Source organism: Candidatus Polarisedimenticolaceae bacterium (assembly GCA_036376135.1).
Taxonomy (GTDB): Bacteria; Acidobacteriota; Polarisedimenticolia; order Polarisedimenticolales; family DASRJG01; genus DASVAW01.
In genome coordinates this window covers 1-48,852 of record DASVAW010000144.1, presented here as the reverse complement: position 1 = coordinate 48,852, position 48,852 = coordinate 1, and the positions used below count along the sequence as shown (strand labels likewise).

At 70.5% G+C, this 48,852-nt stretch carries 34 protein-coding genes; 18 read left to right on the top strand and 16 right to left on the bottom strand.

All coding sequences use genetic code 11. The annotated features are described in order from the left end of the window. Positions 1 to 1,884: PQQ-binding-like beta-propeller repeat protein (locus tag VF139_15145; GenBank protein HEX6852731.1), on the top strand; the 1,884-nt coding region annotated here is incomplete at its 5' end. Between the two features lie 50 nt (positions 1,885 to 1,934). After that, positions 1,935 to 2,864, top strand: coding sequence for a phosphatidylglycerol lysyltransferase domain-containing protein (locus VF139_15140; GenBank protein HEX6852730.1), 930 nt, complete (start codon positions 1,935 to 1,937; stop codon positions 2,862 to 2,864). On the opposite strand, the gene VF139_15135 is transcribed toward VF139_15140, so the two are convergent. Further along, positions 2,849 to 3,994 (bottom strand): YheC/YheD family protein, encoded by a 1,146-nt coding sequence (locus VF139_15135; GenBank protein HEX6852729.1) that lies wholly within the window; start codon positions 3,992 to 3,994, stop codon positions 2,849 to 2,851. The genes VF139_15140 and VF139_15135 overlap by 16 nt on opposite strands. A gap of 436 nt (positions 3,995 to 4,430) precedes the next feature. Between VF139_15135 and VF139_15130 the strand changes: the two genes are divergently transcribed. The 6 genes from VF139_15130 to VF139_15105 are packed head-to-tail and all read left to right on the top strand — an operon-like array spanning position 4,431 to position 12,423. Then, positions 4,431 to 5,516, top strand: a complete 1,086-nt coding sequence (locus tag VF139_15130; GenBank protein HEX6852728.1) for a hypothetical protein — start codon at positions 4,431 to 4,433, stop codon at positions 5,514 to 5,516. A 1-nt stretch (position 5,517) separates the two neighbouring features. Then, entirely contained in the window at positions 5,518 to 6,393 is an 876-nt protein-coding gene (locus tag VF139_15125) for a hypothetical protein (protein HEX6852727.1), read from the top strand. Continuing rightward, positions 6,393 to 7,646, top strand: a complete 1,254-nt coding sequence (locus VF139_15120; protein ID HEX6852726.1) for an efflux RND transporter periplasmic adaptor subunit — start codon at positions 6,393 to 6,395, stop codon at positions 7,644 to 7,646. The genes VF139_15125 and VF139_15120 overlap by 1 nt, the downstream gene beginning before the upstream one ends. A 6-nt stretch (positions 7,647 to 7,652) precedes the next feature. Next, positions 7,653 to 9,557 (top strand): 7TM domain-containing protein, encoded by a 1,905-nt coding sequence (locus tag VF139_15115; protein ID HEX6852725.1) that lies wholly within the window; start codon positions 7,653 to 7,655, stop codon positions 9,555 to 9,557. Then, a complete protein-coding gene (locus VF139_15110) occupies positions 9,554 to 11,077 on the top strand; it encodes a lamin tail domain-containing protein (protein ID HEX6852724.1) in 1,524 nt (507 codons plus the stop codon). Before VF139_15115 ends, VF139_15110 begins: the two co-directional genes overlap by 4 nt. Before the next feature lie 17 nt (positions 11,078 to 11,094). Then, complete coding sequence (locus tag VF139_15105; protein HEX6852723.1) at positions 11,095 to 12,423, top strand: hypothetical protein; 1,329 nt, start codon at positions 11,095 to 11,097, stop codon at positions 12,421 to 12,423. 18 nt (positions 12,424 to 12,441) lie between these two features. On the opposite strand, the gene VF139_15100 is transcribed toward VF139_15105, so the two are convergent. The 7 genes from VF139_15100 to VF139_15070 all read right to left on the bottom strand — a co-directional run bounded on the left by VF139_15100 (position 12,442) and on the right by VF139_15070 (position 21,238). Next, positions 12,442 to 14,145, bottom strand: a complete 1,704-nt coding sequence (locus tag VF139_15100; GenBank protein ID HEX6852722.1) for a serine hydrolase — start codon at positions 14,143 to 14,145, stop codon at positions 12,442 to 12,444. 67 nt (positions 14,146 to 14,212) lie between these two features. Then, complete coding sequence (locus VF139_15095) at positions 14,213 to 15,190, bottom strand: hypothetical protein (GenBank protein HEX6852721.1); 978 nt, start codon at positions 15,188 to 15,190, stop codon at positions 14,213 to 14,215. 44 nt (positions 15,191 to 15,234) lie between these two features. Then, on the bottom strand, positions 15,235 to 16,860 hold the full coding sequence (locus VF139_15090) for an acyl-CoA dehydrogenase family protein (GenBank protein HEX6852720.1): 1,626 nt from the start codon (positions 16,858 to 16,860) through the stop codon (positions 15,235 to 15,237). A gap of 49 nt (positions 16,861 to 16,909) precedes the next feature. Then, positions 16,910 to 18,124 (bottom strand): ABC transporter permease, encoded by a 1,215-nt coding sequence (locus VF139_15085; protein HEX6852719.1) that lies wholly within the window; start codon positions 18,122 to 18,124, stop codon positions 16,910 to 16,912. 2 nt (positions 18,125 to 18,126) lie between these two features. Continuing rightward, positions 18,127 to 19,287 (bottom strand): FtsX-like permease family protein, encoded by a 1,161-nt coding sequence (locus VF139_15080; GenBank protein ID HEX6852718.1) that lies wholly within the window; start codon positions 19,285 to 19,287, stop codon positions 18,127 to 18,129. After that, on the bottom strand, positions 19,284 to 19,967 hold the full coding sequence (locus VF139_15075; GenBank protein ID HEX6852717.1) for an ABC transporter ATP-binding protein: 684 nt from the start codon (positions 19,965 to 19,967) through the stop codon (positions 19,284 to 19,286). Before VF139_15075 ends, VF139_15080 begins: the two co-directional genes overlap by 4 nt. Before the next feature lie 14 nt (positions 19,968 to 19,981). Then, positions 19,982 to 21,238 (bottom strand): efflux RND transporter periplasmic adaptor subunit, encoded by a 1,257-nt coding sequence (locus VF139_15070; protein ID HEX6852716.1) that lies wholly within the window; start codon positions 21,236 to 21,238, stop codon positions 19,982 to 19,984. A gap of 127 nt (positions 21,239 to 21,365) precedes the next feature. Here VF139_15070 and VF139_15065 point away from each other — a divergent pair, with 127 nt between their 5' ends. The 3 genes from VF139_15065 (at position 21,366) to VF139_15055 (ending at position 26,742) form a co-directional block, all read left to right on the top strand. Beyond that, positions 21,366 to 23,084 (top strand): hypothetical protein, encoded by a 1,719-nt coding sequence (locus VF139_15065; protein HEX6852715.1) that lies wholly within the window; start codon positions 21,366 to 21,368, stop codon positions 23,082 to 23,084. Continuing rightward, the gene (locus VF139_15060) at positions 23,084 to 24,955 is read left to right on the top strand and encodes a sulfatase (GenBank protein HEX6852714.1); all 1,872 of its coding nucleotides are present in this window, start codon (positions 23,084 to 23,086) and stop codon (positions 24,953 to 24,955) included. The genes VF139_15065 and VF139_15060 overlap by 1 nt, the downstream gene beginning before the upstream one ends. Before the next feature lie 107 nt (positions 24,956 to 25,062). Then, positions 25,063 to 26,742: a thrombospondin type 3 repeat-containing protein gene (locus VF139_15055; protein ID HEX6852713.1), complete on the top strand. Its 1,680-nt coding sequence runs from the start codon at positions 25,063 to 25,065 to the stop codon at positions 26,740 to 26,742. A 362-nt stretch (positions 26,743 to 27,104) separates the two neighbouring features. On the opposite strand, the gene VF139_15050 is transcribed toward VF139_15055, so the two are convergent. Then, positions 27,105 to 28,613 carry an AAA family ATPase gene (locus VF139_15050; protein HEX6852712.1) on the bottom strand — a complete coding sequence of 503 codons (1,509 nt, stop codon included), beginning with the start codon at positions 28,611 to 28,613 and terminating at the stop codon, positions 27,105 to 27,107. A gap of 231 nt (positions 28,614 to 28,844) precedes the next feature. On the opposite strand from VF139_15050, the gene VF139_15045 reads away from it, so the two are divergent. Continuing rightward, positions 28,845 to 31,730, top strand: a complete 2,886-nt coding sequence (locus tag VF139_15045; protein HEX6852711.1) for a hypothetical protein — start codon at positions 28,845 to 28,847, stop codon at positions 31,728 to 31,730. A 12-nt stretch (positions 31,731 to 31,742) separates the two neighbouring features. On the opposite strand, the gene VF139_15040 is transcribed toward VF139_15045, so the two are convergent. After that, a complete protein-coding gene (locus VF139_15040) occupies positions 31,743 to 33,296 on the bottom strand; it encodes a LamG domain-containing protein (protein ID HEX6852710.1) in 1,554 nt (517 codons plus the stop codon). A gap of 239 nt (positions 33,297 to 33,535) precedes the next feature. Here VF139_15040 and VF139_15035 point away from each other — a divergent pair, with 239 nt between their 5' ends. The 3 genes from VF139_15035 (at position 33,536) to VF139_15025 (ending at position 39,385) form a co-directional block, all read left to right on the top strand. Continuing rightward, positions 33,536 to 34,843: a hypothetical protein gene (locus VF139_15035; protein HEX6852709.1), complete on the top strand. Its 1,308-nt coding sequence runs from the start codon at positions 33,536 to 33,538 to the stop codon at positions 34,841 to 34,843. Positions 34,844 to 34,916: 73 nt separating this feature from the next. Continuing rightward, positions 34,917 to 38,582, top strand: a complete 3,666-nt coding sequence (locus VF139_15030; GenBank protein ID HEX6852708.1) for a hypothetical protein — start codon at positions 34,917 to 34,919, stop codon at positions 38,580 to 38,582. A 41-nt stretch (positions 38,583 to 38,623) separates the two neighbouring features. Continuing rightward, the gene (locus tag VF139_15025; protein HEX6852707.1) at positions 38,624 to 39,385 is read left to right on the top strand and encodes an outer membrane beta-barrel protein; all 762 of its coding nucleotides are present in this window, start codon (positions 38,624 to 38,626) and stop codon (positions 39,383 to 39,385) included. A gap of 88 nt (positions 39,386 to 39,473) precedes the next feature. On the opposite strand, the gene VF139_15020 is transcribed toward VF139_15025, so the two are convergent. Then, a complete protein-coding gene (locus VF139_15020) occupies positions 39,474 to 39,863 on the bottom strand; it encodes a hypothetical protein (protein ID HEX6852706.1) in 390 nt (129 codons plus the stop codon). A gap of 277 nt (positions 39,864 to 40,140) precedes the next feature. After that, positions 40,141 to 40,983, bottom strand: a complete 843-nt coding sequence (locus tag VF139_15015) for a CoA transferase (protein ID HEX6852705.1) — start codon at positions 40,981 to 40,983, stop codon at positions 40,141 to 40,143. Between the two features lie 24 nt (positions 40,984 to 41,007). Here VF139_15015 and VF139_15010 point away from each other — a divergent pair, with 24 nt between their 5' ends. The 3 genes from VF139_15010 to VF139_15000 are packed head-to-tail and all read left to right on the top strand — an operon-like array spanning position 41,008 to position 45,454. After that, complete coding sequence (locus tag VF139_15010; GenBank protein ID HEX6852704.1) at positions 41,008 to 42,216, top strand: acetyl-CoA C-acetyltransferase; 1,209 nt, start codon at positions 41,008 to 41,010, stop codon at positions 42,214 to 42,216. 9 nt (positions 42,217 to 42,225) lie between these two features. Beyond that, a complete protein-coding gene (locus VF139_15005; protein HEX6852703.1) occupies positions 42,226 to 44,325 on the top strand; it encodes a 3-hydroxyacyl-CoA dehydrogenase NAD-binding domain-containing protein in 2,100 nt (699 codons plus the stop codon). After that, on the top strand, positions 44,315 to 45,454 hold the full coding sequence (locus VF139_15000) for an acyl-CoA dehydrogenase family protein (GenBank protein ID HEX6852702.1): 1,140 nt from the start codon (positions 44,315 to 44,317) through the stop codon (positions 45,452 to 45,454). The genes VF139_15005 and VF139_15000 overlap by 11 nt, the downstream gene beginning before the upstream one ends. Positions 45,455 to 45,762: 308 nt before the next feature. Here the strand turns inward: VF139_15000 and VF139_14995 are convergent, their stop codons facing one another. From VF139_14995 to VF139_14980, 4 genes are all read right to left on the bottom strand, one after another. Continuing rightward, positions 45,763 to 46,266: an SRPBCC family protein gene (locus VF139_14995; GenBank protein HEX6852701.1), complete on the bottom strand. Its 504-nt coding sequence runs from the start codon at positions 46,264 to 46,266 to the stop codon at positions 45,763 to 45,765. Then, positions 46,244 to 46,609 (bottom strand): metalloregulator ArsR/SmtB family transcription factor, encoded by a 366-nt coding sequence (locus VF139_14990; protein HEX6852700.1) that lies wholly within the window; start codon positions 46,607 to 46,609, stop codon positions 46,244 to 46,246. Before VF139_14990 ends, VF139_14995 begins: the two co-directional genes overlap by 23 nt. Positions 46,610 to 46,886: 277 nt before the next feature. Continuing rightward, a complete protein-coding gene (locus VF139_14985; protein ID HEX6852699.1) occupies positions 46,887 to 47,300 on the bottom strand; it encodes a septal ring lytic transglycosylase RlpA family protein in 414 nt (137 codons plus the stop codon). A 376-nt stretch (positions 47,301 to 47,676) separates the two neighbouring features. Continuing rightward, on the bottom strand, positions 47,677 to 48,852 hold a 1,176-nt coding region (locus VF139_14980), incomplete at its 5' end, for a hypothetical protein (GenBank protein HEX6852698.1).

Below are 48,852 nucleotides of genomic sequence, written 5' to 3'. Positions count from 1 at the left end.
CGCTTCGAGCAGGCGGTCCGCTGGCAGCGGGTGCATCCGATGGGACCGCTCGTGGTCGCCACGGACGGCGGCCTTCACGGCGTCGATCCCTCGAGCGGCGCGATCGCGTGGACCCGGGGCGATCTGGAGGTCCCCTCCGAGGAATCGTTCGAGGTGCTCCACGGCACGACGCTGTTCCTCGTGGCCTGCGGCCGCGCGCGCGAGCGCTCCCTCGTCCTCGACGCGGTGGACGGCCACGTCGTCTTCGACTCCCGCGCCGCGGGGATCGCCAACACGATCCAGCGCGCGGTCCTCTTCGACACGGGAGGCCTGCTGATCCTGGGCCAGGAGAAGGACGACCCGACGCTGAAGTTGTTCCTGACCGAGATGGCCACGGGCAAGGTGCGGTGGTCGAACGACGAGGTCGTCGGCGGCGGAGCCTCCCCCGGCATGAAGAAGCTGGCCGGGCTGCTCGCCCAGTTCGCCCAGTCCTCGCTGCCGTCCGCGGTGCCGTCCCGCCCGATGGAGGTCGGCGGCGACGCCGTGGTGCTCGCCTCCGGATCGGAGATCTGGAAGCTCTCCACCCGGACCGGCAAGTTCCTCTGGCGCATCCCGAACCGGGACGGCTCGGGGGTCGCGAGCCTCTTCGTTCCGGCGACGCGCCCCGGGTTGCTTCTCGTGGGGACCGAGATCTCGGGGCAGGGCATGAGCACGAACGGCGCACCTCCCGTCCAGACCTCCTACGCGGCCTACCGGCTGGAGGACGGCTCGCCGGTCTGGCCCAAGTCGATCAAGGTCAAGGGTCCGCTCAACCCCCCCGTCCTGCTCGACGACGGAGCGCTCCTCAGCTCGGGCGGCGGAATGGATGGCGGGATCCGGCTGGTCGAGTACGACACGGGACGGTCCGCCTGGGGGAAAAACGGCAAGGGGATCGAGTCGGACGGCGGCATCGTCGATCACCTCGCGACCGACGCCGGCCTCGTCGTCACGATGGGGAAGGACGGCATCTGGAGCAACAAGGGGACGGTGTACGCGCTGAACGTGCTCGACGTGGCCTCCGGCACGTTCCGGTTCCAAAGGGCGCTGAAGGTGAAGGGGCGCCTGCTGCGGTCCGAGGTGCTCGCGCGTGGGGTCCTGGTCGTGACCACCCACGAGGTGAACGTCTTCGATCCGCGCACCGGCACGCCGCTCCCCGGCGCCGCCGTCGTTTCCGACTCTCTCGTCACGGCCGACGCGGGAGCGTCGCTCTACGTCTTCTCCCGCGACGACGGCGCGTTGTGGCGGCTCGACAAGCCGCAGGCGAAGCTCACGCGGCTCGGGGAGGGATCGGTCGCGCTCGAGGGAGGGGACGTCCCGCGGGCGCTCGAGGTCGTCGCGGACCGGGTCACCCTGATCGGGGCGCAGTCCGTGGTCGGCTTCGACCTGGACGGGAAAGTCCTGTTCCGCAGTCACTACCCCGCTCCGCGCGACCCCGCGTGGGTCCGCGCGCTGTACATCGCCCAGTCGGTCCGCATGGGGATGGCCTCCGCGCAGGCGGGCGCGGGAAGCGCCGCGCTGAGCCAATACGCGGCGACCCGGGACGACGGGACGTTGGAGCGCGAGCTCGCCGACGAGTTGTCCCGGGGTTACGCGGAGATCGCCGATGCGGCGGCGGGCGCGTCGGCGTCGTATGCGACGCTCGCGCGACGTCGATTCCAGGCATCCGCCCAGGCCCGGGACTTCCAGTTCATGATGGTCCCGCTCGAGAACGGCTTCGGGATCGCCCAGGTCGACAAGTCGAACGGCGCCGTCCGGGGCACGATCCCCATCGGCAAGGACAAGGTCCCGAGCTACGAGGTCGACGACGTCGCCCGCCGCGTGTATTACCGCCCCGGCGATCGCGAGATCCTGGGATATGCCTTCTGAGCGCGGCGGCGGGGAGCATCCGAGAGCGGTTGGCTAGAATCCCCCACGCCATGGCGTTTCTCGACTTATCGGGCACTCTCGCGGGGTTGAAGGTCCTCGACGACGGGGACCGCGACCGTTACAAGGCCGCCGTCCGGGCCGGAGAACAGACCGGCTTCGGTTATTACTGGCCCCACCTGCTCGCGCAGCATCGCCCCGGGAGCAGCGCCGTGCTCGTGGCCGAGGACGGCGACTCCCTGTGCCTTTTCCGTTGGAGAGTCCGCGACGCACGAGCCCGCCTGGACCTCTACCTTCCCCCGCTGCCTCCGAGCCTCCCCGTCCTGGCGCGCTGCCTCGAGCGCGCGAACGCGTTCAACGGCGACCGCTCCGCGCGCATCGTCCGCATCGACGAGAAGGACGCGGGGACGCTGTCGGAACACGATCGCCTGCGTCTCGAGCCGCGCCGGATGCAGTACCTGTATCGACCGGAGACCTACCTGAACCTGAGCGGGAACAACCTCCGGACGCTTCGGCGCCAGGTTGCGCGGGTCGAGGGGCTCTCCCGCGTCGAGGTCCTGCCCTACTCGGAGGAACACGCCGAGGACTGCCGCGCCCTCCTCCGGCGCTGGAGGGACCGGCACCGCGCCGCGCACGGAACCGAGGGGGGCGCGGGCACGGCCCGGCGTGCCCTCGAGTTGGCGGGAAGGCTCCGGGAGCCCGACATGAGAGGCGAGGTGATCCTCGTGGACGGTCGCCTCGCGGGATTCGCGTTCGGCGGCGAGATCCGCCCCGGGGTCGGGTGTTTCTTCGAGGCCAAGTCCGACGAGGACGTACCGGGGCTCGCCTACTTCCAGCGCCGCAGCTTTCTCCTGCGACTGCGCGACTTCGATCTCGTCAACGACGGTTCGGACGCGGGCCGTCCGGGGCTCCGGCAGCTCAAGGACAGCCTGCGCCCCGCACGCATGCACGCGGAGTACCGGGGCATTCAGCGCAGGCGCTGATGTTTGCGGATGAGGAAGCGGGCGAGGTGCCGCGCGTGCGGATACACCCAGCGCTCGAACAACGGCTCCTGCTCGGGCCGCCTCTCGAAGATGCGGACGTCCGCGCCGATCCCGGCGAGCCCGGGCTTGGTGTTGATCTCGAGAAGCCTCAACCGACCCTCTCGGTCGATCGCGAAATCGAAGGCCACCTCGAGGATGTCGCCGGGATGGAGACGCTCCAGGTACGCGGCGAGCCCGAAGGACTCGTTCCGTAGCTCGTAGAGCATCTCCTGCGCACCCTCGGGGCCCAGCAGGTCGAAGAGCAGCTCCTCCGTGACGACCGTCTTCCCCCCCTGGCTCACGTTCGAGACGTCGCTGCCTTCCGGCGACCGCCTTACCTCGTGCAGCCAGTTCCAGGTGTCGCCGTCGTGCAGCATCGTGACCCGGATGTCGAAGGTCGACCCGTCGTGGCGCAGGGTCTCGACCCCGTGCTGGATCACGTATTGCCTCTTCCCCTCGACCAGCCCGCGCACGAACTCCGCCGCCGCCCGTACCGACGCCACCGCGTGGCGGCGCCGCGCTCCCGCCTCGTAGTGGGTCACGGACAGCCCGGTCGTGTCCCGACGAACGGTGATGATCCGGTTGCCTTTGCTGCCGGAGCAGGGTTTGAGAAAGGTGAGGCGCCCGGTCTCGACGAAATACTCGAGCTGCCGCTCGGATCGGGTGTACAGCTCGCAATGGGGGTGCAGGGACTCGTGGAACCCTCGCACCAGCTTGTACGTCTCGTGTTTGTTTCCCAGCAGCTCCGAGAAGGCGTGGGGGACGTAGATGCGGATCCCCCGCGCTTCGGCCCACCGTCCGAACTCCTGGTAACCCATCCCCTGTTCGAGCAGCCGGCGCGTGCGGTGCGTCCAGTTGCCGTTCACGACCGGAATCGCCGCCGTCGTCGGAAGGTAGTTGCCGTCCTCGAACAGCCATCCCTCCACGTGGTCGGTCCCGGCGCGGACGTGCTGCGGGCCGTAGACGAACAGTCGCAGCCCGGCCTCCCTGAGCGCCGCGTCGATCAGGGCGACCCGATTGACCACCGACGGACTGAGCCGCCAGCGCCGGTCCAGGAGCGAACGGTTGTAATGGAACCCGATGAGATTCATGCGTCTGGTGCCGGATTGCCGGTTACGTCGAGGAAGACCGCAGCCTACCACGCGCCCAACTCCCGGAAGTTTAACAAGGCGTGATTCTCGGCACTGCTCTCCTTCTCAATGACGTCCATTTCGAGACTCGTCTCGCGGAAGGGATCCGATCGCGCTATCGTGACGTTGTTTTGCGCCCGTCGGCGTCGAGATCGCTTGCCGGAGCGGTCCGGCGGGCGTACCGGATTGGGGTCGAGAAGCCATACCGAAGAAGTCTCTTCCGACGCCGGGGGGCCGCCCCGTCGAGACAGGTACGTTGATGGACCAGGATTCGTCGCGCCGACTCGGGGAGGTACCCGACCCTTCGCCGTCCGAGGCGAGCGCAACGTCGTCGTCCCCGCCGCCCCCTACGCCCTACCTCGACATGCGTGCCGCGCGCCCGGAGCTTCAGGGCGCGATGGATCAGAAGCGTCGGGATCGGATCCGTCTGCGTCTGGCCTCATGGGCGTTCACCACGCGGCGCGTCCCGCAAGGGGCGGCGACGGGGATTCTGGCGCCCAAGGGCCGACCCGAGGCGGGGGACCTCCTCCTGGCGCGGGTGGACGCCATCGGCCAGCACGGCGACCTGCACATGGTGAATGGAAGGCGGCGCCACCTGTTCGTCGGGAACGAGATCGTGGTGGCCTACGGCAACCGATACGCGTCGAACCAGTACGAAGCGCTCGTCCCGGAGACACTGGGGCCCTGCCAGCTCGTCGCGGGTGGGGGCATGGCCTCGCGCGTGGTTTCGTGGCACGCGAGCATGAAGGCGCCCACGCAGATCACCCCGATCGGCCTGCTGAGCGACCCTTCCGGCCGACGCATGAACCTCCGCGATTACGCCCTCCCGGCGGTCGAACCGCCCACGGAGTACAGGCCCACCCCCGTCGCCGTGGTCGGTACGTCGATGGACTCGGGAAAGACCCAGTCCGCGGTCTATCTCGTTCGCGGGCTGATCGCGGCCGGCCTGCGCGTCGGATACGCCAAGGTGACGGGAACGGGCGCGGGCGGAGACTACTTCTGGCTCAAGGACGCGGGCGCCGACCCCGTGCTCGACTTCACGGACGTCGGCCTCGCTTCGACGTACCGGGTCGGCGCGGAGGAGATCGAGGGCGCCCTGGTGTCGCTCGTGAGCCACGTCGCGTCCCACGGCGTGGACGCCGTCGTCCTCGAGATCGCCGACGGCGTGCTGCAGCGGGAGACGGCCGCGCTTCTCGAGAGCCCGGGTTTCTCCCGCCTCGTCGGCGGGATCGTGCTCGCGGCGCAGGATTCCATGGGTGCGCTCGCGGGGGTCCAATGGCTCCGGGAGCGGCCGACCCCCCTGCTGGCTCTCAGCGGCGTGCTCACGGCGGCGCCCCTGCAGATCGCCGAGGCCAGGGAGGCCACGGGGCTCCCCATCCACGATCGCGAGGGCTTGGCGTCCCCGGAAGTGGCGATCGAGCTGCTCGGCCGGGCACAACAGCATCTGGAGGCGAAGGCGTCCGGATGGATCGGAGCCGCCTGAGATGGCCGCCACTCGACCCCACCCCCGCTGGTCGCTGCCCCGAGGCCGGATCCTCCTGCGCGCCCTGCGGAGCGACCCGACCCAGGAGTACCTCATCTACGTGCCGGCCTCCGCCGCTCCCGGCGCGCCGGTGCTGGTCGCGGTGCACGGGATCTCCCGAAACGTCCTCGAGCACACGGTCGTGTTCTCGCCTCTGTGCGAGGAGCAGGGGGCCGTCCTCGTCGCCCCGGTCTTCACGCCGGACCAGCACATGGACTACCAGCGTCTCGGCCGGCGCCATCGCGGCCATCGGGTCGACCTGTTGTTGCATCGGTTCCTCGCGGAGGCGGGCTCGTTGAGCGGCGCCGACGTCGCGCAGATCCACCTGTTCGGCTTTTCCGCCGGGGCGCAGTTCGCCCACCGCTACCTCATGGCGCATCCGGATCGGGTGGCGAGAGCCGCCGTGGCGGCCGCGGGCTGGTACACGTTCCCCGACCACTCGCGCAAGTACCCCTACGGCATCCGCCCGGGCCGTTCGCTCGAGGGCGTCAACTTCAACCCCGAGCGTTTCCTCCGCGTCCCCGTGGAGGTGCTCATCGGGCACAACGACGTGGGCTCGAGCAACGTGCGCCGCAGCGAGCGCCTGGACGCGCAGCAGGGCACCAACCGTGTGGAGCGTGCCCGAAGCTGGGTCGCCGCGATGCGCGACGCCGCCACCGCATACGGCCTGAAGCCGCTCGTCTCGCTGACCGAGGTTCCCGGAATCGACCACTCCTTCACCTCGTTCTGCACGCGCGGGGAGCTGGTGGACCGCGTCGGACGATCCTTGTTCGGCGCCCCCCCGGCGAGGCTGGAAGCGTTTCGGGCGGAGGCTGCCGTCGCCGAGTCGAGCGTCTGATGGGAGATCCCGGCAAGCTGCGCCGCCGCGACCGAGGCGCCGCGCCGACGGAGTGGACTCGACCGGAGGAGGCCGCGCCCGGGGCACCCCCCGCCGCCCCGGCCGAAGCGGAGGTCGATCCGATTCACGGGTTGCTCGGCGCGCCGCCCGTGCCGGCCGAGGGGCTGCGACGGATCTGGCAACGCGCCCGCTGGGCGCTGGTCCCGCTCCTGGTCCTCGGCCTCGCGGCTCCGCTCTTCTTCTGGGTGCGGTATCAGTCCAACCACGTGACGTCGAAGAACGCCTCCGTCCGCGGTCACGTCGCCGAGATCGGGACGCGCCTGACCGGTCTCGTCAAGTCGGTCGAGGTGGACGTCGGCGACCGGGTTCGGGCCGGCCAGGTGATCGTGCGGCTGGAGGATCGGCACCTCGTCGCGGAGGTGCAGGAGGCCCGTGCCGAGGTCGAGGCCCTGCAGCGGACGATCGACATGGAGCAGCTGAACGTCCTGCACCAGCGGCGCCGCGTCGGACAGGCCGCGGAGGAGGCGGCGGCCAAGGTCGCGGCGGCGCAGGCCCAGGCCGAGGAGGCACGCATCCGCGCGGAGGAAGCCCGCCGCGACCACACCAACCGGCAGACCCTGTACGAGCGGGACGGCGTGGTGTCCGGTGAGGACGTGCGCAACGCGGAGACCCGTCGACTGACCGCGGAGGCGCGGCTGGACGAAGCCCGTGCCAACAGCGACGCCGCGAAATCCGCGGGGCGGACGGTGCGGTTGGAAGCCGATCTCATCGCGATCGAGGAAGGGAAGGTCGGCGTGCTCGAGGCGGAGCTGCTGCGCGCGCGCGCCAGGCTGGCGCGCGCCGAGGCGGACCTCGACGGGACGTCGATCCGGGCCCCGGAGGACGGGGCGATCGTCCGGCGGGTCGTCCAGCCCGGCGGATCGGTCGAGGCCGGGCAGCCCATCCTCGCCATGTGGCTCGGCCGGGACGTGTGGATCGAGGCGTGGGTCGACGAGGACGACATCGGGAAGGTCCGCGTCGGCAGCGTGGCGACGGTGAGCTTCCACTCCCTGCCTGGCCGCGAGTTCGCGGGCGTCGTGGACAAGATCGGCCTCTCGACCGACTTCGAGATTCCCGACGCCCAGGTTCCGCAGCCCCGGTTCTCGAGGATGCGCAGCGCTCCGGTCGTGGGTGTGCGGATACGGCTCCACGAGCCGCCTCCGGAGCTGGTGCCGGGTCTGTCGGCGGTCGTGGCGATTCGCAAGGCCGAGTAGGACGCCGTGGACCTCGAGGGGGCGAAGCCGGCGCAGGAAGCGGCGCTCGAGCTGGGCCCGGCCGAAAGCGGGTGGCGGCTGGTCCGGCGGAAGGGGCATCTCGGAACCATCCCGCTCGCCGTGCTGACGGCGCTGGGGTGCCTCCCGCTCGGGATGGTCTTCTGCCGCATCCTGGCCCTTCCCGGCGGTGAATCGCTGCACGGGTTCGGCCTGGGTCCGTTCCGCGAGTTCGGCGAGCTCCTCGAGCAGTGGTTCACCCTCGCGTGGATCCCGGCGAGCGACCGGCCCTCGATCCTCTACCTGCTCATGCTCCCGACGGGCGCCCTGTTCATCGCGATCGCGCGCCTGACCCTGGGCATCCGGGTCCTCGGCTTCCGGGCGATCCTGATCGCGATCGGTTTCCGGGCGAGCGGATTGGTCCCGAGCCTCGTCCTGATGGCGGTCGTCGTCGGGACGATCGTCGCGATCCGCCCCTGGTTCCGCCGCATCCGGCTCCCGCTGTACGCGCGCGTCGCGGTCATCCTGTGCCTTTCCGCGGCGATCATGCTCGGTGCCGTGCTCATCGCACCGTGGCTCCGTTCGGAAACGGTCTGGAGTGTCGCGTTTTTCCCGGTCATCATCATGGCGATGCTGGCCGAGGGGGTCGCGAAGACCCTGCAGCAGGACAACGCGGTCACGGCGGCCTGGCGGGCGGGATGGACGATCGCGCTGGCCCTGCTCATCGCGCTGGTCGACCGGGTGATCGCCCCGATCGCCTACCAGTTTCCGGAGCTGATCCTCACGGAGCTGATCGCGATCGTCTTCGTCTCCGAGTTCCTGGACATTCGCCTGCTCGAGGACTGGCCCGCGCGCCTGACGCGGCTCGTCGAGGGAGCGGGTTTCGGCGCCTCCGAGAGACCGAGGGTCGCCGTCGTCCGCAATCAGGAGAGCAGCCGGTTCATCGGCCGCCTCGGCCCCCGGACACCGGCGAAGTACCTCTCCAAGTCGGTGCAGCGGCCGGTGGACGCGCTGCGCGCGCAGGGGTTCCGGGTCAAGGTGCTGGAGGGCGACGTGACGCTCCTTCGCGAGCTCGCCGCCTACCTGCCGCCGGACCCGAGAAGGGGATCGCCGGGCGGGATCGTACTGAACCTCGCGACGGGCGTGCAGGGCCGCGGCAGGTTCGCCCACGTGCCGGCGATGCTCGAGCTCGCGGGCGTCCCCTACACCGGCCCCGACCCCCTGGCGCAGGCCCAGTTGACGGACCGGTTCGTCCTGATGACGCTGCTGGGCGAGGCGCAGGTCTCGGTGCCGCGGTGCCGCACGGTCTCGGATCCCAAGGCGTTCGTGGATCTCGACTTCCCGCTCGCCGTACGCCCGCGGTTCGAGCCGGACGCGTCCCGGATCGTCGTCCGGAATCGGGAGAGGCTCCAGGCGGCGATCCGTGAGATCCGGCGTCATCACGCCCAGCCCGCGGTCGTGGAGGAGATCGTTCGCGGACGGAGGATCCTCGCGTCCGTTCTCGGGAACGAGAGCCTCGAGTGCCTTCCGCTCCTCGAGGACTCGGAGGACGAGCGGACCCGGATCTGCCCGGCGCCGCTCGACGAGACGCAGGCGGAACGGGTTCGCGAATGCGCCCGCCTCGCCTTCGCCGCCGCGGGGTGCCGCGACTACGCGCGCATCGACATCCGCCTTTCCCCGTTCGGCGAGCCGTTCGTCCTCGACATCCGCTGGGTCGACCTTTTCGACAGGCGGGGGGCGTTCGTCACCGCGGCGGCGGCGGCGGGCTACACGTTCCCCGCCCTGATGCGACGGATCATCGACGAGGCGGCCCGGCGCTGCCTGGGCGCCGCGACGGTCCGGACGGGGAGCGCCCCCGACGCGAGCGCGGCCAAGGTCGTGTCCCTGGCCGCGCGAAGGTCGGCGGCGGAATGAGCCGCCCCGCACCCTGGGTCGCGAGGCTCGTCCTGGCCGCGGCGGTGACCGCCCCCTCCCTCGTCGCCTGCGCCCGACCCCCGGAGGCCGAGCGCGACACCGATCCCGTCGCGAAGTGGGTCGATGCGTCGGCGCTCTCCGAACGGGGCTTCGGCAGGGTCGCCTTCGCGACGAAGGAGGGCCGGACGCTGACCGCGTGGGTCTATCGCGGCCGCTCGTTCGATCCCTCGAGCGGGCCCATCTGGTTCGTGATGCACGGCGCGAGCCGAGACGCCGAGCGTTACGTCCGCGCCGCGGCTCCGGTGGCCGAGCGGTACGGGGCGCTGGTCGTCGCGCCCCACTTCGGCAAGGAAGCCTATCCGAAGGGCACCGACTACACGTTCGGAGTCATGCGAGCGGGTCGTTGGCGCGATCCCGAGGACTACCTCTATGCGGAGATCGAGCGCCTGTTCGATGCGGTCCGAGGCTCCCTCGGCGGAAGCCAGCGGGGTTATTACCTCTTCGGGCACAGCGCGGGAGCCCAGTTCACCCACCGGCTGCTGACGTTCCTTCCCCGAGCGCGCGCGCTCGGCGCGGTGGCGGCGAATGCGGGCTGGTACACCCTTCCCACCGACGCGGAACCGCGCTGGAACACGGTGCCGTACGGCCTCCGCGGAAGCCCGGTGAAGCCGGAAGACCTTCGCGGATTCTTCGCGATGCGATTCGTCGTGCTGCTCGGTGAGCGCGACACGACCACCGCCGAGAGCGACGAACTGGTTCGTGGAACCCCCGAGGCGCAGGCGCAGGGCGCGACCCGCCTCGAGCGCGGCCGGTTCTACTTCGGAGTCGCCCAGGCGAAGGCCGAGGAGCTGCACGCCCCGTTCGGCTGGAGGATGGCGACGGTACCTCGCGCCGCCCACGACGCCGCGCGGGTGCTGGCCTCCGCGGGGTTCCTGCTGTTCGCTCCCGAGGAGACGCCGTGCGCGCCGAGCCGAGCCGGCGAGGGCGAAGGCCTCGTGATCACCGAGATCCTCGCCGACCCTCCGCCCGGAGCGTCCGGGGATGCCAACGGAGACGGGGTCCGCGATCCTTCCGAAGACGAGTTCCTCGAGATCGCCAATACCGGCCGGACGCCCGTCTGTCTCACGGGATGGGCGCTCGGCGACGCGGAGGACCCGGAGCGCCACGTCTTCCCGGTGGGCCGCGCGCTGGCTCCCGGCGGAACGCTCGTCGTCTTCGGCGGCGGCGTGCCGACGGGTCGATTCGGCGGCGCCGAGGTGCAGTGGGCCACCGGAGGCCTCAGCCTCTCGAACGGCGGCGACGTGGTCGCACTTCGCGACGGCTCGAACGCGATCGTTCGCCGTGTTTCCTGGGGGGATTGCGCGGGTGCGCCCTGCGCGGCGGACCACTGGCCCGCCCCGCTCGACATCTCCCGCTCGCTCGTCCGGCCGCCGTCGCCCGGCGGCGGTTGGACCGCTCACGCCGAAGTCGGCGGGCTCCGGTACTCCCCCGGCCCGAGCACAGGATCGGAGCGCCCGTGAGCTCGAGGGGGAACGCCTTGCCGACGCCTGCGAGGGCCGAGCCCCGGCTCCTCGAGGGCCGCATCCTGCGCGGCTGCAACGTCCATCACCGCTCGACCGTCTTCACCCAGCGTGTGGACCTTCGCGGCCTCGCGGGGCGCGGCACGGGGGACGCGGGTGTTCCCTTCGAACAGGCGCTGCTCGAGGCGATCCTCGAGGTCGAGCGCGCCGTGGCGGGTACGATGCTCTCCTCCGACGGACCCGCATTCGCGACGATCGTCCGCGATCCCTCCTCCTCGCGAGTCGTCGACCTCGTTTGGGAGTCTCGTTCCGGCGGCGTGTCGCGCGCGGCCGCCCGCGTCGCCCTCGCCGGCGTGCTGGCGTTGACGGCCGCCGGGATCCATCCCTCCGCGCCGGACCGCGAAGGCCACTTCGGCGCACTGAGGACCAAGCTCGAGCGCCGCGCGCGCCGGCGCCGATGGTCCCCCCAGGCGGCGGCCCTGGCGGTCGCGGCGAGGCGGCGCGGCATCCCCTGCGAGCCCTTGGCCGGCTCGTACCTGCGATTGGGCGAGGGGGCGCTCCAGCGCGTCGTCTCGGCGTCGGACCCGGCGGACTCCGCCGACTCGATCCTCGAGACGGCCTTCCCGGTGGGGGTGCCCGCCCTTCTCCCCACCGCGCTGATCGTGGGCGAGCGCGGCACCGGCGCGGTGGGAAGGAGCCTCGAAGGGTTGCTCCGGGCATCCGGCAGCGCGGTCGGTCTCGCGACGCGACAGGAGACCACGGTCTCCGGGAAACCGGTGGATCGCAACGCGCACGGTCGCGGGGCCGGCGCCCGGTTTCTGCTCGGGGACCCGCGCGTGGAGAAACTGGTGTGTGCCCTCTCCCCGCGGACGATCGTCGCCCGAGGGCTGCGGCTGGACCACGCGAGCGTCGCGGCGGTCCTCGAACCGAAGGGCGGAGGCGACCCGGCCGAGTATCGGCTCGGGATCGACGTGGCCGTCGCGGCCACCTCCGGTGCGGTGATCGTCGGCGCCGAGAACCCGCACGCCCAAAGGCTCCTCGAAGAGCTTGGACCGCGACGCGTCGTCCTGGTGGCCGCGCGACGGCGGGCGGTGCAACCGCACCTTTCGCAGGAAGGTTGCGCCGTCGTTCTCACCCGGTCCGCACGGGGCGAGACCCTCGACCTGATCCGGTCGAGCGAGACGCTCGCGTCCGTGAAGGTGGCCTCGTTGCGATCTCGATCGCGCGGAGTGGGAGACCGCCGGCTGCGCCGCACGATGTTCGCGATCGGCCTCGCCTTCGGGCTCGGCCTCTCCGGCGTCGAGCTCTCGAGCGCGGTCGAGAAGAGCCAGTACCTGCGCCGCTGATCGCGGCCCCCGGAGCCGTCAGGGTTCGCGCGCCGGAGCGGCCTCCGGCATCCTCGCGGCCCGTTGCTGGATGCCCCCCTGCCGGAGGACGACCGCGTCGACCTTCCCCGCCGCGTCGCGCGTGAACGTGAGGGTCGCGTCGACGACCTTGTAGAAGAAGACCGACGGCGACTCCGCGTAGACCGGGAAACGGGGCTGGCCGGTCAGCCGGCAGGCCAGCCGTCCGCTCTCGATCGCGCAGTCGAGGACGGCTCCCGGGGCGAGCTCGTATGCTCCGACGTACTCCGCCAGGGCCGCCGGATCGACCTGGATCTCGACGCGCTCCTTGGGCACCGCGTCCGCCGCCAGCCGCGTTGCGGGCATCCGGCGTCCGCCTTGATGGAGCGTCACCTGTCCGGCGACCCCTTCGGCCGGCACGTCGAATTCCAGCTCCGCGGGAACGGCACGGTAGAAGAACCTCGTCTCCGAACGTGCGAAGACGGGCAGACGTTGCTGACCGGTCAACCGGGCGTACAGCTGCGTCCCCTCGTGGGTGACGTGGATGGTCGTGCCGCCGCCCAGGTCGTAGTACCCGTCGAGCCGGGCGAGCTTCGGCTCGGCGACCGTCAGCGCCGCGGCGACCTCCTGCAGCGGGGACTTCGGGTCGAGCAGGTGGATCCCGATGTCGTCGATGCTGCCGTTGCCGTTCGCGAGGACGACGACCCCCGTCTTCGTCGCCGGGTCGAAGGCGCAGAAGGAGTGGAATCCTCCGGTTCCGCCGTTGTGCCAGACGAGGGTGCCGGCATCCGACTTGCGGAGGTGCCAGCCCAGGCCGATCGCCATCTTCGGCGAACCGGCGTCTCCGCGCTCCTGCGCCGCATCGCGCATGGCCCCCGAGAGCTTCGATTCGCCGAGCCCCGCGTTCGCCGCGAGGAAACGCACCATCTCCCGGGCGGTCGAGCGCAGCGCTCCCGCCCCCGCGAGGCTCGACGTCGGCTTCCACGTCCACGCCGGGACGGGCGCGGGCTTCGCGCCCGAGGTGTCGTGCCCGTGGGCGAGCCGGGGCGCGAGCGCCGGTGCGACGTCGATCGCCGTGGCCGGCATGCCGAGGGGAACCGCGATGCGCTCGCGCACGAGCGTGCCGTAGTCGGACTTCGCCGCCCGCGCGAGCGCGTGGCCGAGCAGCCCCACGCCGAGGTTCGAGTACCCGTAGGCCGAGCCGATCGGACGCGCGAGCTTCGCCGTCGGCAGATAGGCGAACAGCCGCTCGGCCCCGTAGTCCACGTACGGATCGGCCGGGTCGGCGGGCGCCAGGTTGTCCGGCATCGGCGGCAGCCCCGACCGCTGCATCGCGAGGTCGAGGAGCGTGATCTGCCGCTCCCCCTCGCGCGGGGGCGCCGCCTCGGCGGGGAGGTACTTCGCGACAGGATCGTCGAGCTTGACCTCCCCCCGTCGCGCCATGTCGGCGAGCAGGATGCCGGTGAACGCCTTCGTGATCGAGCCGATCTCGAAGATCGTGTCCTCGTCGACCCGCCCGGCTTTTCCGACCTCGAGCACGCCCTGGGAGTGGTAGGTCTCTCCACCGGGAGAGACGATCCCGACGACGATGCCCGGCATCACCCCGGACTCGACGCGGGCACGGATGCTCGACGCCACGTCGTCGGGCACGACCGGCTTCGGCGCCTGCGCGCGTGCGGGTCCGACCAGGGCGGCGGAGGCGAGAATTGCCGACACGATGCGCATGGGCGGAAGCCTCCTCGTTCGCGCGATGCCGGCGAGTATACGTTCGATCGACGCCGGCCCGGAGCCGCTACGAGCAGCCCTGCGCCAGCTGGGGAACGCAGGCGTTCGTCGCCGGGGGGCGCTCCGCTCCGGCGCCGCTCGTTCCGTAGGAGCCTTCCCGCTGGGAGCTGCGCGGCACCACGAGGTAGTACCGATCGCCGGGTCCGGGCTGGACCGTGGCCGAGGTCGCTCCGCCGGTGCTGCACAGCACGCTCGCGTGGCTCGTGAAGTCGCCGAGGGTGCCCTCGTAGACGGCGTAGTCGTCGTCCGTCGCGGTGCAGGAGGCCGCCCACGAGAGGAGCAAGCCACCCGAGCCGTCACGGGCGACCGTCAGTCCCGCCACCCGTCCCGACGCCACCGCGGCCCCGGGCATCGGAACCCCCGTCTCCACGACGTTGCAGCCGCACCTCGGGTTCCCGCCCGGAACCGCGCCCCCGAGACTGGTGCAGTGCGACGTCGTGCCGGCGCTCCAGGACGAACACGTCGAGAAGTCGACGATCCCGTCGAGGTTGCTGTCCGCGCAGGCGAATCGAACGGAGATCAGCGTCTTGATGGCGTCCGTTCCGCCCTCGAGGTCCCCGCAGTCGTCCACGGGATCGAACGGCTCGCCGTTCCACCACGGACCGGAGGAGAGGTCGGGCCGGCCGTTTCCGTCGACGTCGCCGTAGGCGGGCGAGGTCTCCAGAGGCGGCTCGAGGTAGTCGTGGAGGCAGTTCGCGCCGCTCAGGGCGCTGCCCCCGTCCAGCGCCACGAACAGCCCGATGTCGTACTGGCTCGCGGCGCCGGCCGAGACCCATACCCGGAAGACCGCCTGGGCGGTTCCCGGATCCCCCGATGCGCAGTCCTCGACGAGGCTCACCGGCGCGATCCTGGCGATCCGGACCTCGTTTCCGGTGCACTCCCTCCCGGGGGCGTACTGGTGGACGCAGACGCTGCCCGTGTCCGCGCCGAGCACGGGCGCGACACCGATCGAGCCAGCCAGGACGATCGAAGCGACGATTCTCATGATCCGACCTCTCCAGGAATAACGGGATTCCCGGAAAGGGCGGGTCATCGCAGCGACGCGTCGCAGCGCTCGATGAGGGCGGCGTAGCCGTCCCGGATCGGGTCGGAGGCCAGGTGACGCAGGGCGCTCAGCTCGGCCCGCGCGCGAATCGCCGGATCGTCGACTCCCGCGAGCGCGGCGAGGTGGATCCACGTGCCCAGCCGGTCGCAAACGCGCCGCAGGAGCAACGTGTCCTGCTCCCGGACGCTCCGCTCGAATCCCTCCCGATCGCGGGCGAGCGCCGCGCGGCCCAGCCGCCCCTCGAGGACGGCGAAGAACCCCTCGTGCGCCCCCCGTCGCGCCCCGTCGCGCATCACCTGCATGCGGAGGACGTGGTTCGTGCCTTCCCAGTTCTCGAAGACGACGTTGTCGCGAAGGAGCCGCGGCAGGACGCTGAAGGTCTCGATCGTGCCGTTCCCGCCGAGGACCTCGATCCCCCGGTTCACCGCGTCGTGGGACAGTCGAGCGGTGCGCACCTTGTTCAGATTCAGACCCATGCGGAGGAACGCCTTCTCCCCGTCGTCCGCGTCCCCGCGATCGACCCTCTCCTGAATCGCGGCCAGCCAGAAGGAGCCGGCGAGGGCCGCCTCCGCGTCGGCGAGGAGCATCGCCAGCGTCTCCCGCACCAGCGGGAATCGGGCGATCGGCCCGCCGAACGCGCGACGATGAAGGGCGAAGCCCCGCGCGACGAGGTAGGCGCGGTGCGCGGCCCCGGCGCACGCGAATGCGTTGTAGAGCCGGCTCGTGTCGATGATCCGCTCCATGACGTTGCGGAAGCCGTCCTCGATCGGCCCCAACGCCTCGGCGCGGGCGCCGTCGAACTCGATCTCGGCCGTGACCATGGAGCGCGTTCCCAGCTTGTCCTTCAGTCGGCGCAGGCGAAATCCGTTGGGCGCGCCTCCGGCGTCGCGGGGCACGAGGAACAGCCCCAGCCCGGCCGTGCCCGACGCCCCCTCCTCGGGCCGCGCGGTCATGAGAAAGAGGTCGGCATCCGCACTCGAGCAGAACCACTTCTCGCCGGTGATGGAGTAGGAGCCGTCCGGGTGCCGTCGCGCACGCACGGCGTTGGCGCCGACGTCGGATCCTCCCTGGACCTCGGTGAGGAACTGCGCGCCGGCGGCATGTTCGCCGTAGACCGGGCGCAGCAGGCGCGGGAGCCACGTCGCCCGCTGGGAGTCGGTGCCCAGCGCCTGCAGGGCGCGGATCGCGCCCGCCGTGCAGGCCAGCGGGCAGTTGTGACCGCCTTCCCCCACGTGGGAGGAGAGGTAGAACAAGGCGAGGATGAACCGGTGCGGGTTCGGGACCGTCTCGTAGGCGGCCATGATCCCGCTGCCGTAGATCAGCGCGCCCGCCCGGTGATAACTCGGGTGGTGCGCGAACCCCGCCACGTGCCGTCCGACCGCGTCGTGGGTTGCGAGGACGGGCAGGTTCCCCGCGCGGTTGTTCTCGACGACGGCGGCGTCGAGGGGCCCCGCCGCCACGGCGCCGAACCGCCTCAGGACCTCGATGCGGTCGGCGGGGATCGCATCGCGGACGAGGATCTGCAACAGCGGGTCGGCTTCGAAGAAGTTGACCGGCTGGCCCGCGAGCCACGCGCCGAGATCGTCCCGGCCCTGTTCGACGGCATCCATGTCGATGCTCCTCGGAACGGAGAGCATACGCCCGGACGCGCAGGCCGACTCACGCCTCCCGCAGCGCCGCCGTCACGGGAAGTCGCGCGGCGCGGATCGCCGGGAGGATCCCTCCGGCAAGCCCCAGGACCAGGGCGAACGCCACGCCCTGGGCCATGAGCGCGGGGGTGACGTCGAAGGCGAAGGAGACCTGGCTGAAGGTGTCCCAGTTGAGCGTGGAGGTGCGGTAACCGTCGAAGAACAGCCACGCGCCGCACGCGCCGATCACGGCCCCCGCCAGCGCCAGGCACAAGGACTCGGCGAGGACCGAGACGACGACCGCCACGCGACCGAATCCCAGCGCGCGCAACGTCGCCACCTCGCGCGTCCGCGCCGCGACCGCGGAGTACATCGTGTTCAGGGCCCCGAAGACCGCGCCGATCCCCATCAGCGCGGCGAGGACGAACCCCAGGTTCCGGATCACCGCCTGGAGCGTCCGCCCCTGGTTTCCGTAGTATTCGCTCTCGCGCAGCACCTGCACGTCGAGCCTCGGGTCCTTCGTCAATGCGTCCTTGAACCGGTCGAAGGCGTCGGGACTCTCGAGGCGCGCGACGACCGTCTGGAACGAGTTCCCGCGCCGGTACGCGGGCTGCAGCACACGTGCGTCGGTCCAGATCTCGGACTCCCAGATCGCCCCGTTGGCGGCGAAGGCGCCGACGACGGTCCAGACGTTCTCCCCCCACTTGACCTTCGAACCGACCTCGAGGCCGCGGAACTGGCGCCGCGCGGCGTCCCCGACGAGGACCTCGTTCCTTCCCCACTCGAACGCGCGACCCTCGACGATCGTCAATTCGGGACGCGCCGCGAAGGCGGCGGGCTGCACGCCGCGCAGCGGGACGTTCGCGGGCGTTCCGGTCGTGGACTTGGGGACGTCGACGACGACGAACAGCTCGGCGGAGGAGAGGGGAACGGCCGCCTCGCCGGGCGCGGTCGCGCCGCGCGCGATCCCCGGCGCCTGCGCGATGATGTCGACGGAATCGCCGACGAGGACGCTCATCATCTCGCTGTCGCTGCCCGCCCTCATGACCAGCGCGTTGCGCGGCGAGCCGGCCTCCCGGAGCGTCCTGCGGAATCCCTCGCCGATCGAGAGAACCGCGACGAGCACCGCGACGACGCCGGCGATCCCGGTGACGGTCGCGAGCGAAGGGCCTCGACGCTGCGGGATCGTCCGGAGCGCCGTCAGCGTGACCGCGGCCACCTGAGTCAGTCCGTTGGCCAGCGACATGCTCAGGCCCTCCGAAGCGCGTCGACGATCCGGAGACGCATCGCCTGGACGGCGGGGAGAATCCCGGCGACGAGGCCCAGCGACACGACGAGCAGGACGCCGACGACGGCGTCGCGCGACGGGAAGTAGAAGATGGGGAGGAAGCCTCCGGTCGGGTCCCCGCCGGAGATGGCGGCGGCGCCGACGGCGAGGCCGAGCCCCCCGCCGGCGACCGTGAGCAGGCACGCCTCGATCAGCACGAGCGCCAGCGTCCGGCCGTTGGTGAAGCCGACGGTCTTGAGCACGGCGAGCTCGGCAGTCCGCTCGCGGACCGACTGCGCGATCGTGTTCCCGGTGACGAGCAGCAGGGTGAAGAAGACCGCGGTGAGGATCCACTGGATGATCGCGCCGATGTTTCCGATCTGGTTCGCGAACGCCTGCGCGAGTGCCTTCTCGGTCATGGTCGACGTCTCGGCCGGCGAGTTGGCGAAGAGCCGGTCGATGCTCTTGGCGACCTCCGCGGACTGCGAGGGATCGGCGATCCTGAGGATGTACCAGCCGACGATCCCCTGCCCCGCCTCGCGAGCCTCGTCGAAGTAGGCGTAGTGGAAGAGGAACTGCGACCTGTCGACGGACCGGTCCCCCGTGTAGATGCCCCGGACGTTGAACTCCCAGACTCTCGACCCGTCCTTCTTCCGCCAGATCGTCGCCTGGATCGGCACCCGATCCCCGACCTTCCAGCCGTACCGCTGCGCCGTGGTCTCCCCGACGAGCACCCCTTCGCGGTCCTCGATCCACGCGCGCTTCTGGTCCTCCGGCACCTTGAACTCGGGGTACATCGCGAGGAAGGGCTCGGGCTCCACCGGGGCCTGGAAAACGCCCTGGAAGCCGGTGTTCGGATTCTGATAGACGCCCCCGAACCAGGACGCGTGGGTCACGGCCGCGACCCCGGGCGTGCGCGCGATCTCCTCCTGGTAGCTGTAGGGAAGCGGCTGGATGATCGACACCTTGTTGACGGTCAGCAGGCGCGAGGCGTTCGCGACGTCGACCCCCGCGCTGAACGCGACGCGTACCGCGGCCAGGTACGCGAACAGGATGAACGCGACGGCGATCGACAGGAGCGTGAAGATCGTGCGCGCCTTGCGGCGCGTCAGATTGCTCCACAGCAGCGGCCAGAACTTCACGCCGCCGTCCCGACGAGCACGCCTTTCTCCAGATGGAGCACCCGGCCGGCCCGCTCCGCGGCATGGGGGTCGTGCGTGACCATGATCACCGTCTTGCCGTGCTCCCGGTTGAGGGCCTGCAGCAGGTCGAGCACCTCGTCCCCCGCCTTCCGGTCGAGATCGCCGGTGGGCTCGTCGCACAGGAGCAACGTGGGGTCGGTGACGATCGCGCGCGCGATCCCCACGCGTTGCTCCTGGCCTCCCGAGAGCTGCCGCGGGAAGTGCTTGGTCCGGTCCGACAGGCCGACGAGGGCGAGCGCGGTCGCGACCTGCTGCCGGCGCCGCGCCCCCGACAGCGAGGTGAGGAGCAGCGGCAGCTCGACGTTGCGCTCGGCCGTGAGCGCCGGGAGGAGGTTGTACATCTGGAAGACGAACCCCACGTGACGCGCCCGCCAGGCGGTCAGCTTGCCTTCGGAGAGCTCGGAGATCCTCACGCCGTCGACGTCGACCGTCCCGGCGCTGGGCCGGTCGAGCCCGCCGATCAGATTGAGAAGCGTCGACTTCCCGGAACCCGAGGGGCCCATCAGCGCGAGGAACTCCCCGCGCTCGACCGTCATCGCGAGCCCCTGCAGGACGTCGATCTTCTCCCCGCCGCGCGAGAAGTTCTTGTGGATGTTCCGGACTTCGACCAGGGTGGCCATCGGCTCCTCGCTCCTCAGTTCGACTCCGGTTGCTCGGCGACGGCGAGCCCTTCCTTCAGGTCCGCCGGGCCGGCCGTGACCACGCGCTCCCCGGCGGAGAGCCCCGCCATGACCTCGGCCGGATCCTCGGAGCCCGGGCCGAGCTTTACCGCGCGGCGCTCGAGCGTCCCGTCCCCCTTCACGACGAACACGAACTCCTCGCCGATCGATCCTCGCACCGCCGCGCGAGGGACGCGCACGACGGGCGTGACCCGTCCCGTCGAGGCGCCGGCATCGCCCAGGAACGCGACTTTGATCCCCATGTCGGGGAGGATCCGCGGGTCGAGCCGGTCGAAGGCGATCCGCACCGTCACCGTCGCCTTCTGCCGGTCGGCGGCGGGAATGGTCGTGATCACGTGCGCGGGGATCGTCCAGTCGCGGTAGGCGTCGAGGGTCGCCTCCACCCGCTGGCCGGGCACCACGCGCTGGATGTACGCCTCGTTCACGTCCACCTCGATCTCGAGCGAGGACATGTCCACGATCGTCGAGATGCCGGTTCTCGTGAACCCACCCCCCGCCGACATCGGCGAGATGATCTCCCCGGGCTGCGCGTTCTTGGAGATCGCCACCCCGGCGAACGGAGCACGGATCACCGTGTCGGCCACGGCCTGCCGCGCGATGTCCACCGTGCGTTCCGCTTCGCGCACCTGCTCCTCCTGCGTCGCCCGGCGCGCCTCGAGCACTCCGACTTCCGCTTCGACGGCGTCGCCGTCCGACGGGGCCGCCATTCCCCCGGCGAGGAGGTCTTTCACCCGCCTCAGCCGCAGCGTCGCTTCCCTGAGCTGCGCCTCGGTCTCGCCGGTCGCACGGCGCGCGGTCTCGAGCTGCGCCCGGGCCAGGGCGAGCGACTGGTTCGCCTGGCTCGGGTCCAGCCGCGCGAGGACCTGGTCCTTCTCGACCTTCATCCCCTCCTCGACGAGTACCTCGACGACCTTCCCGGTGACCTTCGAGGCGACCGTCGACTGGCGCCGCGCGGTGACGTACCCCGAGGCGTTGAGCACGGTCGGACCGCCCTGCGCCCGCTGGACCTCCTCCTCGACGAGGGCGGTCCGCACCGGGAGCGGCCGGGGGCGGAACAGCCACCACGCCGCAGCCGCGGCCACGATCACGAGGACGCCCCCCACCACCATCCAGGCGACGGGCAGGCCCGATCGCCCCCGCTCGTCGCGGTCGATCTTCAGGGCGTTCAGCTTCCGCTGAAATTCCTCGTCGGCTCTTCCGGATTCGCTCAAGTGCCGGATTCTCGCTCGGGTCGGACGTGGTGACAAGCCGGTTCGGGGGGAGATCCCGGCTCGGGGAGCCCGCACGGCCCGCGACCGGGGTTATCATCCCCGCCGCCCTGAGGGGGGGCAAGCTCGCGTGCACGACCGCCAAGACGACCGTGGGACCGGGTCGGCGACGGCGGCGCGCCCGATCCTCCCCGTGATCGCGACGCTTGTCGCCGTCGTGGTTCTCCTCGCGTCCCAGCTCCCCCTTGCGTGGGCGGTGCGCGCGCAGCACAAGCGGTACTACCCCGACCTGGCCCTGACCGGGACGCTGCCGCTCTACCTCGACGACGCCGCGGCGGACTGGTCGTTCATGCAGCAGGCGAAAGACGGCCGGTTCTTCATGTCCGACCTGTACACCGTCGACGCGCACCCGCGGAACTACGTGAACCTCCTGCTCTGGTCCCTCGGGACGCTCGCCCGCTTGTTCCGCGCGGACGTCGTCGAGGTGTACAGCCTGGCGAAGGTCGCCTTCGGTGCGATCCTGCTGGCGGTTCTCTACGCCCTGGCCCGGCGCCTGTTCGACAAGAGCGGCGAACGGTTCGCGTGTTTCGTCATGCTCATCTTCGGCGGCGGCTGGGAAGGGCCCATCGCCTTCCTGCAGCGGCACGCGGACGTGAACTGGACCGCTCACAGCCCGGGCTGGTGGATGCCCGAGATCAGCACGTTTTTCAGCATGATGCTCTTCCCGCACATGACGGCGGGGTTCGCGGCGATGATCGCGACCCTCCTGCTCATGCTCGCGGCGTGGCAGCCCGGGCGCGGGATGCGGCGGCGGACCGCCGCCGCCGCAGGGGCGGGAGCCGTCCTGTTCGTCCTGACCCTCTTCCACCCCTTCGACACCGTGAGCGTGCTCGGCACGATCTGGACGGTGCCGCTGTTCCTGGGCCTCGCCGAGAGGCGCTGGCCCCGCGACGAGGCGTTCCAGTCCCTGGTCGCCTCGCTCGTCGCCGCGCCCGCCGTGGCCTACGACCTCTACCTCGTGAGCACCAACCCCGCGATCCGGGCATGGCACCTCCAGGGCGTCATGACGACCCCGGAGCCCGGCCGACTCGTCATGTGTTTCGGGGTGAACGCGCTGCTCGCCGTCCTGGTGCTCCCCCGCTTCCGCACCCTGGGACGCCCGCAGCTGGTCATGCTCTCGTGGCTCGCCTCCGGGCTCGTTCTCATTCACCTGCCGATCGGATTCCAGCGTCGCATGATGGGTGGGCTGCAGTTCCCGCTGGCGGCGCTCGCCTGCACGACCCTGGCGGTCGTGCTCGCTCCCCTGGTCGCGCGCCTGACCCGGTCCCTGCGTCGCCGGCCCGCCCGCGCCGACGGCCGGGGGATGCGCGCTCTGGGGCTCGTGGCGCTTATCGCTCCCCTGAACCTGATCACCCCCTGTTACGTGCACCAGCATCAGTGGCGCGAGCTCCGCGCGCTGAGCTACCCGTCCTGGCTCCGCGCGGAGGAGTTCCGCGCGCTCCAGGCCCTGCGGACGATCGCCCCTCGAGGGGCGAGGGCGATCGCGTGCTACGAGATCGGCACGTTCATCCCGCCGTTCTCCGGCATCGCCACCTACGTCGGCCACAACGCGTTGACCGGCCACGCGGCGGAGCGGCGTGCCGACGTTCTGCGGTTCTACGCCGCGGGGCCGGACGACGACGCGTGGAGGCGGGAGCTGCTCGATCGATGGGACATCGACTTCGTCTTTCACACGCCGCGCGAACGTGCGCTCGGCGGGTTCGATCCGTCCACGCGCCCTTGGCTGGAGGAGGTCTTCGTGACGGGTGACGGTCCGGCGCGGCGAGCCGCGGTTTATCGGTTTCGATGATGGACAGGTCCCGGATGTCGTGGATCGTCGTCCGCGCGGCCCAGGGCGCGGCCGCGGGCATGGCCGTCGGAGTCGTGCTCGGGGCGTGGGCGAGCCGCGTGCACGGCGACGGGCCTCACCACATGGCGTGGCTCGCGCTGGGACGGATCCTGCCCGGCGTCAGCCGCATCGGCCTCGCCGGCATGATCCTGTCGGTCGTCGTCGCGGTCGCCGTGGCCGGCACCGCGCGGTTCGGGCGAAGGGCGGGGATCGTCGCGGGCGCCCTGATCGCCGGGCTGGGCGCGTGGGGCGTTCGGCTCGCGCTCGGGCCCTACCGGTCCGCGGCCTTCCCGCTCGAGGGGGCGAGCAGCGCGAAGCTGACGGCGGTCGGGATGGCGGTCGTGATCGGGCTCGGTGCGTGCCTTGTGGTCGCCCGGGCGGTCGATGCCTTCCGCCGAGGATCGCCGGGGGCCCCGCGGCCGGCGGCTGCCGTCGCATCCCGCGTCGTGATCGGCGCGTGGCTCCTGGCGTCGGTCGCCCACCTGGCCTATCCGGCGATCGGGTCGATGCGCGCGCGCGGACGGCCGTCGGTTCTCGTGGTTTGTCTGGACACGCTGCGCGCCGACCGGCTGGGGGTCTACGGCAACCCGCGCGGGCTCACCCCGCGTCTCGACGTGCTCGCCGGCGAGGGCGTGGTCTTCGAGCGTGCGATCGCTCCGTCCCCGTGGACCCTGGCCACCCACGCGTCGTTGTTCACCTCGAAGCTCCCCTTCGACCACGACGCCAGGCTCGACTTCATGAAGATCCACCCGGTCCACCGCATGCTGGCGGAGGACTTCCGGGAAGCGGGTTATCGGACGGCCGCGTTCACCGCCGACGGCTACGTCTCCGCCACCTTCGGATTCGGCCAGGGGTTCGAGATCTACGACGAAAAGGACGATGGCGACGACGGCTTGCCCCGCTCCCTCGACCTGGCGCTGCGGTGGATCCGCGGCGCGGGGAACGATCCCTTCTTCGTCTTCCTCCACACCTACGCGGTCCACTCCCCGTACACCCACGCCGACCGGGCGGACCCCGCCGTGCGCGGGCGCCTCGGGGACCGGTTCACCAATGTCGAGATCGAGGAAATCCGGGCGGGCCGCCTGACGCTCACCACGGACGAGCGGGAATGGGTGCGGGGTCTCTACGACGGCGACGTCGCCTACACGGACCGCCTCGTCGGCGAGTTCCTCGAGACGCTGCGGCGCGACGGGATCCTCGACGAGGTCATCCTGGTCGTGACCTCCGATCACGGCGACGACCTGTGGGATCACAGCGTGGAGCGCAGCCCGGGCCACGGCCACTCGCTCTACCAGGAGCTCATCCACGTGCCGCTGTTCGTGCGGTGGCCGAACGGGGGCGCCGCGAAGGCGAGGGTCGGCGCGCTCGTGAGCCTGCTGGACGTCGCCCCGACGCTCCTGGATCTGGCGGGCGTCCCCGCGAGCCCGGACCACGCCGGCCGAAGTCTCGCGGCCGCCTGCCGGACCGGCTCCGAGCCGCCCGCGGCACCCGTGACCGCGGAGTCCACCGAATACGGGCCCGATCGCTTCGCGATCCTCGAAGGAACCTACAAGGTGATCTTCACGCCGTGGCCCGCCGAGAGGAATATGGGGGTCGCCGTACCCGCGGCCCCGCTCGAGATCTTCGACCTGGCGGTCGATCCGGCCGAAACGACCGATCTGTCGCCGCGCCTGGCGGACCTCCCGCCGGAGGTGATCCGCATGGTCGCCGCCGTGCGGGCCCGGGGGACGGACAAGAAGCCGGCGCCGATCGGCGAGGACGGCGGATCCCCGCAGGAGCCCGTTTCCGACGAGCTTCTGCAGCGTTTGAAGGCGCTCGGTTACATCCGGTAACGAGGATCTCCGGTCTCAATTTCGAAATCGGCCCACCTCCCGCGTGCGCGAATCCCGACTTCGCGCCATCTTTACGCGAGACCATCAGGACCCACGGAGCCCCCCCGGTGCGACTTCGACTCGGTGCATCCGCGCTCGCCTCCACGCTGCTCGCCGCGTCCGTCGCGCGTGCGCAGGCGCCGCTGTACCTCGTCGACAGCCCGTTCGATCCTCCCACGGTGACGACGATCTACGCCGTGGATCCGATCACGGGGCTTCTGACCGCCCGTGGTTCGATCGGCAGCGCCTACACGCCGATCCTCGCGCTCGCCGCCGCGGACGGCACGACGCTCTACGCCGCCGGGACCGACAACGCGGGCGCGGTGTGCCGGGGCTCCACGTTCTCGTGCCTGCTCCTCAAGATCGTGCTCGACCCGGTCTCGACGATCCCGACGTCCGTGGAGGTCGTCGGTCCGATCGAGAACGGGACGACGCCGCTCGCCGGCGTCGCCGGAATGACGTTCCGCAACGACGGAACGCTCTACGCCCACAGCCAGGATGACTCCGGCCTGTACACGATCGATCCCGCGACCGCGCAGGCCGACTTCGTCGGAACGGTCACCACCGAGCTGCACGGCGGCGACCTGACGTTCGATGCGGACGACCGGCTGACGCTCTGGACCAACGGCGTCGGATCGACGGCGGGACTCTACGAGGTGGACCCGGCCACGGCGATCGCGACGCTGATCGACCCGGAATCGGGGTTCAACCTCGCCGGGCTCGCATCCCTCGGCCATTCGAACGTCCTTTACGGCGCCAACGTCCTGACCGACCGGCTGTACACGATCGACCCGGTGACGGGCCTCACGGGTACCAACGTCCTGCTGACGCTCGGCGGGCAGCGCTTCGACCACAAGCGCGGCGACCTCGACTCCCCGTTCTGCGTGGACGATGCCGCCTGCGACGATCTCGACACGTGCACCGTCGACCGTTGCACGGCGGGAGGATGCCGCCACCTGTTCGAGGACGCGACCTGCGACGGCATCGACGACGACTGCGATGCCCTGTTCGACGAGGACTACGCGTCGCTCGCGACCGTTTGCGGCGTGGGTGCCTGCACCGCGACCGGATCCACGTCGTGCGTCACGGGGTCCGTGGTCGACAGCTGCGTGCCGGGGTCGCCCGCCTCCGACGACACGATCTGCAACGGCATCGACGACGATTGCGACGGAACGATCGACGAGGACGGCGACCCGGACGGCGACGGCATCGGCTCCTGCTTCGACAACTGTCCGGGTATTCCGAACCCCGGCCAGGAGAACGTCGACGCCGATGCCTCGGGGGACGCGTGCGACTGCGCGCCGGCCGATCCGACCAACGCTCCGCCGGTCGAGGTCGGCGACACCCTCGCGGTCTCGAACGCCGGCGGGACGACGCGGCTGACGTGGGTGGGCGCCTCGATCCCGGAGCGCTTCAACGTGTATCGCGGCGTCCGGAGGCGGAACACGGCCTGGAGCTACAACCAGTACTGCGTGGCGTCGCGGATCTCGGAGGCCTCCGCGGAGGACCCCCTGACGCCGCTCCCGGGCAACGTGTTCTTCTACGTCGTCTCGCGCGTGGGTTGCGGCGAGTCGGCGCTCGCGCGCGACGGCGACGGGCAGGCGATCCCGAACGGCGACCCGTGCCCGAGCACCGGGCAGGATGCCGACGGCGACGGCGTGGAGCAGGCGATCGACAATTGCCCGGCCGTGCCGAACCCCTCTCAGAGCGACGGGGACGGCGACGGGATCGGAGACGCCTGCGAATAGGGGGCGACGGCGGCAGGGGCGGCGACGCCCCTGCCGGTCCTACGGGGTCACATCTCCTCGGATCCCTGGCAAGCCGTCGCGCAGGCGCTCGGGCAGGAGTCGGCGTCCGGCGCGTGAGTCGTCACGAACGATCCATCGGGACAGGCGCAGCCGCACAGGACCGGCGGAGGAGGTGCCGGTCGACCGCGTCCGGCCATGATGCTGGAGACGCCGAACACGCCGACACACACGGCGACGGCGACGACAATGCGGGACAACATCCTCATGAGGGCCTCCTGGCGAGTCGAAGCTCGCGGTTCGCGTGTTCTACGCCGGTCGGAGGAGCGACGTCAACGGTCGCCTCGGGACCATGCAGCGAGCCGCTACTCGTTCCCGTCCCGAAGCGCGACGCGCCACAGGGGATTCCGCGCCACGGGGTCGAACGCCCCCTTGATCGCGGCGAGCTGAGGCCCGTCCACGTCCCCGAGCTCCTTCCACAGACGGAGGTCCGGGTTGTTGCGGATGAAGCGGTAACGCTGCAGATCGCCGAGCCCCGGCATGCGCGGATCGGCGAGAACGACGAACAGGCTTCCCCACCCCTCGCAGATCGGCCCGCCGAAGGTCACGGCGCGTACGCGGCCGTCCTGGGTCAGCACCTCCCCGCGCAGCCATTCGGGGCCGAAGTCGGCATGGTGGGCAAGGCACAGCAGGGCGAGGCGGTACGCGGCGCTGTTGGCGCGCTGGTTCCTGGGCCGGCCGCGCCAGGCCTCGATCAGGTCCTCGCAGGCGGCGCGGTCCCCCTCGGCGTAGGAGCGCACCGCGAGGCCCGGCACCCGTTCGATCCGGTCCAGGCGGCCGCGCAGCGCGGCGAACCGTTCGCCGACGAGGGCGGACACGCGCGCTCCGTCGTAGACGTACTCCGAATCGGCCGCGCGCTTCGACGCCAGCACACCGGCCAGCGCCGGAAGCGATGCCTCCTCGACCCAGAGGATCCGCGTCGGCGCCGCGGCGTCGAACCGACGGCAACGCCTCCGCGCGTGCGCGAGCGCCGCCGCCGTGAACGGGAACGGCGGCACGTAGAGGCTCAGCCGCGGCCCGCGCTCCACGTCGATCACGTGGTAGACCAGCACGCTGCCGTCGACCTCCTCCCAGCGCAACTCGCGCCGAACCGTGCGGGCCAGGGCGTGCAGGAAAGGGAAGTAGTGCAGCCACGTACGGCAACCGCCCGCCTGCGCGGCGCGCGTAAAGGTCTCGCGGTCGCCGACCTCGATGGGGCGCAGGCCGTCCAGGGCCTCGTGTGCAGGCTGGGACCGGGGCGCCGTGCCCAGGTGCGCGAGGATCCGTTCGGCCAGCGCCCTCGGGGACTCCCGGTCGGTGGCCAGCTCCAGGTCGTAGGCGGCGAGCGTGCGGACCAACGGGAACTGGCGGCGAATCCGCCGCCGTGCCTCCGCCGGGCGCGCCCCGGCCCGTTCGAGCAGCACCTCCAGCGGAGCGTGCAGACCGACCAAGACGGTGCGCGCCCGCGGCAGCAGCGCCAGGGTTTCCCGCATCGCCCGCGGCGACTCGAGCAGGGTGTCGACGACGACGTGGAAGCCCTGGCGCCACCAGGCCTCGGCGGAGCGCGCGAGGCCGGCACACAACTCCCGGTAGAGGGGCCAGCGGTCGGTGGCGTAGCGGCCGGCGAGTCCGTCGTGGTGGTGGTCGAGGGAGAGGTGGATGACGGGCGCCGGGGACCGCTCGACGAGCTCCCGGGCCAGCGCGCTCTTGCCCGAGCAGCTGGCGCCGTTCAGCAGGACGATCCAGGGGCGATGCGACGGCGCGACGACCGGATCGGACTTGCGCGGCATCGTGTTCGTGACCCCCAGGCCACCGGCCGGGTCGACGCCGGGCATGGTGCGCGACGTCGCCGGAAGCTTGTACGCCTCCGCTACCGTCGCCGCAAGGTGCGGGTCCAGCCCGCCGGAGTTCGGCTTCCCTGACCCCGGGCGCCCCGCTTCTCCGTTTGGACGAGAAGAAGCGTCCGTCGTGAAGGTCGCGTGAGGGAGGCCAGGATGTCCAAGGTGCAGCCAGCGGTCGATGCGTCGAGCCCCCGGATTCCGGTCCGCCGGCGGGGAGGGCCCCGGTTGGCCGCGCAGCTCTTCGCCGCCGGAGTCGCGGCCCTGTTCTCGTCGTCCACGCTTGCCGACGCCGTCGTGCCGCCGGACGGACAGTACGCGGTGCCCACGGCGCTCGGCGGGGTGCAGGGCGCGTTCAACGGCCTGTCGAAGCGTCCGGATGCGCTCGCGATCTACCCGGCGACGGGCCGGGTCGGCACGACGTGCAAGCACTACCAGGGGATCGCGCGCGTCCACGGCACGGACGGCACGCCGTACCTGATCATGACGAAGTCCGGGAACAAGTCGATCTGCGTGCTCGAGGACGACGAGCCGGGGTGGCTGATCGTGATGAAGCTCGGCTCGCGGCCGAAGTCGGGGGAGCGCCTGGGATCGAACGTCCTCCCCTACGGCTCGACCGACCACTCGGTGTATCCGGAGCCCATGGCGACGTTCGAACACGATCGCGTGGTCTCGGCGTTCCGGCTCGACGGCCAGGACGTCGCGGCTTCGTTCCGGCATCCCGGAGGGATCCAGCTCGCCGGGAACGTGATCGCGATCGGCGCCGAGACGGGATACAACGGCGAGCCATCCGGCGCGACGGTGCTGTTCTTCGACGTCTCGAACCCGGAGCTGCCGACGCTGACGAGCAAGTTCCACGTCCCGGGCTCCGGGTCCGCGCTCGGCGCGGATCCCGTCGGCCTCGCGCCGATCCCGGCCGAAGACGGCACGTGCTGTCGCTACCTGCTCGTCGTCTCCGGTGGCGACGGAAACGACCGGGTGCAGTTCTTCATCTCGCAGCCGGATCCCGGGCGGACGACGACGACCCTCTCCTCCGCCGACCTCGCCTGGCTGCCGAACAACAAGGCCTTCACGGCCGGGGAGCTGTCCTCGTGCATCGGGCAGACCTGGCCCACCGCAGGCCTCGTGCAAGGCGGTCAGCACCAGATGCTCAACTTCGTGCGGGAGGGAGGCCTCGGCGGCCCGCTCTACATGATCGGGGGACGGCGCGACGGCACGATCGTCAATCCGTTCGTCGACGAATACCTCGACCTCTACCGGGTCAACCTCTCGCCGGAAGGCGCGATCCAGGACTGTCCGTTCACGCACGTCGCGACGAAGACGGTGGGCACCGACGCCTGGGCGAACGAAGGAACGACGAGCACCTTCTCGGCGGCCGGGGGCGTCTACGTCTCCCCTTCCGGGGAGCTGATCGTCTACAACGGGAAACACGACCTCACGACCCGATTCGACCTCTCGGATCCGCAGAACCCCGTGGTGCTCTCGTACCACATCTCCGTCGGCGAGTACCGGATCGGAAGCCTCGTGAGGGCCGACAGTCCGCTGCTCCGGCCGACCGCCGCCGTCGACGGGCCGTTCGCGGTCGACGAGGGTGGCATGGTGCCGCTCACCGGACGGGGGGAGCAGGCACGCCAGAAGGCGTTCGTGCAGCTCTTCGAGGACGACGGCGTCGGCCTGGGCCTTCCGGGCTGGCTCGACTCCGACGAGTGGCTCAGCGTCGAATACGCGGATCGGAACGCGGACCGCTTCCACAGCCTCGACCAGCTCGGCGGCGACGCGGACGAGATCTGGGACAACGTGGGCTCGGTCCGTTGGTTCGCGCCGCCGGGCTGCACGATCTCGGCCAACGACTACCCGGGCTGGAGCGACAGCTGGCCCGGCCCGAACACCGTGTTGCTTCGCGGCACCGGTCGTTTCGAGGAGGAGCACGACCTCGACGACCTCCGGGTGTACACCCCCGCGGACTCGCTCTGGCCCGCGGCGCCCGTCCCCGCCGACGTCGCATCGTCCGGCGTCGACTACGACGACGACATCGAGGGCGTCACCTTCCACCATCAGGTCCCGTTCGGCGATGGGGTCGCGAACCGGCACGACTGCGACAGCTACTACGTGAAGCCGATCGGGCTCGGCTGGGATCTCGACTCCAACGGCTCCTTCGAGGCGAGCGGCACCGTCGTGACGTTCGACGCGTTCGCGCTCGACGGCCCCTCCACCGCGACCGTGCGGGCGCGCGCGCAGCATCCGACCGACACGTCGCCGACCGGAAGCGGGGATCCCTTCGCGCTCCCGGTCCAGGTTCGCAACGTGGCGCCGCAGATCGGGGCGGCGACGGTCGCGGATTCCCTCGGCCGCGATCTGTCGGGCGGATCGACGCCGGCGATCGTCGGGCTTCCCGTGACCCTCTCCGTGGGCTTCACGGATCCCGGTCGTCCGGACACGCAGACCGCCTCGGTCGACTGGAACGACGGCTCGGGGCCGGACACGTCGTTCGCCGAGTTCTCGGACGCCCGCAACGGCGCGACCGGCCGACTGGTCGACTCACGCGTCTTCGCGGCGGCGGGCACGAAGACGATCGCGGCGACGGTCACGGACGACGACGGCGGCGCGACGGTGCGACAGGTCACGATCGTGGTGCTCTCGCTCGTGGACGCGATCGAGCACGTCGCCGACCGGCTCACGGCGTTGATCGCGTCGACGACCGACCCGGAGGTCGCCGCCGCCCTGCGCGCCGCCCGGGACGAGCTGATCGGCAACCACGGCGGTAAACCGCCCACGAACGGCGCCACCGACAAGCTCGACGCGGACGATCCTTCGGGTGCGATCGTGAAGCTGAAGGCGGCGCTCGAGGACCTCCTCGCCGCGGAGGCGCTCGGCGGCGGCGACCTCTCCGCGCTCGAGGACCTGCTCGGCCTCGTCGCCGAGGGGATCGCGACGGCGACCTACGAGGACGCGAAGGCGGCGATCCCGACGCCGAGCCCCGGTCAGGCCAGGACGCTCGCGACGATCGCGGCGCTCATCCGGACCGGACACGAGCGGCTCGCGGGCCAGGAGTACCTGGACGCCTGCGACAGCTTCAAGTCGGCGACCGACAAGGCGTTGGGACTTCTGAAGTAGCCCGGCCGCGCCTCACGGGCAGGCGTTCGTCGGCACGCGCTCCGTTCCGTCGCTCGCGTATCCCCAGCTCGGGAGGCACCCGTCGGGGATCGTCCGTCCCAGGTAGTACTCCCCCTCGCCCGGTGGGGGAGCGGGGCGAAGGTCCAGGTAGGACGCGTGGCTCAGGTCGTCGACGAGACACGCGGCGGCGGCCACGCCTCCGTCCGCGTGGAGCGCCGCCAGCGCGCCGACGGCGAGGTCGTAGAGCTCGTTCGCGGGATTCGAGTCCCAGGTGAGCAGGGCGTACGTGTCGTACCAGGAGAGTCGAAGGTGCGTGACCTCCCCCGGCGCCGTGCCGGGGCGGCACTCCCCCGCGCGGCAGTACTCGACGCCGTTGCAGAAGTCGGCGTCGTGGCAGGCGTTCGAGTCGTCGACCACGAAGGTGCAGCAGGCCTGGGGGTGGACGGTGTCGGTCGTGCACGGGTTTCCGTCGTCGCAGGTCGGCCAGCGTTGGACGCAGCCCCCCGCGGCGGGCTCGCAGGAGTCCTGCGTGCAGGGCGTGCCGTCGTCGCACGCGGCGTCCGAAGGGGCGTGGGCGCACCCGAAGGGCTCCGCACAGGTGTCGACCGTGCAGGCGACGCCGTCGTCGCAGCTCGCCGGGATGCCGACGCAGGACCCGTCGTCGCACATGTCGTCCGAGGTGCACGAGAGTGCGTCGTCACACGGCATCACGTCGGCCGGGGAGTGGAGGCAGAAGCCCTCGATCCCGAAGTCGACGAGCTCGCTCGTGTCCCAGTCGGGGCCCGAGACGCCGAGGTGGTTGTCGTTGCCGCTGGTGTCGTGGGCGACGTTTCCCTCCCCGTCGTCGAGGGGCCAACGCGCGCGGAGCTCGGGGTCGCCGAGGGACCCGTGCCGCGCCAGGAAACGCACCTCCTCGGCGCTCAGGCCCCGCCCGTAGATCGCGACCTCGTCCAGCCGACCCCCCAGATCGAACATCCCGCCGTAGTTGTTGCCGAGGAACACCCCCGTGGCGTAGCTCGAGAGGACCCCCGGAGCGCTCGTGCTCGACGGGTACGGGACGCCGTCCAGGTACAGTCGCATCGTGGCGCCGTCCCACGTGCCGGCGACGTGGTGCCAGACGCCGATCCCGACCGCGAACATCGTGGTGTCGATGATCTTCCGGGTCCCGTTCACGGCGAGGGCGAAGTACAGCTGCCCGGTGGCACGCACCTCGAGGTGGTACTGGTAGTAGGGCTCCGTCTCGGAGGTGAACGCCTTGTCGAGGATCGCCTGCCGCGTCCCGACCCCGTCGAGGCGGATCCAAGCCGACAGCGTGATGCCGGATGCCGGGTTCAAGGAGGGACGGTCGGAGATCCAGGCCGTGTCCCCGTCGCCGTCGAGCCACAGGCACGCGCGGTTGGTCGTCGTCGAGCAGAGATCGTCCGTGCAGAGGTTCCCGTCGTCGCAGTCCCCGTCCGCCAGGCAGGCGTCCTGCGCGACCGCGCCTCGCGGGAGGAAGGGCGTCATCGGGACCAGCACCAGGAACATGGAACAGGAGCGGAGGGAGGCCCCGAGCGGCTTGAGCATGACGCACTCCTCTCGCTTCGCCCATTTGTGTGCAACGCGTCCACGACCGCAACCCGGGATCGGGACCGGATTGGTCCGGGATCGGATCCGGTCGGGCGCGGCTTCGCGCCCGGATCGCGCCTGCACGCAACTCGCACGATCCCGCCATCCCGCGCGCACCGGTCGACAACCTCGGCGGCACGCCGCGGGCGTACCTTGACGCGGCAGGAGCAGAACCGGCTCCTGCGGGAGCACCGAGCATGACGAGAGCCACGATCGCCGGCGGGACGTTCGCCGCGTTGTTTCTGCTCCTCGCCGTCGCGGCCGGGTACCGGGCGCTCGAACGGGACCCCCACCCCCCGATCCCTTCGTCCGCCGCGCCGTCGGCGGAGGAGCCCACCCAGGGGTTCCTCTACGGCCGGATCACCACGATCGAAGGAGCCACCCTCGAGGGGCGGCTGCGCTTCGGGATCGACGAGGAGGCGTTCTGGGGGGATTACCTCAACGGCACCAAGCGCGGGAACCCCTGGCTCGCCCAGCTGCCGCCCGAGGCGCGACCCAAGGAACGCCGCCGCGTCGAGGTCTTCGGGGTCCGGATCGTGGACGACGAGCGTCCGATCGAGATCCGCCGGCAACTCATGGCCCGCTTCGGTGACGTCGCGCGCATCGAGGCCCAAGGCAGGAACATACGCGTGACGCTCAAGAGCGGGACGGCGTTCGACCTCGACCGATTCGAAGCCGGCGACTTCGACGACGGCGTGCGGGTGTGGGACGGAACGCGGGGGATCGTCGACCTCGACAGTCTTCGCATCCGCTCGATCGAGCTACTCCCCGGCCTCGAGCCGGGCATCGCGCCCGACCGGCTGCACGGCACGGTGCGCACGCGTCAGGGCGATTTCACCGGCTTTCTGCAGTGGGATCGGGAGGCGTGCCTGGGAACCGACGAGCTCGAGGGACACACCGCCGACGGTGCGCTTCACCTTCGTTTCGACACGCTCCGCTCCGTCGCGCGCCGCGCGACGGACGGCGCGGTGGCGACGCTGCTCGACGGCCGCGAGGTCGTGCTCTCCGACTCCCGCGAAGTGGGCCCGGGCAACCGCGGGATCTACGTCGACGACCCGCGCTACGGACGGGTGCTGGTCTCCTGGGACGCCTTCGAACGCGTCGATTTCACCCCCGGCGGCACCGGCCCGGCGTACGGCGACTTCCCGCCGGGGCACCCCCTGACGGGAAGCGTCACCACCCGCTCCGGCCTTCGCCGCGCGGGCAGGCTGGTCTACGACCTCGACGAGAGCGAGACGACCGAGACGCTCGACGCCCCGTCCCGGGGCGTGGACTACACCATCCCGTTCGGCCGGATCGCCTCGATCGTGCTCCCCGCGGGCGAGAAGCGCGCCACGGTCGCCCTCCACGGCGGCGAGGAGCTCCTGCTCGAGCGCGCGGGCGATCTGGGCGATCAGAACGCCGGCCTGATGATCTTCCTCGAGGGCCGCGAACGTCCCGAGTACGTGCCCTGGGCCGACGTCGAGCGGGTCGACTTCGACCACCCGACGACGCCGACCCGGTGAGGATGGCGGCAAACCCGCCGACACCGTATACCTTCCGGCCGCGTCCGATTCGGCCGCCGGGGGGTTGTTCCGCATGCCGCGCCTCGTCCGTGTCCTCCTCCTTCCCGCCGTGTTTCTCCTCGCCTTCGTGCTCCAAGTCTCGGCGCAGTCGCCGCCCACCCCCCGGATCCAGGACGGCAAGCTGGATGAGGCCGAGAGGATCCGAAAACGTCAGGCGTGGTTCTTCTCCACGCGCCAGGCGGGGGCGGCGTCTCCCGAGGAGATGGCGGCCCTCCGGGCGGCGGCGGTCCTCGAGACCCGCAAGTCGCTCCTCGCCCAGCGGACGCGCCGGTCGTTCGGCACCGAGGCCGAGCAGAACTTCTGGGTCGCGAAGGGACCTTCGCCCTCGACGTTCGGCGGGTGGACCTTCGGGAACATCTCGGGGCGCGTGTCGTCGCTGGCCAAGGATCCCGTGACGGGCACCCTCTGGCTCGGGACCGCGTCGGGCGGGGTGTGGCGGTCGGACAACGACGGACTGTCCTGGACGAGCGCCTTCGACTCGGCGGGGACGATGACGATCGGCACGGTCGCGATCGATCCGAACGACCCGGACGTCGTCTGGGTCGGCACCGGCGAGAACAACCAGGGGTGCGAGTCGTACTTCGGCATCGGGCTCCTGCGCACGACGGACGGAGGCCTCACGTGGGAGGCCCGGAACGGGAGCGGCGCCTCGACGCTTCAGGACCTCTCGTCGTTCGCGAACGTGGTCGTGGACCCGCGCAGCTCCTCGCGCATCGTGACCGGCGGCCGCATCCGCGGGTGTACCTCGGGAGCCGAAGCCAACGGGGGGATCTTCACCTCCGACGACGCCGGTCTCACGTGGACGCAGCGGCTCGCGAACACCCCGGTCTACGAGATCGCGCAGGACCCGGCGGTGCTCGACACCTTCTGGGCCGCGACCGAGCGCGGGATCTACAAGTCCACCGACAACGCGGTGACGTGGGTCCTCCAGACCGCATCCGGGCTCCCGAACGGCGCGACCGGACGGACCGAGCTCGCGATCGCGCCGTCCGCCCCCGGCACCGTCTACGCCCTTTTCGGGAGCCCGAACGCGTTGTGGCGCACGACGGACGGCGGAGCGACCTGGACCCAGCGTGCGACCGGAAGCTCCGCCTGCGACGGGCAGTGCTGGTACAACATGGTCCTCCGCGTCCACCGCACCAACCCCGACATCGTCCTTCGCGGCACGATCCGGATCTGGCGGTCCACCGACGGCGGGGTCGCCTGGACCGACCTCTCCAACGGCTGGGGCTCGTCCCAGAAGGTCCATCAGGACATGCACGTGCTCGTCATGGACGACGACGACCCGAACGTCTTCTACGCGGGCGGGGACGGCGGCCTATGGAGGACGAGCGATCTCGGCGCGACGTTCGCCAACCGGAACGGCAATCTCAACATCACGCAGTTCTACGCGGTCGGCGTCGACGCGACGAACCCCGACGTGATCTGCGGCGGCGCCCAGGACAACTCCTCGCTCGCGCGGACCGCGAGCGACACCTGGGACCTGCAGGCCGTCACGGGCGACGGGTTCGTGTGCCAGATCGACCCGTTCACGCCGAGCATCGCCTACATCACCTCGTATCCGAACGGCGGCTACCCGGCCGTCTCCCGCTCGACCAACGGCGTCCTCGGAAGCTACTCGGGGATCACCGGATCCGGCAGCGGGATCCTCAACGGCGACCGGATCAACTGGGTGACCCCGTACCTGCTCGACCCGCTCCGGCCTCAGCGCCTCTACCTCGGCACCCATCGCGTCTACCGGTCGGACAACCGCGGGACCAACTGGACGCAGGTGGGTCCGGCCGACCTGACCGGCGGTTCGGGATCGCTCCTTGCCCTCGAGATCAACCGGGTCCACAACGACGTCCTCTACTCCGGAAGCGAGTCGGGGCGCGTCTGGCGCTCCGCCGACGCGGGACTGGCGTGGACCGATCTGAGCGCCGGCCTTCCCGGCCGCGCGGTCACCGACGTGGGCGCGGACCCCGGCGATCCGGGCCGCGCGCTCGCGACCGTCGGCGGCTTCAACGGTCCGCACCTCTACGAATGGCGCGCGGGAATCGGCTGGGCCGCCGTCGGGACCGGGCTTCCGAACGTTCCCGCGAACACGGTGCTCCTGCTGACCTCGCAGGACGTGCTCGTCGGGACCGACGTCGGCGTCTTTCGCAGCGCGGACGGCGGCGCGACGTTCGTTCCGTACATGAACGGCCTTCCCGAAGGGCTCGTCGTCACCGACCTCAAGTACAACGCGACGCAGAGCCTCGTCACCGCCGGGACCTACGGGCGCGGCGCGTGGCAGGTGCAGGTCGAGTCGTTCGGCCCGATCGTCGTCTTCGAATCGGTCGATCTCCCGTACGTGGAGATCGACGGGGACGGCGACGCGCACGTCGAGCCCGGGGAGACCTGGTCGGTGACGCCGCGCCTGCGGAACGCGGGGAGCGCGACCGCCGTCGGGGTGACCGCGCGGATCGTCCCGGCCACGGCCGGAATCGTCCTTCTCGATCCGGCGCCGCGCAGCTTCGGCGACCTCCCCCCCGGAGCGGCCGCCGCGCCCGCGGCCCCCGTCGCCTTCACCGTGGACCCCGCGATCCCCTGCGGGACCGTCGCCCACTTCGACATCGCCGACATCGCGACGGCCAATGCGCCGGGCGACCACGGGGACGAGACCGACGCGTTCCAGGTCGCCGTGGAGGGCGGAACGCCCCCCCCGATCCACACGGTGCTTCTCGACGAGCGATTCGATGCGGCGAGCCCGCCGAACTGGACCCATCGCGCGGTGGACGAGGGGATCGCGGGGTGCAACAAGGCGACGCAGGACGAGTGGAACCTCGCGACGAAGGACGCCGCGCGAGGCACCTCCTATCACTGCGGGAACGGACCTGGAACCTCCTACGGCACGAACGACTTCGCCTGGCTCCACTACGGAGGGCTCGACTCGACGGGCGGGACGGGGCTCGCGATCCCCGCGGACGCGCAGGTCGCGACGCTCACGATCGAGCACTGGTACCACACGGTCATCGGCGGCGACGGAGGCAGCGTGCTCGTGGACTCGGTCGACGACGGCCAGGACGTGTACGCGGTCCTCAACCCCGTCGGCGGCTATCCCGGCGGGAACATCTCCGTCGCGAACTGCAACGGCCTGGGCGGCAAACGCGCCTTCCAGGGGAGCTCGAACGGCTGGGTCACCAGCACCTTCGATCTCACCGCCCATCGCGGGAAGACGATCTGGATCGCCCTCGTGTTCGGCTCCGACGGCGGAAGGCAGGGGGACGGCGAAGGGTGGTACGTCGACCGGTTCCGGGTCGAGATCGAGACCCCCGCTCCGCTCGTGTGCAACGTGATCCGCTGGCCGGGCTCGATTCCCGAGGGCTCGCTCACCCTCGACAAGGCGGCGGGCTCCGATCTCGTCGCGTCGTGGGGGGCGTCGTGCAACGCGACGGGCGTCCCCGGCCAGACGTACGCGATCCACGCGGGCAACCTCGCGACCCTGCGCGCGTCGGGGACCTACGCCCACGCCCCGATCGGCGGGGCGTGCAACCGCGTCTCTCCGGCGTCGTTCACCCCGGGGGCGGTGGACGAGTACTACCTCGTCGCCCCGGTCGCTCCGGGGTACGAAGGCGGGCTCGGGACCAACGGCGCGGGTGCGCCCCGGCCGCAGGGGGCGGGGACCTGCGGGCTTGCGCGGGCGGAGGGTTGTCCCTGAGGCGTCGGCCACGGCGAAGGCCGTGCCGCGGATCGCACCGAATGCCGCCGACCGGAGTAGGATCCCGGCGGGAATCACCCCACGCCTCATCGAAAGGAGAGACGATGCGCGCGAGCGATGGCCGCCGAACGGTAACGCGGATGCTGGTTCTCGGAACGGTGTTGGGACTCGCCGCCTGGGCTCCGCGGGCCGCTGCCGCGGAGAGCGATCGTGGGATGAAATGGCAGGCATCGATCCCCATCACGTTCACGTCGGGAGCGTCCTACGACGAAGCGGGAACGAGCGTCGACGTCAACGACGACATCGGCTGGGGATTCGCGTTCGGCTACAACCTGAACGAGCGGCTCATGTTCGGAGTGGACCTCACCTGGCTGACCGCCAACTACGAAGCGGGCATCGCCACCGACTTCGACAACGACCAGATCCCGGACGATTCCGTCACGGTCTCGGGGACCCTCGAAGCGTCCAACCTCCAGTTCGTCGGTCAGTACAACCTGCTCACGGGTCGCGTGACGCCGTTCCTTCGCGGGAGCTTCGGCTGGACCTGGGTCGACTCGAACATCCCGGCGGGTCCGGCGACCGGGACCTGCTGGTGGGATCCGTGGTGGGGTTACATCTGCAACACCTGGCAGCCCACGTACGAGGACACCTCGTTCGCCTACGGCCTCGCCGCCGGCGTCCGTGCGGAGTTCGGCAACCAGATGTTCGTGGAAGGGAGCTACAACCTGCTCTGGATCGACTTCGACAAGGCGGGCAACCAGTCGTTCGACGGCATCCGCGTGAACCTCGGCTGGATGTTCTGAGGGACCGGAGAATCGAACCCCCATCGCCCGGGGTTCGATTCTCCGCTCGCTCCTCGAGTCCGTTCGAAGCCTGCACGGCGTCGACGTCTCAATCGAACAGGACGACGCGGAAGCCGACCGCGACCTTGGGAAGCGGCACCGGCGGCGGCTGGGGCGCCGGCGGTAGCGCCGCCAGCGACCGGACCTCCAGGCGGAGGTCCGCGTCGAATCCCTCGTGCAGCACCCAGCGACCGTCGATCAGGAACCACGCCCGATCGTCGGATCGCGGGTCGACGGCGATGTAGGCCTTCGCCGGCAAGCTCGGCCCGAATCGCTTGGCGAGCCCCGGCGGAACGCCGCCCTTCTTGGCCAGCCCGGGCGGGACGCCGGCTTGTTTGGCCTGAGCGGCGACGACGGATCCCGCGTTCGCAGGCGTGGAAGCGATCGCGCCGGCACCGACGAGCAGGGAGACGACGAGCGCGGAAACGACGTTACGCAAGGTTCACCTCCGTACGAGGCCCGCGATGCCCGCCGGCGTGAGCGGCCTGTGGCGGAACACCACGGGACCCGCCCCGCGTCGTCGCAACCGCGGTGCCACGCGCGACGAGCTCGCGTTTTCTCCTCGGATGCGGGTGGGGGGCGGGGTGAGAGTTACACGCCGGGCACGATGTCGCCGCGTAGATTCTCCGGAGCTTTCGCTCGATCGACACCCGAGGAGCGGTCTCGGCCGGGAGCGTCCGGCTCGGTGGGGGCGGCGGGATCCCTCGATGCCGCGCTCAGCGACCGCTGCGGCGTAATCTCGTGACGGGGATTCCGTGGCGCTCCCCCCAAGACTCCCAACGCGCGCTGGTTCGCGCGGCGAAGATCTTCCGGAGGCGAGCGGCGGACAACGACGGGATCTTCAGGGTCGCCGTGAGACGCTCGACGAAGCGCGGCTCGAGCGCGGCCAGTGCGACCCAGCCGTCTTTCGTCCGATAGAGCGCATAGCCGGCCGATGCGCCGCCCAGCGGGCCCTTGGGATCGCACAGGCCTCCCTTTCGCGGCATGGCGAGGGGCTTCGCCGCCTCGGCGAGGGAGACCTGGCGGCACGTCGCCTCTCCCGTGCGCTGCCGGTGCAACAGCATCGCGACGGCCTCCGTCGCGGCGCGCTCGGCGCCCATCAGATCGGCCAGCAGCGTGAAGGGCATCCGCGGTGGATCGACGATCAGGCCCGCCGCCGCCTGGAAGCTCAAGTCGTGTCCGGGCAGGTCGTCGTCGGGTGCGGGGAAACCGACGATCTGCAGTTGGCAGAGCTCGGGGAAGCGCGCCCGGAGCGACGCGACGTCGAGGCCGAGGCGCGACAAGGAGCTGGGGCGGCTGGCGGTGACCAGGAGGTCCGCGCCCGACAACCGCGCATCGAGAGCCGTTCTCCCTTCGCAAGTCTTGAGGTCCAGGCGCAGAATCGTCTGGGAATCCGTCAGGCGCGCGTACCATCGTGGGTCGTGGTGGTGGAGCGGATCGCCCTCGGGAGGCTCGATCTTGGTGACCGACGCGCCGTACTCCGCGAGTCGCGCCACCATGACCGGACCCGGGATGTTCACGGCGAGGGAGACGACGTCGATCCCGGCGAGCGCACGCACGACGCGAGTATAGGGGGGCCGGTCATGAATGAAGCCTTTCTGTATGACGCGGTCCGCACACCGAGAGGACGCGGAAAGCCCGACGGCGCCCTGCACGTCATCCGCCCCGTCGACCTCGCCCGTCAGGTGCTGGTCGCCGTTCGCGAGCGGAGCTCCATCGACACGCGCCGCGTCGAGGACGTCATCCTGGGGTGCGTCACCGCGGTCGGCGAACAAGGGGGGAACATCGCCAAGACCGCGGCGATGTTCGCCGGGTACGACGAGACCGTCGCCGGCGTGACCGTGAACCGGTTCTGCGGGTCGGGGCTCGAGGCCGTCAACCAGGCCGCCGCGCGCGTGCGCGCCGGGTCCGACGAACTGTTCGTGGCCGGCGGGGTCGAGTCGATGTCCCGCATCCCGATCGGGTCGGACGGGGGGGCATGGGGGGTCGACCCCGAAGTCGCCACCCGGTCGTCGTTCGTTCCGCAGGGGATCTCCGCCGACCTCATCGCGACGAGGAAGGGGTACTCCCGCGAGCAGGTGGATCGTTTCGCGCTGAGCTCCCAGCAACGGGCCGCGGAAGCGTACCGCGAGAAGCGGTTCTCCCGGTCGCTCGTTCCCGTCGTGGGCATCGACGGCCGCGTCGTGCTGGATCGGGACGAGGCCATGCGACCCGAGACGACGGCGGAAGGGCTGGCGAAGCTCACGCCGTCGTTCGCGAGAATCGGGAGCGAGGGCGGCTTCGACGCGGTGGCGATCCACAAGTACCCGGAGCTCGAGCGTATCCGCCACGTCCACCATGCCGGCAATTCCAGCGGCATCGTCGACGGAGCCGCGGCGATCCTCGTCGGAAGCGAGCGAGTCGGTCGCGAATTCGGGCTCGAGCCCCGCGCCCGGGTCGTCGCGTACGCCGTCCTCTCCACCGATCCGACGACGATGCTGACGGGCCCCGTGCCCGTGACCCGCAAGGTCCTGGCCTCGGCCGGTCTCGCCATCGATGCGATCGACCTCTTCGAGGTCAACGAGGCGTTCGCCGCAGTCGTCTTGAACTTCATGGACGAGCTGGGCGTCCCCCACGACAAGGTCAACGTCAACGGGGGCGCGATCGCGCTCGGTCATCCCCTCGGCGCGACCGGAGCCATGATCCTGGGGACGCTTCTCGACGAGCTCGATCGCCGCGGCGCGCGCTTCGGCCTCGCCACCCTGTGCATCGGCGGCGGGATGGGGATCGCGACGATCGTGGAGCGCGGGTAGGAGGTCGACGTGTTCGAGCTCGGCATGACCCCCGACGGCGTCGCCGTGATCACGATCGCGATGATCGACCGTCCCGTCAACGTGTGGAACGAGCGCTCGATCAGGGCGTTCGCCCAGACGCTCGAGGACGTGCTGGCCCGGCCGGGCCTTCGCGGGATCGTGCTCCGCTCGGGACGGGAGACCTTTCTCGCCGGCGCGGATCTCGACGCCCTGAAGCCTCTCGACGACGTCGCAAGGAACATGGCGCAGGTCGAGGCACTCGGCGCCGCGCTGCGGCGTCTCGAGACCTGCGGCGTGCCGGTCGTCGCCGCGATCGACGGGAACGCGCTCGGCGGCGGGTACGAGCTGTGCCTCGCCTGCCACCGCAGGATCGCCAAGTCCGACGATTCCATCCGGATCGGACTTCCCGAAACGCGATGGGGACTGATCCCCGGCGCCGGGGGAACGCAACGCCTTCCGCGGCTGATCGGCATCCGCGCCGCGCTGCCGATCCTGGCCGAAGGGAAGGCGCTGAAACCCCGGGCGGCGCTCGCGGCCGGGCTCGTCGATCAGCTCGTGGAGCGCGACGACCAGCTGGTGCCGGCCGCCGTCGATTGGATCCTGTCCACGAAGGACGCCGCCCAACCCTGGGATCGCGACCGGTACCGGATCCCCGGGGGCGAGGTCCAGACTCCCGGCGGTTATCAGGCGTTCATGGCCGCGACCGCGCTCGTTCAGGAGAAGACGCACGGCAACGATCCGGCGCCGCTTGCGGTCCTTCGAAGCGTCTACGAAGGGCTCCAGCTGCCCTTCGAGCGAGGGCTGACGATCGAGGCGCAGCACTTCGCGCGGTGCCTCGCCTCACCTGTGGCGACGAACACGGTCCGGACGATGTTTTCCGGCCTGAACGAGATCCGCGCGGGCGCGGGGCGTCCGCGGGATTTCGCCGTCGCGACGTGGCGGAAGATCGGCGTTCTCGGCGCGGGCATGATGGGTTCGGGAATCGCGTACGCGGCCGCGAGCCGCGGCATCGAGGTCGTTCTCCTGGACGTCGACGCCGCCGCCGCGGAGCGCGGAAGGGACGCGGTCGCGAAGATCCTGGCCAAGCGCGCGGACGCCGACCGCGTTCTCGAACGGGTCCGGACGACCTCGCGCATGGAGGATCTCGACGGCTGCGAGCTGATCATCGAGGCGGTGTTCGAGGACCGGGCGATCAAGGAAGCCGTGATCCGTGACGCCGAAACGCGACTCCCAGGCAACGCGATCGTCGCCTCGAATACGTCCACGCTCCCGATCACGGGCCTCGCCCGTGCCTCGCAGCGCCCCGCGAGCTTCGTCGGCCTGCACTTCTTCTCCCCCGTGGACCGGATGCCGCTCGTCGAGATCATCCGAGGTCGTGAGACCTCCCCGGAGACCGTGGCGCGCGCCTTCGATTTCGTGCGCGCGCTGGGGAAGACACCCATCGTGGTCGAGGACGGACGGGGCTTCTACACCTCCCGCGTGTTCTCGGCCTACATCAATGCCGGTCTCCTCGGTCTCCAGGAGGGCGTCGCTCCCGCTCTCGTCGAAAACGCGGGGCGGATGGCGGGGATGCCCGTCGGGCCGTTGGCGGTCGCCGACGAGGTCGGCCTCGATCTCATCCTTCGAATCTCCCGGCAGACCGAGCGCGATCTCGGCCGGAGAGACGACAGCCCGTCCGCCGCGGTCGTGGCGCTCTTCGTCGAGCGGCTTTCGCGGTGCGGTCGGAAGTCGGGGGCCGGGTTCTACGAGTATCCGGCCGATGGGACGAAGCTCCTCTGGCCCGGCCTGCGTGAGCACTTCCCGACAAGCGCGACCCAGCCTCCGGTCGCGGAGGTCAAGCGCATGCTCCTCCACGCTCAGGCCGTCGAAGCCGCGCGGGCATTCGAAGGAAAGGTCGTCACGTCCGCGCGCGACGGCGACGTCGGCTCGATACTCGGCTGGGGGTTCGCCCCCTGGACGGGGGGAGTGTTCTCCTACATCGACGGGATCGGCCTTCCGCGCTTCGTCCGGGAGTGCGACGAGCTGCAACAGGCTCACGGGCGCCTGTTCGCGCCTCCGGAGCTGCTGCGGGAGATGGCCGGAGAGGGAAGGCGCTTCCATGGAACGTAGGATCTTCTCCGAAGAGCACGCCCGGTTTCTCGACGCGGTCCGTCGCTACGTGACCGAGCGCGTCGTCCCCCGCTACGAGGAGTGGCAGCACCAGGCGCACGTCCCGCGGGCCGAGTGGAAGATCGCCGCCGAACACGGGCTGCTCTGCCCTTCGGCCTCACCCGATCTGGGGGGGGCGGGCGCGGACTTTCTCTATTCGGTGGCGATCATCGAGGCGCTGGGCGAGCAGGGCGTGGGCGGGTTCTTCCTGGCCCTGCACAACGACATCGCCTTCCCGTACCTCGCCGACCTCGGAACCGACGAGCAGAAGCGGCGATGGATCCCCGGCTGCGTTTCCGGAGATCACATCCTGGCGTTGGCGCTGACCGAGCCCGGTGCCGGGTCGGATCTGGCCGGCATCACGACGAAGGCCGAGCGCAGCGGCGACACATACGTCGTCGACGGCGCGAAGACGTTCATCAGCAACGGGCAGACGGCCGATCTCTTCATCGTCGCCGTGCGTACGGGCTCCGCGACCGCAAGGCCGCACGACGGGCTGAGCCTGCTTCTGATCGAGGCGGACCGGCCGGGGTTCGTGCGCGGCAAGTGCCTCAGGAAGATCGGGCTCCATGCCCAGGACACCTCGGAGTTGTTCTTTGAGAGCTGCAGGGTGCCGGCGTCGAATCTCCTCGGTCGCGAGGGAGAGGGGTTCGCGTCGATGATGCGCAACCTGCAGCAGGAGCGCCTCGTCATCGCGATCGGCGCGGTGGCGGCGGCTCGAGGCTGCCTCGCCCTCACCGTGAGGTACGCGAAGGAACGCAGGCTGTTCGGGAAGCTGCTGATCGAGATGCAGAACACCCGCTTCGAGCTGGCGAAGATGGCGACGGCGGTACAGGCCGTGCAGTCCTTCGTGGACGATCTGATCCCGCGCCACATGGCCGGCGAGGAGATCGTCAAGGAAGTGAGCATGGCGAAGTACGCCGCGACCGAGACGCAGTTCGACGTCGCCGACCGGTGCCTTCAGCTGTTCGGGGGCTACGGCTACATGGAGGAGTACCCGGTGTCCCGCCACTTCGTCGACGCCCGGGTTCAGCGCATCTACGGCGGCGCGAACGAAGTCATGCTCGAGCTCATCGCCCGCAAGCTGTGATCGCGGTGTGTTCGATCCGGACTCGAGCCCGACGTTCCCACCTTGAATCGGGCCGACGTCGCGAGCGAGCGGGCGGGTCTCGCGGTGGAGGCGACGGGAAACGAACCCGTTCGCTCAGTCATGCGAAAAGGAGATGGCGGCGCGACCGTCGTTGCAAGGGTTCGAGTCCCAGCCGAATCTGCTGCCCTTGGAGTCCCCTGCAGTCTTGGAGCCATCGTGGAGACGACTGCGTCTTCGGGACGGCGAGCCAGGGCGTCGTGTTGATTTCGGGGTACCGGTGTCCGTCCTCGTCGACGACGTGGCGACCGTCACCGGCTCGCGCCCAGGGTGACGAGAAGGTCGTCCAGTTGCCCGAACGTCTCGCCCATCGCGTCCTCCATCCCGTGCTCGGCCTCGAACGCTTCCTTCGAGGGATAGAGATCGTGCACGACCAGCAGCGTCTTCCCACCTTTGTCCTCGAAGGTCACCGTGGTGACGGCACCATTCTCGCTTTCGTCATTGGTCCAGACGAGGCGCGAGTGCGGGGTCACTTCGATGTACTTTCCGTGGAACTCCATGGTCGAGCCCTCGTGGCGGTACACCAGACGATACCTGCCCCCGGTACGAGCATCCAACTCGCACGACAGTAGAGACATTCCGAACGACTTCGGTACCCACCACTGCTTGAACAGCTCGGGTTTGGTCCAGGCCTCGAACACGAGGCGCGCCGGGGCGTCGAAGAGTCGCGCGACGACGACCTCACGCTCGGATGTCCGTTCGACTGTCGTGCGGTTCTTCAACGGGGTGGGCTCACTCGCTTTTCTTGCGTCCATCGACCGTCTCCTTCCGTTTCAGTTCGTCAACAATGTCGTCCAACTCGTCGAAGCGCGACTCCCAGAGCCGGCGGTGCCTCTCGATCCATGCGGCCTCTTTCTCCAAACGGCGCAGGCCGAGCGTGCAGGTCCGCACGCGCCCGACCTTCTTCGTGGTGACGAGCCCGGCCTGCTCCAGAACGCCGACGTGCTTCTTTATGCCCGTGAGCGTCATTCCGAACTTCTCGGCGAGATCCGAGATCGAGGCGTCCGCACGTCCGAGCTGCTCCAGAACGCCGCGGCGGGTGGCGTCCGAGAGCGCGGCGAACGAGGCATCGAGGCGGGCGTTCAAATACTGAGCCATATGGTTCAGTATATACCGCGCGGACCGGGGGCGCGCAAGGGAAAGACGGAGCGCGGCTGGGTTGCAGGCCGCCTTCGTCCCCGATCGCCCCGTTTGGAGGGTGATCGGCTCGGATCGGGCCGGAGCATGACCCTGATGGAGGAGGAGTGCCGAGACTCGTCATGTCACGGCATGCAGCGGTAGAGCGATGGCCCGCTCGGCGGAACGGACGTCCGTTCGCCCAGGACCCGGAAGACGTGATTCGGTCCGGCTCAGCCCTCCTCCATCCGGGCTCGCCTCAGTGTCCATTCGCGGTGGCGGGAGCCCCTCGTCCCACCACGGTGATCTCGACCCGAGCGGTGCCGCGCGCCACGACTCCGAGCTTTCTGGCCGCCTCGTAGGACAGGTCGATGATCCGATCCCGGCGGAACGGGCCGCGATCGTTGATCCTGACGTTCACGGAGTTTCCGCCTTCGAGGTCGGTGACCCGCACGATCGTGCCGAACGGCAACGTGCGGTGGGCGGCGGTCAGCGCATGCATGTCGAAACGCTCACCGCTCGCCGTGCGCTGGCCGTGATGCGCCTTCCCATACCACGAGGCCAGCCCTGTCTCCGCGCGGTGACGCTCGATCGATGCCGGAGCGCCCCTAAGCGCGTCCCGGTGCGCACAACCGCCCGCGAGCGTGATCGACGCGAGGAGGATCGTCGCCAACTCGACTCGGGTTCTGTCGTTCGTCATCGTGTGCTCGCCGGGTGGAGCGGCCCGCTCGGTGGCGCTCCGCATCCACGATGGGGCCCGTGCGTGGGTGAAGCAAACCGAGGCTCGAGCCGAAGGCCGGCTCTCGCGCCGCCATCGCTTGTGGTTTGGTGGAGGCGGCGGGAATCGAACCCGATCAGCGGTCAACGGTAAGTCGGTGATGGCGCGCGACTTTCGCCGGAAGCGGCCGACGACTCGTCGCCTTTTTTCCGGTTTCGATTCCCCTGGAGTCCCCTGCTGTCCCCGGGAGGCCACCCTAGTCTTGGAGATATTCTGGAGACGACGGTCAGAGAGAGTTCGGTGATCGCGCTCTCGTACCGAGCGTTTCATTTCACGCGTCCCCGAGCTTCAGTGCACCCAGTGCGCGACGCCCGCCCAGGGACGTCCAAAACGCCCAGGTCGCTGCGGCGAGAATCCCAGCGACGAGGAGGAGGCCGCGTCCCGCGTACCAACTGGAAAACCTCAGCGTGAACGGCGTTGACACCAGAATCGGCATGACCACCAGGATGACCGTGACGGCCAGAACGCCTGACCTCATGGCGACGAAAACGAACACCATCGCCGCCGCGATCGCGGCCGGAAGCAACACGGCGTAGTTCTCGCTGGACCCGCCGGAGCCCATCAACGTCGCGATGAGACCGAGGAAGCCGACGGCCAACCAGCGTTTGCGAAAGACCACGAGCCCGAACGAGAACAGGGTCATGAACCCGAGCGCATTGAGCGATCCGAATGAGGCGTTGCGAAGGATCTGAGCGATCGCCGACGCCGGTCCGAGCAGAAGATCGCGCGATGGCTCCAGCGGCGTCATCCCGGAAAGCGGAATCCAGTTGGCCAGAACCTCGGGTGACTGCACCATCGCCGCCAGGGTCGCACTGGCGAGAATCCCGGCGAGCACATCCCGGCCGACGAGCGGGTCGCGGAATCGTCCGGCGAGAACCCGGCTCCAGGAAAACAGCAGCTCGGGGGCGCGCCTCCGCACGATCGGCTCGATTCCGACATACGCGAGCCACACGAAGGTCGACAGGAACAGGCAGACTGCAATCCCGTCGATGAGCCGGAAGAACTCCGTCGCCGCGTGCGGCACGTGGTGCATGCCGAAGATCCACGAGAGCACTCCGGTCGCGAAGACGAACGATGCCGTGCGCAACGCTCCGCGGCGATCTCCACGGCCCAGGCGCAGACTCCGGCGGGCCAGTATCAGCCCGGCGGCCCAGCCCCCCGCGATGTAGAGCGCGCCGCCCAATCGGTCGCTCGGCTCCGTCGCGGCCTCCCTCTCCGGAACGCTCCAGGGCCAGATCACCGTGAAGGAAACCGGCCGGCCTTGCCATGCCGCCGCGGAAACATGAATCGGCAGGCCTGGTTGCGAGGCGATCGATCCAGTCCTGTCCGTGCGCGCATCGAATGGCTCGTCCGGCACCCACTTCGGTTCCGAAGGTGAGAAACGCGCTTCGTCGAGCCCCGCAGCCGCGAACAGCGGCTTCCAGTCCGGTGTCTCCGGCGCACCTTG

What these genes read in the sequence shown, in the direction of transcription:
- VF139_14990 (HEX6852700.1), bottom strand. Translation starts at nt 46,609, where the DNA reads ATGGCTCAGTATTTGAACGCCCGCCTCGATGCCTCGTTCGCCGCGCTC.
- VF139_14995 (HEX6852701.1), bottom strand. Translation starts at nt 46,266, where the DNA reads ATGGACGCAAGAAAAGCGAGTGAGCCCACCCCGTTGAAGAACCGCACG.
- VF139_15040 (HEX6852710.1), bottom strand. Translation starts at nt 33,296, where the DNA reads ATGCTCAAGCCGCTCGGGGCCTCCCTCCGCTCCTGTTCCATGTTCCTG.
- VF139_15140 (HEX6852730.1), top strand. Translation starts at nt 1,935, where the DNA reads ATGGCGTTTCTCGACTTATCGGGCACTCTCGCGGGGTTGAAGGTCCTC.
- VF139_15025 (HEX6852707.1), top strand. Translation starts at nt 38,624, where the DNA reads ATGCCGCCGACCGGAGTAGGATCCCGGCGGGAATCACCCCACGCCTCA.
- VF139_15050 (HEX6852712.1), bottom strand. Translation starts at nt 28,613, where the DNA reads ATGCCCGGCGTCGACCCGGCCGGTGGCCTGGGGGTCACGAACACGATG.
- VF139_15010 (HEX6852704.1), top strand. Translation starts at nt 41,008, where the DNA reads ATGAATGAAGCCTTTCTGTATGACGCGGTCCGCACACCGAGAGGACGC.
- VF139_15090 (HEX6852720.1), bottom strand. Translation starts at nt 16,860, where the DNA reads ATGGATGCCGTCGAACAGGGCCGGGACGATCTCGGCGCGTGGCTCGCG.
- VF139_15035 (HEX6852709.1), top strand. Translation starts at nt 33,536, where the DNA reads ATGACGAGAGCCACGATCGCCGGCGGGACGTTCGCCGCGTTGTTTCTG.
- VF139_15095 (HEX6852721.1), bottom strand. Translation starts at nt 15,190, where the DNA reads ATGAGAATCGTCGCTTCGATCGTCCTGGCTGGCTCGATCGGTGTCGCG.
- VF139_15100 (HEX6852722.1), bottom strand. Translation starts at nt 14,145, where the DNA reads ATGCGCATCGTGTCGGCAATTCTCGCCTCCGCCGCCCTGGTCGGACCC.
- VF139_15060 (HEX6852714.1), top strand. Translation starts at nt 23,084, where the DNA reads ATGGACAGGTCCCGGATGTCGTGGATCGTCGTCCGCGCGGCCCAGGGC.
- VF139_15130 (HEX6852728.1), top strand. Translation starts at nt 4,431, where the DNA reads ATGGATCAGAAGCGTCGGGATCGGATCCGTCTGCGTCTGGCCTCATGG.
- VF139_15075 (HEX6852717.1), bottom strand. Translation starts at nt 19,967, where the DNA reads ATGGCCACCCTGGTCGAAGTCCGGAACATCCACAAGAACTTCTCGCGC.
- VF139_15085 (HEX6852719.1), bottom strand. Translation starts at nt 18,124, where the DNA reads ATGTCGCTGGCCAACGGACTGACTCAGGTGGCCGCGGTCACGCTGACG.
- VF139_15000 (HEX6852702.1), top strand. Translation starts at nt 44,315, where the DNA reads ATGGAACGTAGGATCTTCTCCGAAGAGCACGCCCGGTTTCTCGACGCG.
- VF139_15120 (HEX6852726.1), top strand. Translation starts at nt 6,393, where the DNA reads ATGGGAGATCCCGGCAAGCTGCGCCGCCGCGACCGAGGCGCCGCGCCG.
- VF139_15135 (HEX6852729.1), bottom strand. Translation starts at nt 3,994, where the DNA reads ATGAATCTCATCGGGTTCCATTACAACCGTTCGCTCCTGGACCGGCGC.
- VF139_15030 (HEX6852708.1), top strand. Translation starts at nt 34,917, where the DNA reads ATGCCGCGCCTCGTCCGTGTCCTCCTCCTTCCCGCCGTGTTTCTCCTC.
- VF139_15110 (HEX6852724.1), top strand. Translation starts at nt 9,554, where the DNA reads ATGAGCCGCCCCGCACCCTGGGTCGCGAGGCTCGTCCTGGCCGCGGCG.
- VF139_15125 (HEX6852727.1), top strand. Translation starts at nt 5,518, where the DNA reads ATGGCCGCCACTCGACCCCACCCCCGCTGGTCGCTGCCCCGAGGCCGG.